Raw genomic sequence first — 56,323 nt, forward strand, 5'->3', positions numbered from 1 at the left:
GGCCAGCTGGCGCGGGCCCTGCGAGTAGCGCGTCGCCAGCGATTCGAGCAGATCCATCACGGCCTCAGGCATCGGCGCCCGGCTCGGGCAGGGCCAGCAGCCTGCGCGCCTCGGCCAGCGTCAGCCGGGTCAGCGTGACGAGACCGCGGTAGAAGCCGTTCGTCGTCGCGTCGTTCAGCGCCTGCAAGTAAGGCCCGGACCAGCTCAGCAGGTGGTCGGCCAGCAGCGTGCGCAGCGCCGCCTCGCGGCCTTCTTCGGCCAGCAGCGCGGCGGCCCAGAACAGCAGGCCGATGTGGTCCTCGGGTTCGTTCTGGCCCGAGTCCAGCGCCACGCCCTCGGCGGCGAGGAAGTGCTGCAGCGCCTCGGTCGTCTCGCCGAACAGCGTGCCTTCCTCTTCCAGGTAGACCGAGCCCCAGGGCGGGGCCGGCAGCTCGTCGGGGCCGATGAACAGGCGCTGGTGCTCGCGCTTGAGCGCCTGCTGAGCCTCGGGGCTCACCAGCGCGGCGCGCATCGTGTCGCCGATCGCCTGCAGCGTGCCGGGCTCGCCGACCGGCCACAGCGAAGCCAGGTCGCCGCGCGCGATCAGCTCGATGAAGGGCCGCACGCTGGTGTCGTCGGGTGCGCGGTAGAACAGCGCGCCCAGCACGCGGGCGCTGGCCGCGAACTCGGCCAGGCTCATCGTGGTGTCGGGGTTGCGGGGCGTCATCGCCAGTCCTTTCGACGGCCGTCTCAGCGCAGGCCGACGGTCATGTGCAGGTTGTAGAAGACGCCGCGGCCGACCATCTCGCCGAGCATCAGCAGCCCGCCGTAGGCCAGCCCCGTCTGCAGGCTCAGCGCCTGGCCACGCAGGCTGGCGCGGACCCACAGGCCCAGCACCGAGAACAGGATCACGAAGCGCAGCGCCATCAGCGCGGCGTAGTCGGGTGTCAGCGCCGAGGCCTGCTTGATCGACGAGGCGATCGACGCCAGGCCGTTGGCCTGCGTGATCGTCAGCAGCACCGCCAGGCCGACGGCCAGTGCCGCCAGTTTCAGCGGCCCGTGGCGCAGGAAGCCGCGCTCGATGCCCGCCGCGGCGAACAGCGCCGCCGCCACCGCACCGCCGCCGATCAATGCGGTCAGCACATAGGCCAGCGGCGTCAGCGGCGTGTTCCAGGTCGGCACCGTCGGCATCAGATAGAACGAACACATGCCGTAGAGGAAACCGGCGCACAGCAGCAGCGTCAGCCAGTGCAGGCGGTTGCGCAGCTGCACCGTGGCGAGGTTCTTCCAAGCCAGATACCAGGTGACGATGCCGGCGCAGGCGAACAGGCTGCCGAACACGACCTCGTTGGAGAACGCGGCCGCGCCGAAGCGGAAGCTTGCGTTGATGAAACGCGCCGGCGAGCCCAGGTGGAAGGCCGCGCAGCCGAAGCCCACCGCGACCAGCGCCCAGACGACGATCATGCGTTTCTCCAGCGCGTGGCGGCGCTCGGGGTCCAGGCCCCCGGCCATCAGCGCCGCGAAACACCACCAGAACGCCCCCATCGCCGTCTGTGCGATGACGGTGAACAGGACCAACGGCCATTCATGCCAGCCCATGATCAAACCTCCCTCGGGTTGCCCAGGAATCCGCTGCGGTCGCCACAGGGGCGGGCGTTCGAACTCGGGTGGATGACGATGCTCGGGTGCGTGAACTTCGCGTCCGGCAGTGGCGCGACGGCGGCCAGATCGCCGTACTTGGCGCGCAGCTCGGCGATCGGGCCGAACTCCAGCGCGCGCAGCGGGCAGGCGTCGACGCAGACCGGCTTCTTGCCGACGGCCACGCGTTCGGCGCAGCCATTGCACTTGGTCATGTGGCCCTTGCGCTCGTCGTACTGCGGCGCGCCGTAGGGGCAGGCCATGCGGCAGGACTTGCAGCCGATGCAGACGTTCTCGTTGACGGCGACGAGGCCGTCCTCGGCCCGCTTGTGCATCGCGCCGGTGGGGCAGACCTTGGTGCAGGCCGGGTCGGCGCAGTGGTTGCAGGAGATCGACAGGTAGTAGGCGAAGACGTTGTTCGTCCAGGCCTCGCCGTCGGCTTGCCAGTTGCCGCCGACGTACTCGTAGACGCGGCGGAAGTTCACGTCGGCCGGCAGGTCCTTGTAGTCCTTGCACGCCAGCTGGCAGGTCTTGCAGCCGGTGCACTTGGCCGAGTCGACGTAGAAGCCGTATTGGGGGGTGGTGGCCATGTTGCTGCTCCTCAGATCTTCTCGATCTGGACCCGGTTGGTGTGCTGCGGGTTGCCCTTGGCCAGCGGCGAGGGACGCTGCGAGGTCAGCACGTTGACGCTGCCTTCGGTGTCCTGTCCGTTGGCGTCGAACTTGAACCAGATGCCCTGTTCCATCGAGGCCACGCCGGGGATGATGCGCGGCGTCACCTTGGCTTTGATGCGGGTGTGGCCGCGGGCGCTGGTGACACGCACCAGGTCGCCGTCGTGGATGCCGCGGGCCTGGGCGTCGATCGGGTTGATCCACACCGCGTCGGCGACGGCGGCGCGCAGCACGTCGAGGTTGTGGTACGTCGAGTGCGTGCGGCCCTTGGGGTGGCGGCCGTAGAGCTGCAGCGGGTAGGTCTTGCACGCCTCGGTGTCCTCGTAGCCCTCCCAGGTGGCCACGTACTGCGGCAGCGGCGTGATGACGTCACCCGCGGGCAGCTTCCAGGTGGCGGCGATCTCGGCCAGGCGCTCCGAGTAGATCTCGATCTTGCCCGACGGCGTCTTCAGCGGGTTGGCCTCCGGGTCGGCGCGGAACTTGGACAGGCCGATGCCTTTGCCCTGCGGCGCGCGGCGCTTGATCATGCCCATCGCGCGCGCTTCGCCCAGCGTCTCGGGCAGGTCGGGGTCGGCCTCGCGCATCTTCACGTAGGCCTCCTGCAGCCACTGCTCGAAAGGCTTGCCTTCGGTGTAGTCCTGCTCGACGCCCAGGTGGCGCGCCAGCAGCGTGCAGATGTCCCAGGCCGACTTGCACTCGAACAGCGGCTTGATCGCCGGCGACAGGAAGATCGGCCCGCCCATCTCGCCGACGGCGTAGCCGTTGCTGACGATGTCGCTGCCTTCGAAGTTGGTGATGTCGGGCAGCAGCACGTCCGCGTAGCGCGCGGTCGGCGTCATGTGGTTCTCGATCACCAGGATGAACTCGCACAGCGACTCGTCCTGCAGGATGCGGTGCGTCGCCTGGATGTCCGAGTGCTGGTTGATGGTCGTGTTGCTCGAGTAGTTCCAGAGGAACTTGATCGGCTGCTCGAGCTTGTCGGCGCCCTTGATGCCGTCGGCCAGCGCCGTCATCTCCTTGCCGCGCGTGATCGCGTCGGTCCACAGGAAACACGGGATCCTCACCTTGACCTTGTTGGCCGGCATCTTCAGCTTGGGCACCGGGTAGCCGTAGGAGCCCGGCTCCTCGCCGATGTTGGTGCCCGGCAGGCCGATGTTGCCGGTCAGGATGGGCAGCATGCAGACCGCACGCGCGGCCTGCTCGCCGTTGGCGTGTCGCTGCAGGCTCCAGCCCTGGGCGATGAACGCCGGCTGGGCGGTGCCGATCTCGCGCGCCAGCTTGACGATGCGCGCCTCGGGGATGCCGGTTATGCGCGCCGCCCACTCGGGCGTCTTGGCGATGCCGTCGGGGCCGTCGCCGAGGATGTAGTCCTTGTACGAGCCGTTGGCCGGCGCCGAGGCCGGCAGGGTCGTCGCGTCGTAGCCGACGCAGTAGGTGTCGAGGAACTGCTGGTCGACCAGGTCTTCCTTGATCAGCACCCAGGCCAGCGCGTTGACCAGCGCGGCGTCGGTGCCCGGGCGGATCGGGATCCACTCGTCTTCCTTGCCCAGCATCGAGTCCGAGTAGCGCGGGTCGATGAAGATCGTGCGCACCTTGTTGCGCCGGCGCCATTCGTTGACCTGGTAGGTCTCGCCGCCGCCGCTCATGCGCAGCTCGCCGGGGTTGTAGCCGAAGAAGACGGCCAGCTTGGCGTTGCCGATCTCGCGGGTGTAGCTGCACTCCGAGCCGTAGCCCTCGCCGTAGGTGAAGGGCAGCGCGAAGCGGATCTGGGCGGTGCTGTAGGTGTTGTAGAACTCGAGATAACCACCGATCACGTTCAGGAAGCGGTGGCAGGAACTGCGCCCGGCCATGTTGTAGCCGGTGCTGCCCGATCCGTACTGGTAATAGATCGATTGGTTGCCGTAAGTGTCGATCGTGTGTTTGAGCTTGTCGCCGACGATCTTGATCGCTTCGTCCCAGGAGATGCGTTCGAACTTGCCTTCGCCGCGTTTGCCGACGCGTTTCATCGGGTACTTCAGGCGGTCGGGGTTGTAGACCCGGCGGCGCGCCGAGCGCCCGCGCAGGCAGGCGCGCACCTGGTGCTGGCCGAAGGTGTCGTCGCCGCTGCCGTGGTTGTCTTCCTGCGAGATCCAGCGGATCGCGCCGTTGACGACGTGGCACTTCAGCGGGCAGCGGCTGCCGCAGTTGACGAGGCAGGCGTTCCAGGCGATCTCGCCTTCGGGGGCGCCGATCTGCTCCAGGCCCCTGGCGATCGAGGTCTTCATGAAGGGCAGCCCGATGCCGGCGCCCACCGCGCCCAGGCCGACCAGCCCTGCCACCTTCAACATCGACCTCCGGCTGAGTCCGCTGGCGCGGCCGAGGCCTTCTTCTTTTGTCGATTGCTCGCCCATCTCGTTCCTTCCGATTGCCGGGCGTGCCTTTCGAATTGCAATTGGCTTTAGCCTGGCAGTGGGAACATTAAAGTGCGTGCTGGGCGTGAAGAACCTGGATCTGTGTCAAGGATCGGGCTGAGAATCGGTGAAATCGCACCGGATTAGTGATTTGGTGCGATTAGACTGATTTTCATGAATCACAAGTGACGATGCGCAAAAGAGTGGCTTTTTTGTTCCATTCGTTGGCGCGATCAAGTGATCGGGATTTGCAATTAGTTCGGCATTCCCGGTGAATGCCGTGGCGCCGCGCGCCGGCGCCTCAGGCGCCGTGGGTCGCCAGGCGGAAGCCGCGCATCGTCTCTTCCAGCCGCCGCGCCTGCTCCTGCAGGCTGCCGGCGGCCGCGGCGGACTCTTCCACCAGCGCGGCGTTGCGCTGCGTGGCCTCGTCGAGGTCGGCGACCGAGCGGTTGATCTGGCCCAGCCCGGCCGACTGCTCGGCGGCGGCGCCCGAGATCTCGCGGATGATGGCCGCGGCCTTCTGCACCTGCTCGACGATGTCGTTCATCGCGCCGCCGGCGCGCTGCACGTGCTCGGCGCCGGTGTGCACGCGGTCGATCGACTCGCCGATCAGCGCCTTGATCTCCTGCGCCGCCTGCGCCGAGCGCTGCGCCAGGCTGCGCACCTCGCCGGCCACCACCGCGAAGCCGCGGCCCTGTTCGCCGGCACGCGCCGCCTCCACCGCGGCATTGAGCGCGAGGATGTTGGTCTGGAAGGCGATGCCGTCGATGACGCCGGTGATGTCGCCGATGCGCCCGGCGCTGGCGCTGATCGCGGCCATCGTCTGCACGACGTCGTGCACGACGCGCCCGCCGCGGTCGGCGCTGCCCGAGGCCTGGGCCGCGAGCTCGGCGGCGTTGCGGCTGGCGCCGGCGGTATGGTCGACGGTGCCGCTCAGCTGCTCCACGGCCGAGGCCGTGTGCTGCAGCTGCGCGGCGGTCTGCTCGGTGCGGCGCGACAGGTCCTGGCCGCCGGCGGCGATCTGCGCCGACGCGGTGGCGATGCTCTCGGTGGCGCTGCGCACCTGGCCGACCATCGTGCGCAGCGACTGCACCGTGCGCTTGAGTTCGCCGAGCAGGCTGTCGGCCGGAACCGGCCCGAGCTCGACGCTCAGGTCGCCGCCGGCGACACGCGCCATCGCGGCACGCGCCTCGCCGGGGTCGCCGCCGATCTGGCGCAGCAGGGCGCGCGACATGCTCCAGCAGATGAAGGCGATCAGCCCCATCAGCGGCAGCCCGATCGCCAGCGAACGCAGCAGTGCCTGGCGCTGCTGGGCCACAGCCACGTCCTGGTACAGGCCGGTGCCGACGAACCAGTTCCACTCGGGGATCATCACGGCGCGCTGCAGCTTGGGCACGACCTCCTGGCTGCCCGGGCGGGCGAAGGCCGACTCGAGGAAGATGCTCCCCTCGCGGCTGGCGCGCAGCGCCTTGGCCAGCGAGCCGATCAGGTCGTTGCCGTGGCCGTCGAGGATCTTGCCGCTCATGTCGCGGCCTTCCCATTCCGGCTTGATCGGGTGCATCACGCCGACGCCGTCCATCGTCCAGACGTAGTAGTAGTCCTTGCCTTCGGGACCGAAGCGTGCCGAGCGGAGGGCGGCCTTGGCCGCGGCCTGGGCCTGTTCTTTGCTGAGGAGCCCGGCCGCGGCCTCGGCCTGAAACCCGGCGACGATGGCGCGTGCGCTGTCGACGACGGCGATGAGTTGCGCGCGTTGTCCCTGGTCGATCTCCTGGCGCACCTGCCAGACGGCGTGCACGAGGAGCGAAAGCAATCCGGCCACGGCGGTCGTGACCAGGCAGACCATCTTGGCCTTGAACGTGAGTCGGTCGAACATGACGTCACCCGCGACGCCGGCGTTTCAATGGCCGGCGTCGTCCATAACAATTACTTCTGGCGTTCGAACATGATCAGCGAACGCGTCATGCCTTTGTCGGCCCAATTGGGCATCACGCGCCAGGGCGTCGTGACCTGCAGCTTGTCGCCGTCGACCTTGAAATTGCGCGTTTGCGCCGTGCCCACCCATTGCGGGTTCCAGGCGGCTTCGACGTGCGTCGTCCACTGGTCGCCCGTGATCTCGGCGCGGCCGGTGTAGGAGACGATGGTGTCCAGCAGCGCGGCCTTCTCGGCGTCGGTCTTGCCCGGCTTGCGGCCGTCGGCGGTGAGCATGAAGAACACGCGGCCGTTGGGCGTGAAGACGACGCCGCCGCTCGGGTGCGCGCCCATCACCGGCATGATCTCGCCGCTTTGCTGCACCTCGACGACGTAGCTGACGAGGCGCCAGGTGCCGAGGATCTCGGTGGGGTCGGCGGCGGCGGCGAGCGTCGGCGCGCCCAGGGCCGCGGCGGCGGCGGCCAGGGCCAGCGTCTTCGACAGCGAGCGGCGGGTGGTGGTGATCATTCGTCCTTCTCCAGCGTTTCGAGGACTCGAATTCTGGAGAGCGCGGTTGCGGATTCCGCGACTTCCGGCGAATGGAGGCGTTGCGCCGCCGAGCGGTCGCCAATCGGGGCCGAACGGCGTCATTCCGAGCGCGGCACTCGGCGCCGCTTTCGGTGCAGCTCAGTCGTAATTGATCGACCTCAATTCGGCGAGGAAACGTTCGGCCGCGGTTTCGCTCGGCCAGGGCTCCCAGGCGCTGCCGCCCCAGCGCGATTGCAGCGGGTCGGCGGCGAGGATCGGGTCGCTGATGCCCAGCAGCTCGCGCACCTCGCGTTCGGTCCAGCCGGTGCAGTGCACGGCTTCCGAGGCCGCGGCGACACGGTCGGCGTGTTTGTGCAGGCGGTGGCTCTCGGGCGTCCAGTCGGGCAGGCGGTAGCGCCGGGCGATGGCCGCCATCAGCCGCTCGCCGACGGCGCGGAAGGGCTCGCCGAGCACGCGCTTGAGCGGCGAGATGCAGTCGAAGCCGAGGAACCCTTCTTCGGCGTCGTGCAGCAGCTCGGCGCGCGCCTCGGCGGCGCCGAGCGGCTGCGGCGCCTCGGCGCGGCGCAGCTCCAGCACCAGCAGCGAGTGCTGCGCCACCGACAGCGGCCAGGCCCAGCGCGACTCGCCGCCCCAGCGGTAGGTGCGCGCCAGGCGCAGCGCCAGGTCCTCGTCGGTCCAGGCCTCGGGCGAAGGGTTGATCAGGTCGAGCGCCGCCCCGGAGGGCAGGCGGATCCAGGCGCGGGGCGAGGCAGTGGACATCGGGCGCGGGCGGGCAAGGGGGCTCTACGGTAGCGCGTGGCGGCCGGCGGCGCCCGGCCGGCCCCCCCGCGCCTGCGCGGGCTTCAGACGCGCAGGCCGCCGCGCCAGCTGCCTTCGGTGCGCGACACCAGCCGCGGCCGCGCCGCGGCGTGGCTGTCGGCGTCGTTGGCCGGGGCGCGGCCGCCGAGCCCGCGCTCGACCGCGGCGAGTTCGTCGCCGCGCTGGCCGACGCGGTGATCGGGCCGCAGGCGCTTGGGCTGCAGGCTCGGGTTCGGGATGCACAGGTCGATGCGCTGCAGGTTGGGCACCTGGCTGTACGGCGCGCTCTCCCAGGTCGGCGTCAGGCCGTTGCCCAGCGACTGCAGGATCAGGTCGGGGCGGCCGACGCCCGGCGCGCCGTGTTCGCGCGACAGGCGGAACAGGTAGCGGCCCTGCTCGTCGGTGATCGCGAAGCCGAGGTTCTCGCGCTCGCCGCTGCCGCTGTACGGGCCGCCGAGCATCTCGACGTCGCTGCGTTGGTAGTGCTGGATGCGCAGCAGCAGGCCCGAGGTCGGCCGGGCCTCGCCGGCCGTGCGCAGCCCGGCGTCGCGCAGCTCGGCCAGGGCTTCGAGTTCGGCGCGCCGCAGCCGGCCCAGCCCGGCACCCAGCGTGCTGGCGCCGGCGCTGCGCTCCACCGTCGTCGCCAGTGCCGCGACGGCTTCGGCCTGGGCGCGGTCGAGGTCGCCGGCGCTGGCCAGCGCCGCCAGCACCCGTGCCGCCGGCTGCGAATGCAGCAGCAGCCCCTGGGCCTGCGCCGGCAGCCCGGTGGGCAGCACCAGCGGCCTCAGCTCGTCCTGCGGCTCGGGCCGCGGGAAGCGCCGCAGCCGCTCGGGGTACAGCTTCTCGATCACCGGGTACAGCGCCGGGAAGCGGCGGCACAGCTCGTGCGCGGCGACCGGCGGGTCGATGACGATCAGGTCGTTGCGCCCGGGGTTGAACAGGCTGCTGCCCGGATAGGCGCGGGCGTTGCCGTAGACGATGGTGTCGTCGCTGCTGGCCGGCAGCGAGCAGCCGAGCACCAGCTCGTCGTCGCCGGCGCGGAGCTCGAAGCGCAGCAGGCCGGCGGCGATCCAGGGGTAGCCGATGCGCGGCCGGGAGTCCTGCCAGGACTGGCCTGCCGGCCGATGCTGCATGCGCACCGACCACTGCCGGCCGGTGACGTGCACCGCGGTGCCGTCGCTGGCGTCGTGGCTGCCGTTGCCGGTTTCTGCTCCGGACACGACGAAACGTTGCGCGATGGCGCTGTTGTGGGCGCTGACTCGGAGGGTCCAGCTGCCGTGCATGATGATCGCCATGGGGCCTCCGTCGGAATTTCGGTGATGGGCGACGGTCCGCATTTCAGGCGCTTGTCGTTCCCAATACGACGCACGTCCAGGCGCCGGTGACGGGCGGCGGCAGACGATCGCTGGACGATCGGGCCGCCGCCGCACCGTATCGGAGCCTGGATCAGGCGTCTTCGGCCGGTGCCCCGGCGCTGGCCGTGCCGGCCGGCCGCTGATAACGCGCGTTGAACACCGGGAAGGCCCGGCGCCGCGCCGACAGCAGGCCGGCGAAACGCGCCTCGCGGTGGTATTCGACGATGAACTCCACCCAGTCGGTCGCCTTCAGGAACTCGATGACCTGCGGCTGCACGCTCGGGCGCGAGCTGTCGGGGTTGACGTCGAGGTAGTACGGCGAGCGCCAGTCCCACAGGCCCAGCAGCAGCGGGTCGGGCAGGAAGATGTTCATCGCCAGCGCCGGCGAGCTGAAGTTCCAGCGCGCGGTCGGGTCGGTCCAGGGCGAGTCGTCGTCGCCGTAGCGCTTGATGCCCGTCAAGGCGTCGCGCAGCGCGGTGGCCGCGGCGTGCACGCGCGGCGTGGCGAACTGCTGGCGCAGCAGCGCCTGCGCCAGCGAGGCCAGGTCGGTCAGCTCGTCGGGCGTCTCCAGCCGCATCGAGCCGTTGGAGTCGTACTGCTGGGCGACGATGATCGCCCGGCGGATGGCGTGCACGACGTCGGTGCGGCTGCCCGCGTCGGCGCTGCGCAGCGCCTGCAGCAGGGCGTCGGCGAGTTCGTCGACGCATTCGCTGATGTGCTGCATGCGCGAGAGCATCACCACGCCGGCGGTCGTCGGGTGGTTGCCCTTGGCGGCCAGCACCGCGTGGTTGGCGTCGGCGAACCACTGGCCGAGCTGCGCCGGCGTGGCGCTGCCCTGGCTGGCGAGCTGGCGGAAGACCTCGGGGTAGGGCGCGCCGGCGGTGAAGAAGTTGTAGTTCATGTAGCCGGTGGCCACCTCGGCGTAGGGCGCCACGGTGTGCAGCACTTCGACGGCCATGTTGAAGCAGTTGTCGAAGTGGATCGCCGCCAGCCGCGGCACGCCGGCCTGGCGCGCCAGGCGCAGCGCCTCGCCCAGCCCCCAGGTCGACAGCGGCAGCGGGCCCATCGGCAGCACCGGCGAACCCATCGGCAGCACGGGCGAGCCCATCGGCAGCACCGGCGAGCCCATCGGCAGCACCGGCGAAGCCTGCGAGCCGCCGATGTGCCACTGGAAGCGGCCCTGCTCGGTGTAGGCGTCGGCCTCGAGCTGGTTGCGGTCGATCTCGGGGATGAAGCCGGCGCCGTGGCCTTCGAGCGCCAGCACCAGCGAGGTCGCCGGATGGTGCTGGCTGGCGTGGCGCAGCAGGCCGGCCAGCGTGCGCGGCGAGTCCATGCGCTGCTTCCAGTTGGAGTTGCAGGCCAGGGCCTCGGGCCGGAAGGCCGGGATGTCGATCAGCCAGGTCTCGTCGTCGACGCGGTCGACGAGCGCGCAGACGTTGACGCCGCTGGCCGCCACCTCCTTCAGCGCCGCGGTCAGCGGGTGCTGCATCACGTCCTGGGTGTTGCCGTCGGGGTAGGTGGCGAGCGTCTTGTCCTCGCCGAACGGGGCGAAGACGACGAGGGTCACGCCCTCGGGGCCGGGGTGGGCGTCGGGGTCTGACGAGATCAGTTGCGGCGGCTGCTGCATGCGCTTCTCCTGTTGGATGCCGGGTGGCGCGGCGGGCCGCCGCGCAGGGACGGTCGATACACTAGGACCGCCGAATTCCCAACGCGAGGCACGCTGCCGACGCTCGCGTCACGGGAGGCCAGACGATCGCCAGACGATGCGGCAGTGACAGAACCGGCATGACGATCCCGCCCAGTCCCCTCGCCCTGCGCCCGCCCGGCGGCGCGCGCCAACTTCCCGGCCCGCTGGCCGACGCCGTGCTCGGTGCCGCGCTGGCCGCGCACCGCGACGGCACGCTGCCCGAACTGCTGCGCCGTCGCCCGCGCACCACACGCTGGGTGGTGCGCCGGCTGCTGCAGCCGGTGCTGGACTGCGGCGGCGACGCGCTGCGCGGCGCGCAGGGCGAGGTGCTGGCGCTGCAGTGGCTGCTGGCCTGGGCCGTGGCCCAGCTGCGCCCCGACGGCCAGCCCGGCTTCGCCGACATCGGCCGCGAAGCCTGGCTGGAGCGCACCAGCTGGCGGCCGATGCTGGCGGTGATGTGCCACCACGGCTTCGCGCCGGTGCAGGCCTTCCCCGACCGCTTCCGCGCCCGCGCCGACGAGTCGCCGGCCGACCACCTCTGCGGCCTGTGGTCCGTCGGCCCCAGCACCTACTACCGCTACCTCGACAAGGGCCGGCGCCAGCTCGCCGAGCTGCTGCTGGCACCGACCTGCGAGCGCCTGCTGTCGCTGCGCGACGCGATGCAGCGCCGCGCCTGGGCGCTGCTCGGGCTGGAAGAACCGGCGGCGCGGCGCGAATGGCACCACACGCTGGCCCGGCGCGCGCTCGTCGAGCCGGCGCCGGCCGCCGCGCTGTGGCACTTGCTGCAGGCCGGCGACGCCGCCGGCTTCCTGCAGGCGCTGCAGCGCTTTCGGGTCGAGCTGGGCCACGATCTCTTCGTCGACGCGCTGATCGAGCGCCTGAACGCGCTGCCGCTGGCCACGCGCCAGCGTGCCGAGCTCTGCCTGGCCCAGGCCGCGCTGGCGCGCATCCGCGGCCAGGACGAACGCGAACGCCAGGCCTACGAGCAGGCGCAGCGCATCGCCGCAGCGGCCGGCGACCGGCTGATGCTGGGGGTGGTCTGCGGCGAACTGGGCAAGTTCTTCGAGCCGCGCGACGGCGAACGTGCCTTCGCCTGCTACCAGGACAGCGCCGAGTTCCTGCGCCGCGCCGGCGTCGCCGACGGCCCGGCGCGCGACGGCCCCCACGAAGGCCTGCGCGCCTACGTCGTCACGCTGGTGCGCCTGGGCTGGCTGCACGTGCTGCGCAACGACCCCTGCAGCAAGGCGGTGCTGGAAAGCGCCGAGGCGCTGCGTTCGGCGCTGGACGACGAGACGCTGGCGCAGCTGGAGCAGGCCTGGGGCGAGTACTGCCGCCGCGCCGGCGAGCTGCGCGCCGCGCTGGAGCACAAGCACCGCGCGCTGAACCTCTACGAGCGCCTGGGCGACACCCAGGCCGTCGTCAAGACCTGGTGCAACCTGGCCCTGCTGTACGGCGACAGCAAGGACTACCCGCGTGCCATCGAGTACTCCGAGCGCGTGCTGACGCTGGCCGAACGCAGCCCGGTCGAGCCCGAGACCGTCGCCTCCACCCACCTGAACCTGGGCAGCACCTACTTCTGGCAGGAGCGCTGGGACGAGGCCATCGAGCAGTACGCCGCCGGCCTGGCCAGGGCCGAGGCGGCGCGGCTGGAGGTGCTGGTCGGCCGCGCCCACTACAACCTGGCCGAGGCCTACTACAAGCGCTTCCAGGCCGAGGGCCGCGCCGACGACGAGAGCCGCGGCGACACCCACGCCGCCCTGGGCCAGATCGTCTGGGCCCGCGAGGGCGACGCCGGCGCGGTGGCCGCCACGCGCGGGCTGAAGGCCGAGATCCTGGGCCCACGCGAAGGCAGCCACGTCGACCGGCTGCTGCCCGGCGAATGGGCGGCGCACCGCGGCGAGATGGTCGAGGTCGAGCACGAGCGCGCCCGCCTGGCGATGCCGCTGGCGCCCGAGGAGCACGTGCGCGCGCACCTGGCGATCGCACGCGCCTACCTGGCGATCGCCGCGCAGGAGCGCGAGGCCGCGCTGGCCCTGGTGGAGCGCCACGGCCTGGCCGGCGGCTTCGTCGCCGAACTCGACGCGCTGCGCGCCACCTTCGACCGCACGCTGACGCGCGAGCAGCGTCTGGCCGCCTGCTGGCGCGAACAGGCCGCCGCGCTGCTGGACGACGAGCGCCGCGCCGCGCTGCTGGACCGGCTGATCGACGCCGGCTTCGTCGGCAAGAGCGGCTACGCCGAACTCTGCGGCGTGAGCCTGGCCACCGCGTCCAAGCACCTGGGGCTGCTGACGCAGCTCGGCCTGCTGCGGCAGACGGGCAAGGGGCCGAGCACGCGTTACCTGCTGGCCGACCCCGGCGCACCGTCCGCCGGCTGAACCCGGCGCGCTAGGGCTCCGGCGGTGCGACGAAGCTGCCGTCGAGCGTCGCGCTGCGGTCGGCGGCCAGGCCGCCGGTGCCCGTTTCCTGCAGCACGGTGGCATCCAGCCGCACCTGGCGCTCGCCGGCGGCGTCGGGGCCGGTGACCGTGATGCCGGCGCAGCCGCTGCCGCGGCACTCGTAGCGCGGGCCGCCGAAGGCGTCGAAGAAGGCGTAGGCGACGCTGCCCGAAGGCGTCAACGCGACGACCAGGCTGTTGGCGCTGACGTAGCTGCCGGCGCCGTCGCTCAGCAGGCCGGCGATGCCGAGCACGAGCTGGCCGTCCTCGTCGCGGCTGGTCGAGCGCAGCTGGAAGCCCTGCGTGTCCGCCGGCTCGCAGATGGTGACCGTCGCCGCCTGGTCGCTCGGCGCGGCCACGACGCTGGGCGCGCCGGCCGCGCAGGGCAGCGGCGACAGCGGCAGCGCCGACGGGTCGTCGTAGTGGTAGCCGGTCAGCTCGGCCTGCACCGTGATCCAGCTCTCGGCCGACAGCGAATCGTCGGGCAGCACGGCGTGCAGCTGTGCGCCGTCGAAGTGCATCGGACGCAGCAGGATCGGCAGGCCCAGGCTCTCGTCGACGGTCTCGGCGCCCAGCGTCACGCCGCCGCAGCCGCCGTCGCGGCACTGGTAGCGCGCCACCGCGGCGCCGGTGTCGGGGTCGGTCGTGTAGACCAGCGCACGCACGACGGCGTCGCCCTGCACGACGACTTCCAGCGACGGCCCGCCGCTGCCGTCGCCGAAGGTGTAGACGCGCCGCGTCGCGCCGCTGGGCTGGCTCTGGCCGGCCGCACCGAGGCCGAAGTCGTCGGGTGTCGCGCAGAACCCTTCGGCGCTGCCGGCGGCCGCGTCGACGAGGTAATAGAAGTTGGCCGTGCAGGGCAGCCCCGGCAGCTCGACGCCGGCCGCGGCGCTGCGCAGGCTGCCGGCCAGCGTCAACGTGCCGCCGGGCCCGGCCAGCACCGTGGCGTCGAAGCTCAGCGTGCGCACGCCGCCGTCGGCCGCGGCGCCGACCGTGACGCCGCTGCAGGCGCTGCCGCTGCAGGCCGCGGTCTCGCCTTCGGCGCTGGCGAAGCGCAAGTCGACCAGCACCGCGTCGCGCAGCCTCAGCGTCAGCGTGTCGCCGTGGCGGTTGGCGAAGCCGAGCACGCGCAGCTCGGCGTCGTCCGGATCGGCGGCGTTGCTCTTCGTGAACGGGCAGAACGCGTCGTCGTGGGCGCCGCTGCGCACGCTGATCTGCTCGACGCGGCAGCGCCCCGACTCCTGCGCCAGCGCGCTGACGACGGCGCTGACGTCGCCGTCCTGGCCGATGCGCGCGACCAGCGAACGCAGCGTGTCGTACATGCGGTCGCCGTCGACGCGGTCGAACGGCGTCGTGACGAAGTCGCCCAGATCGGCCGGCAGCTCGAAGCCGAACTCGCGTTGCAGGTAGCGCCGCACGCGCTGCTGCGCCGCGGCGACCGCGGCCGCGTCGGCCTGGGTGAAACCGCCGCGGTTGCCCAGCGCGGCGAAGTAGGCGCCGGGCTCCTGGCCCAGCAGCTGCGCGACGAGCAGCGTCGTCAGCGGCGTCAGGTTGGCGACGCCCGGGCCGGTGGCCACCGAGTACAGCCCGTAGGTCGACGCCACGGCGCTGTCGCTCAGCAGGTAGGGGCCGCTCAGCTGGTCCAGGCTGGCGAGGTAGTCGCTGCCGTCGACCGGCGCCGCGCGGCCTTCGGCGGTGCGCGCGGTGCCGACATTGCCCTTGACGGTGATCTGCAGGCTGCGCACGTCGGTGGCCGTGCGGCCGTCGGTGACGCGGCCGGCGAGCGTCGGCCTCTCGCTTTGCGGCGGGGCTTCGGCATTGCCTTCGCTGCCGCCGCCGCAGCCGGCCAGCAGGGCGGCGAACACGGTGGCCAGCGCCGCGGCGGCCAGGCGCCACGAAGGAATGGGGCTCGGGTTGGGCATCGTGTCTTCCGTGTCGTGCGTCTAGGGCTGGCCGGGCATCACCAGCGTGCCGTCCAGCACCAGCACCGGCCGGGCGTGGTCGGTGCCGGCGTACAGCGCGGTGCGGCCGAAGGAGAAACGGCGCTGCGCCAGTGCATTGGCCGGCTCGGCGCTGTGCGTGCCGACGCCGGTGCAGGCGGCGCCGCGGCAGCCGTGGCCGGCCCAGTCGACGCCGGTCACGCGTTCGGCGGCGTCGACGTCGATGCGCAGCGTGCGGCCTTCGTGGTCCTCGAAGCGGTAGCGGCGCTGGCCGTCGTCGGCCAGCTCGACGCCGCTGCCGCCCTGGCCGCAGAAGCGCTGCGACGAGCCGTCGGCGGCCTGCATCGTCACGCCGGCTTCGCTGCAGGCCAGGCCCGGCAGCTGGTCTTCGGGCGGGATCGCCAGCCGGGCGTCCAGCCTCAGCTCGGCCGGCGTGGCGCCGACGGCGGCCAGGCGCAGGCCGCTGAGCACCAGCGCCCGCGCCTGGCCGCTGGCGCGTTCATCCACCTGCACCGCGGCGGCGCAGGCGCCCGCCTCGCAGGCGTAGCGGCGGCCGTCGCGCGCCCGCAGCGTCACGGCCGTGGCGCGGCGCTGCACGGTGTCGACGGCCAGCCGCCAGCCGTCGGCGTCGGCGGCGCCGATCTCGTAGCGGCGCACGCTGCCGGTCTGCTGCACGCGCGTGGCGTCCATGCAGACGGTGGCGGGCTCGCCGCCGGCCGGTGTCAGCACCAGCGACTGCAGCGCGCAGCGTGGCGGCGCCGCCGCCACGAGCGCAGGTGCCGGCGGGGCGATCGCTTCGGGCGCCGGCGTACGGGGCACGGCCGTTTCGGGCGCGGGCACCGGCGCGCCCGACGGCCGCTGCCACGCCGCCCAGCCCGCCAATGCCGCAGCCGCGGTGGCGGCGAGCAGCAGCGCGCGGCGTGGCGTCCCGGTCATACCCGTGCCGCCGCTCAGTTGCAGACGTAGGCCGAGGTCAGGATGGCCTGCGGTGTCTGGCCTTCCTCGCCGCCTTGCCAGAGCCGGGCCTTCAGCGCCTGCGGCGTCGCGTTGTAGCCGCTGGGGCAGACCTGGCGCACCAGCAGCCACGGCGACCACTCGCTGTTGTACGAGTACGGGATCGCGACGTCGAGGTCGGCCTTGTTGACGTCGACGCGGAAGTCGACCCAGGCGTTGTTCGTCGTCTTGTTCGCGTACTGCGCCGAGCCCGAGGGTTCGAACAGCCCCTGCAGCGTGCGCCCGACGACCTCCAGGTCCTTGTACGACGAGGCCGTGTCGGGGCTGGTGCCCGGCGCCGGCTGCGTGGTGGGAAAGGGCGGTGTCGTCGGCAGCGGGTTGGCCGAGCCGCGGTAGTAGGCGACCTCGGCCGTCACCGCCGAGCGGATGGCGCGGAACAGGTCGTTGATCTCGAAGCTGTTGCCGCTGGGGTTCCAGGCCGCGGTGTTGAGCTGCACGCGCAGCCCCAGCGTGTAGGTGTTCGTCGAGTTGCAGCTGCTGCCGCTGCCGGCGCACCAGACGCGGTCGTGCAGCGTGCCCACCGTCACGCCGTTGACGACGATCGGCGCCGTGCGGCTGGCCTTCAGGATGGTGCCCGAGGGCAGCGCCGCCTGGATGTCGGCGCCGGTGATCGTGCCCAGCGTGTTGGCCCGGTCCTGCGTCTCGGTGGGCGTGTCGAGGTTGATCTTCGGGTTGATCGGAATCAGCGGCTGGCTGCCGGCGGGCTGCACCGGCAGGCTGACGAAAGCGGCCTGCGCCGGGCCGAGCAGGCCCGCGGTCGCGGCGATGAAGGCAATGCGGCGAATGGACATGGCGGTCTCCTCGCGGTTGCGGTTTGTCGGCCTGCGCCTCAGTCGGGCTGGTAGCCCGGCAGGTAGATCTCGGTGAACTGCGACGCGTCGGGGAAGTCCGAGCTCAGCAGCCGGATCGCGAAGGGCTGCAGCGAGTAGCCCGCCGGCGCCTTGGTGCGCACCAGCAGCCAGGGCGAGTGCGCGCTGCTGGGGCCCGAGGGCTCGGCGGCGTTGGCGTCGATGCGGAAGTCGACCCAGCCGTTGTCGCGCGCCGGGCGTCGCGGGCCGACGAAATCGATCGGCTCGTTGCCCGCGTCGGCCGCGCTGTCGACCGACAGCACGCCGACGGCGTCTTCGTCGTCCTCGTCTTCGGGCGGCTCCTCGTGCAGGCCCTGCAGCGTGCGGCCGGCCTTCTTCAGCGCCTTCGTCGCCGTGCCCAGCTGGTAGGCCACGGCCACCGGCTGGTCGGCGCGCACCTGGCGGAACAGGTCGTTGGCGTTGAAGGCCAGCCCCGTCAGGTCGAACGGGTTGGCGTTGAGCTGCACCTGGGCGCCGAAGATGTAGCGGCCGTCGGGGTGCTTCCAGACCTTGTCGACGAGCCGGCCGATGACGACGTCGTTCTTGACGATGTCGCTGCTGCGCGTGGCCAGCAGCGCATAGCCGCTCTCGCCCGGCAGGCTGGAGACCGCGCAGCGGCTCTGGAAGGCCAGGTTGCGCGGGTTGCAGCGTGTCATGACCTTGTCGCCGTCGGCCGAGAGCACGACGAAGCCGGGTGGCGCGGCCTGGGCCGTGCCGCCGGCCAGCGCCAGCAGCAGCGTGCCGGCGGTGAGCCGGACGCTTGAGCGGCAGTTCTTCATGGGGTCCCCTCCTGCATGTCGGGCCGGCCGCGGCGCGGCCGGGGCCCGGTGCTGCGCACGGGCGGCGGCCGTCACGGGCGCGCCCCCAGGTCCCACGCGATGCCGACGAAGACCCCGCGCGGCGCGCCGGGCGCGACCATCGAGGTGTTCTGCCACTCGCTGGAGTTGTAGTTCCAGCCGCTGGGGCCGACGGCGCCGTTGACGCTGGGCGCGAACGGGTTCACGCCCAGGCGGCCGGCGCTGAAGTACTCGCGGTCGAACAGGTTGGTCACCTGCACGAAGGCGTTGACGCCCTTCGTCAGCTCTACGCTGGCGTCGAGGTTGAAGACCGCGAAGCCGGGCACCTTGCCCGAGGTCTCGAAGGGCCGGCCGATGCGCACCGGCAGTTGGCTGAAACCGCCGAACTCGCAGCCGCCGGCCTGGCTGCAGTAGTAGCGGCCGATCTCCTGGTCGGTGCCGGCGGCCTGGTGCAGGTTGTTCTCGTTGCCGCGCATGTACGACATCGAGCGCGCCATCATCGTCAGCCCCAGCTTCACCGCCGGCGTGACGCGCCAGCCGACACGCAGGTTCAGCGCGTGCGCGGCGATGCCCGGCATGCGCGCGCCGGGGTCGACGCGGATCATCCGGTAGGTGCCGTAGCCGCGGTTGAGCTCGGCGTTGGGGGACGGCAGCACGTCCTGGCCGATGACCTGGGTGTCGCCGACGTAGGCCGAGTTCTGGTCGAAGTCGGCGCTGCTGTTGTGCGGGCTCAGCATGTAGAAGCGCGACTGGAAGGTGGCGTCGGTGAACGAGTAGTTGGCCCTCAGGTCCACCGGCCCCATGCGCCCTTCGACGCCGAACTCCAGCCCCTGGCGGCGTGTCTTGCCGATGGTGTCGAAGTAGCTGCGGCCGTCGCCGACGCCGACGAAGTAGATGTCGTTGGCGAGGTCGGTGCGGAACAGGCTCAGGTTCCAGTTCCAGTCGGCCGACAGGCGCTGGCGCCAGCCGATCTCGCCCGAGGTGGCGCGGATCTGCGGCAGGTACGGGTCCGACGACAGGCTGGTCGGCATGTTGCAGCCCGGGCCGACCAGGCTGCGCGGCGCCGTGCCCAGGCTGGGCACGCCGGGAACACGCGGCACCGGCGTGGGGTCGAAGGCGCAGCCCAGTTCCACCACCGAGGGCGTGCGCGCGCCGCGGCTCAGGTTGCCGAACAGGTTGCTCATCTCCGTCGGCCGCCAGTTGGCGCCCAGCGAGGGGTTGAACGATCGGTAGCTGAACGACTCCTCGGAACGCGTGCGCAGGAAGACCTGGCCGTCGGTGTACTCGGGCGCGCGGAACTCGCGCAGCTCGTGCAGCGCCACCTGGCCGGCTGTCGTGCGGGTCAGCAGCTCGTTGTCGACCTTCGTGTGGTTGTAGCGCGCCGCCGCGGTGAGCGAGAAGCTCTGCACCGGCGTCCAGGTCTCCTGCACGTACAGGCTGCGCGTCGTCGACGTGCCGTCGAAGTTGTTGCCCGGCACGTCGTGCTCGGCGGCGTAGTAGTCGGGGTCGATCTGGTCGGGCGCGAGGTAGACCCGGTGCGAGGCGTCGATCAGGCCCAGGCGCTGGAACATGTCGTAGCCGGTGCGCGAGCGGTCGATCGACACGCCGGCCATGAAGGCGTGCTGCGGCAGGTTCCAGTTGAACTGCAGCGAGGCGCCGACGCTGCGCTGGTCGAGGTCGGTGCGCGTGATCTGGCCGATCGGCGTGCCGTCCACCAGCCCCGGCCCGGTGTAGCCGCCGCCGCGTGTGGCGCCGTTGCGCGCCGTGCCGTCGGGGCCGATGTCGCGGTCGCCGAAGTCCTCGAAGTCGGCGTAGATGTCGCCGTTGACGCCGCGGCGGCGGCTGTCGCGGTGGTAGAGCTGCGCGGTGATGTTGGCGCGGTCGGAGAGGTCGTACTGCCCGCCCACCGAGAACTGCAGCACCCGGTTGCGGCTCTCGTCGGGCGAGGTGAAGACCGCGTCGGGGTTCTGGCGGTAGAGCTGGATCGGGATCAGCCCGTTGCCGACCAGCCGGTTGCCGGCGTAGAGCACGCTGGCGTAGGCCGAAGCGCGTTCGCCATGCCAGTCGGCGCGGCCGAAGGCCTGCTCCACGCGCGACGGCGAGTTGTCGCGCCAGCCGTCCTCGTCGAAGCGTGTCAGCGCGAAGAAGCCGCCCAGCGTGCCGTCGTTGGCGCCGCCGGCCAGCTGCAGCTGGCGCCGGCCCCAGGAGCCGCCCATCAGCTGGCCTTCGACACCCGGCGACGAGAAGCCGGTGCGGCTGCGCACCGACACCGCGCCGCCCAGCGTGTTCAGCCCGAACAGCGGGTTGGAGCCGGGGAAGAGGTCGAAGCGCTCGACCGCGTTCAGCGGGATCAGGTCCCAGTTGACGACGTCGCCGAAGGGCTCGTTGACGCGCACGCCGTCGAAGAACACCGACAGCCCCTGCGGCGTGCCGACCTGCGGGCTGGCGGTGAAGCCGCGGTAGTTGACGTCGAGCTGGAAGGGGTTGCCCTGGTAGTCGTTGGCCGTGACCCCCTGCAGCTGCGAGTTCATGAAGTCGCCCAGGTTGAGCGCACGCGAGGCCTTGATGTCGCGCCGGCCGGCGCTCTGCAGGTTGGCCGGGATCTGGTCGCGCGAGAGCATCAGCCCCGGCATCGGCCCCACGTCCACCGGGCGGCGCCCGGTGATCGTGACGCGCTCGGTGCCCGCCACCGGCTCGCTGGCGGCGGCCTCGGCCGCGGCGGGCGGCGCCAGCTCCTGGCCGAAGGCCACGGGGCAGAGCAGGGCCATGCCGAGCCCGGAAACGGCCCGCCGCCGGCGGCGGGCGGACGACGTGCGCTGCACGACCCTGGCGAGATAACGGACCACCGGACACCCTCCGTCGAGCGCGGGCCGCGGCGGGCGACAGCCCTCTTGCGAGGGCCGCCGAGACCGGCCACGGGACCACGGATGGCGACGGACCTTAGGGAGCGGGTGTCATCTGCTCAACGGAAAAATTCCCGTGGAGGGGGAGAGGTAACCCGGGGGCATTCGGGTTGTTGAGACGGGGCGCCTTGATGGGCTGGGGCTGCTGTGCAGCGGGTGAGGTCACTCGCGCAAAGCGGCTGAGTGACTGCTGCCGGCCAGGAGCGGCCGTCCGCTGTTACTGGCCGCGGTGGGCAAGGCCGCCAGCCATGCCAACCAGACGACGCTGTACCTGACTCCGCTGCACGGCCGAGCCGACACCCTGAAGCGGCTGATCGCCAACGTCGGCGCGGCCTTGCTGCACGGCAAGGCGACTGCGGAGCAGTTCAGGACCTCGACCGCTGGGGCTGCCTTGTGCGCTACATCAGCCGTATCGCACCGGTCACCGGGCCGCCGAGTCCCTGCCAGCACTTCAGACAACGGGGTAGCTGCCGGATCTATGTTGAAACGAGCTCTGCGCGATCGCTGGCAGAATGCACCAGCGCTGGCCATTATTCGCAATACCGGATTTCCGCTTGCTCTGGCGCTTCTCTCACGGCAAGATGCACGGTCCTTTTAGGCGCATGAGCCGAATAAATCAGCGATGCCAGTCCAAGAAATACGCAAGCACGATGAATCCATCCAAACGTGACGGCTTTACCAGCAAATTCGGCGTGCTGGTCGCCACCCTCGGCTCTGCCGTCGGACTCGGCAATATCTGGAAGTTTCCCTCTCTCACCGGGGTCAACGGCGGCGCCGGTTTTCTTCTGGTCTATCTACTCGCCACGCTGATGGTCGGCCTGCCGCTGATGATGGCGGAGACGACGCTCGGCCGCGCCGCGCGAGCCAATGCCATTACGACATTCGATCGCCTGGCTCCGCGACAGCACGGGTGGAAACTCATCGGCTGGATGGGTTTTCTCTCTGCGCTGTTGATCATGGCATTCTATTCGGAAGTCGCAGGCTGGGTGTACGCTTACATTTTCAAGGCGATGAGCGGAGAAGTTCTGACCAGTGATCCGAAAATCGCCGGTGAAATCTTCGGCGCACTGGTTTCGAATCCGACTTCATCGCTGATCTGGCAGTGGGTTGTGCTCGGCATTACGGGCAGCATCATCATGCTGGGCGTGTCCAAGGGGATCGAAGCCGTGACGCGCAAGCTGATGCCAGTGCTATATATCCTGCTGCTGGTCCTCTGCGCGCGCAGCCTGACGCTGGAAGGCGCTGCGCGGGGACTGACCTTTCTGTTCAGCCCGGACTTTTCGAAGATCACGCCAACGGTCGTGCTGACGGCGTTCGGCCTCGCCTTCTTCAAGCTTTCGCTCGGCATGGGAACGATGCTGACCTACGGCAGCTACTTCCGCGAGGATCAGAACATTCCGGCAACGACAACACGCGTCATGCTGGCCGACCTCTCGGTGTCGCTGCTGGCGGGCATCGCCATCTTCCCGGCGGTGTTCGCCTTCGGTTTCGAGCCGGCGGCCGGCCCGTCGCTGGTGTTCATGACCATTCCGGCAGTATTCACCGCCATGCCGGGCGGTATCGTCTTCATGACGATCTTCTTCATCCTGACGGCGATCGCCAGTGTCGGCGCCATCCTCTCGCTGCTTGAAGTGCCGGTTGCGATCCTCTCCGAGCGCTTCGGTATGGGCCGCAAGAAGGCTTCGACCTGCACGATCCTGACCATTGCGCTGATCGGCGCGCCGGCGGCGCTATCGCAAGGCGTGCTCGCGGAAACGAAGCTGTTCGGCATGAATGCTTTCGAGCTCTTCGACTTCCTCAGTTCAAACGTTCTTCTGCCGTTGGGCGGCATCTTGATCTGCCTGTTCGTCGGCTGGGTGTACGGTTTGCCGGAACTCGAGAAGCGCTTGAGCAACGAGGGGACACTGGACAATCGCGGCCTGATTCGCGCAGTTTTCTTCCTCGTCCGCTACGTCGCACCGCTCTCGATCGCCATCGTGCTCCTGCACGGCCTGAAGGTCTTCTAGCGGTAATGTCCTTACCTAGCCGCAATGTAGCGAGTTGCCCTGAATCAGTGCAGCTCGCCAGGGGGCTGGCCGGCTCAAACACGGGGCGCAACGCCTTCGTAAGGCTGCCTCGCGCCCCGACGTTTCAAGGCCGACCGCCGGTGGCGAAATGGCTGCTTCAGAGATGCCAAACGCACAATCGGCTTCGCCAACCTCCCAGTCCAAAAGATGAAGATCGAACGCGCCGTGGCCACCTTGGTCTTCGCGCTGGTGGCGGGCTTCGTGATCTACGACAGCGATCCCGATTGGGTGAGGGATCCGGTTCTGGTGATCGCCTTCTTCTTTCTGGTGCTCATCGTCGATGCGCTGATCGGGCGCTACTTCCGGCGCCGAGATGAAGGGGGCCGCAAGCGCCGCAACGGCAACCGGGCTTGATCACCAAGCCGCGCGCCAGCCGGCGCTGGGTGCTTCTGGAGTCCGCTTGCCAGGCCCGCGTTACGCCGCATCCGGTTCCCGCGTTCCCCGTGCGTCGTCCCCTGACCGCACACCTTCTGCCACGGTCTGATCCGCCGCCCTCTAGTCGATCCAACGATCGTCGCGGCTTGATTGGGGTCAGGTCAACGTCACGATCCCGACATGTGTCGCCGATAAATTTCTCGGCTTCTTGACTGAGAACAACGCAGGCAGCACACATGACCGAGGTCCGTTCGCCGATCACCGGGGCCACCCTTTCCCGCCGTACTCTGATTCGCGCCATGGCTGGCGCTCCGCTGTTGCCCCTGGCGTCCTCGCTGACGGCGGCCGGTCTGCTGACCGCCTGCGGCGGCGACGACGGCGACGACCCGGCTTACGTCAGCGCCACGTTCAGCAGCATGGCCGCGCCGACGCTGGCCAACCCGGCCAACATGGCCACCACCTACACCGCCTCGTCGCTGGTCGTCGCCTACGACGACAAGAGCACGCGCAGCTTCACGCTGGCCTACCAGCCGTTCTTCATGACCGGCACCACCGTGCCCGACGGCAAGGGCGGCACCCTGGTCGCCGGCGGCTACTACGACATCCACAACCAGCCCATCGTCGACCGCTCGGTGGCCGGCGCCGAACGCCAGTTCTTCTCGGACTGCCCGGACGGCTCCTCGCTGCTGACGGTGGACGGCGCCAGCGTGGCCGGCGTCACCGGAAATACCGTCTTCGCGGTGGTGCAGTTCGAGTACACGACGCGCAACCAGGCCCTGGCCTCGATGTACGGCCAGCTGCCGTCGCCGATCGCCGTGCTGACGCTGGACCAGGACAAGTCCACCGGCAAGCTCAAGCTGGTGAAGTACCACAACGTCGACACCTCGGGCGTCAAGGGCCTGTGGATCACCTGCGGCGCCAGCCTCTCGCCCTGGGGCACGCATCTGTCCTCGGAAGAGTACGAACCCGACGCCTTCGACCAGGGCGCGCTGGGCCAGTCGCTGGCCGTGCTCAAGGGCTTCAGCCAGAACCTGTTCGGCGACGCCAGCACCGCCAACCCCTACGACTACGGCCACATGCCCGAAGTCACGGTCAACAAGGACGGCACCGGCACGATCAAGAAGCACTACTGCCTGGGCCGCATCTCGCACGAACTGATCCAGGTGATGCCGGACCAGCGCACCGCGCTGATGGGCGACGACGCCACCAACGGCGGCCTGTTCATGTTCGTCGCCGACAAGGCGAAGGACCTGTCGTCGGGCACGCTGTACGTCGCCAAGTACACCAGCGTGCTGAACGCGACTTCCACCGGCACGATCAGCTGGATCAAGCTGGGTTCGGCCACCAGCGCCGAGATCAAGGCCCTGGTGGACGGCGGCATCAAGGCCACCGACATCATGGACTCGCGCACCGCCGACCCGGGCGACGCCAGCTACACCAAGATCGTGCTGAACAAGAAGAGCCTGTGGGTCAAGGTGAAGCCGGGCATGGAGAAGGCCGCGGCCTTCCTGGAGACCCACCGCTACGCCGCGCTGATGGGCGGCAGCCTGTCCTTCACCAAGATGGAAGGCACGACGGTCGACATCAAGGACAAGAAGGCCTACTCGGCGATCTCGGCGATCAAGGACTCGATGGTGACGGGCAAGTCCGGCAACGTGCCGGCGCTCAACGTCAACTTCGCCTCGGCGATCAACGCCGGCGGCGTGCTCGAGCACACGCTGGGCGCCGGCCAGAAGGACAGCGCGGGCGGCACGATCGACAGCGAATGGGTGCCGGCCTCGTCCAAGTTCATCCTGCTCGGTGAAGACCTGGCGACGGCCGATTCGCTGGGCAACCTGGCCAACGCGGACAAGATCGCCAACCCCGACAACCTGAAGTTCTCGGAAGAGATGCGCACGCTGTTCATCGGCGAAGACAGCGGCATGCACGTCAACAACTTCCTGTGGGCCTACAACGTCGACACCGGCACGCTGAGCCGCGTGCTGTCCACGCCCTCGGGCGCCGAGTCGACCGGCCTGCACGCGGTCGACACGATCCACGGCTTCACCTACATCATGAGCAACTTCCAGCACGCCGGTGACTGGGAGTCCCCGCTGCACGATGTCGTCAAGCCGACGCTGGACCCGCTGATCCGCGCCAACTACGAAGACCGCTTCGGCGCCTCGGTCGGCTACCTGACGGCCACCAGCGCGCAGATCAAGCTGTCGAAGTAAGGCAAAGCGGTGCCGCCCGCGGGTCGGGTGGCACCGCGTTTCAGGCGGCGAAGCGCCGCTCGCCGTCGAGCCAGGCGGCCTGGATCGCGATGCTGCGCAGCGATCCGCTCACGCGCCTGTCGCCAGGCGCTGCCGGGCCAGCCCGAGCGCGACCCGCAGCGCGTTGCCCGCATCGCAGGCGACGTCCGGCACGACCCCGCACCCCTCCCAGTTGTTTCCGGTGATGGGGTTGCGGGTGCTCGCCTCCGGCAGCAGCAGGCTGAAGTGGGGTGAGGGCCAGTGGACGTTGCACGGGTTGGCGCCGCCGCCGGTCGTTTCACCGACGACGACGGCCCGCCCCATCGCCTGCAGGTCGTAAGCCAGCATCTCGGCACCCGAGAAGCTGAAGCCGGCCACGGCGAGCAGCAGAGGCTTGCGGCCGCCGAAGCTCAGGGCATGCGGCGCCGGGTCGGCCCAGAACTCCTCTGCGGGTGCGGAGCGCGGCACGATGCTGCTCAAGGGCGTGCGGCGGTCGACCAGCGCCGAGCACACCAGAGCGACCGTTGCCGGGTCGCCGCCCACGCACTGCCGCAAGTCGATGACCAGCGCCGACGCATCGGCGACCGACATCAAGGCCGCCTCGTAGGCCGGGCGCGACAGGTCGGGCTCGACCAGCTCGCGGATGTCCAGCACGGCCAGGTTGCCGTCGATGCGCTGCACCGACGCGATGCCGAAGCCCATGGCACGGCAGTGCTCTGCGCGGTCGTTCTGCTCGCGCACCGTCACGCCGGGCGCTTCCGGAACGTGCGGCTCGGGCTCGTGGCGCACGCGCAGATGCCGGTCGCCGGACGCCTGCCGCAGGTCGTTGGTCAGGCGCGTCGCGAGCTCGGTTGGATCGTTGGTGGCGTAGGCGCCCGAATCGAGCCGCCGACGCAGATGCGCCGCGACGCGTTGCGCGACGTCGGGGAACACGTAGCGAGCCGACACGAGGCCGGCGACGGTTTGCACGACCTCGCGGTAGTCCATCCAGTCGCTCCGGAGTGTTTGGGAAGAGGCCGGCTGGCTTGCCCGGGGCCGCCGGCGATTGAAGTCGCGCGACGCTGTACCGTCAAGCGCTGCTGCCGGCGGTCTGCTCCCTTGCGCTCCCAGATGTGGTGCCGCGGCTGGACCTGCGGGTGGGCCTGCCCGTGGCCGCCTCGCGCTTGCCCGACACTCGTGAACATGCCCGTTTCGCCCGTCAGTTCCCGCCCCGTCTGCCCCCGCTGCCTGCGCCCGTCGCCCACCTGTATCTGCGCCCTGGTGCGGCCCACGCCGCATCGCACCGAAGTCCTGGTGCTGCAGCACCCGCAGGAGCAGCGCCAGGCCAAGAACAGCGTCGCGCTGCTGCGGCTGTCGCTGGCGCGCTGCGAGGTGGTCGTCGGCGAACGTTTCGACGATGCGGCCTTGCGCGCGCTGCTGCACCGGCCCGGGCTGGAGACGAGGCTGCTGTATCCCGACGTGCCGGCCGCGCCGGCGCCGCCGGCCTCGGCCGCTGCACCCGCGGCACCGGTGCGCCTGGTCGTCATCGACGCCACCTGGCGCAAGAGCCTGCGCCTGCTGCTGGAGCACCCGCTGCTCGCCGCGCTGCCGCGGCTGGCGCTGGACGCGCCGGCGCCGACGCGTTACCGCGCGATCCGCGCCGCGCGGCGGGCCGACCAGGTGTCGACATTGGAAGCGACGGTGCAGGCGCTGGCGGCGCTGGAAGGCCCGTCCTTCGACGGCGCGCCGCTGCTCGACGCCTTCGGCGGCTTCGTCGCCGCGGTGGCGGCGCGCCAGCGGCCCCGGACGGAGGCCGGGCCCGGCTAGGGCAGTGCGCTGCAGACCCGCGCGTGCAGGTGCACCAGCTCCATCTGGCTGTGCGTGTCGGTCTTCTGGAAGACCTGCTTCAGGTGGCTGCGCACGGTGTTGTCCGACAGCCCCAGCGAGCGCGCGATCGTCGCCAGCGACTGGCCCGAGAACACCAGCGCGCTGACGCGCGCCTGCGCCGCGGTCAGCTCGTACTGGCGCGCGAAGACGCAGGCCGCCGGGTCGTGGCGCTGCTGGGCGCCGCGCACGGCCACCATCGCCAGCCCGCGCGGACTGCCGGCGTGGCGGCGGAAGACGGCGCCGGCCGGGCGCACGACGACGACGACAGGCTCGTCGTCGGCGGTGCCGGCCAGCGTCAGCACCGCCGGGCGCGCGGCCTCGGCGCCGGGCGCTTCATGGGCGACGCGCGCGATCGTCTCGGCCAGCAGCCGGCGGTCGTGCGGGTGGGCGGCGACGACGCGGCCGCCGTCGACACGCAGGCCGTGGCGGCGCTCCAGCAGCCGCGCGCCGGCGGCGTTGGTGTGCACCGGCTCGCCGTCGGCGCTGACCAGGATCGCCGGGTTGGCGTCCTGGTCCGACAGGCGCAGCAGCGCGTGCGCCAAGTCGTGCGCTTCCTGCCAGCGCCACTGGCTGCGCATCGACAGCGTCACGTGCTGCAGCAGCAGCGACAGCTCGGCCTTCTGCGCGGCGTCGAACGCGGGTTCGTTCTCGGCGCGGTAGGCGGCCAGCACGTGGGCGCCGCGCTGGCGCTGGTCGACGACGCCGCACAGCAGGTGCAGCAGGCCGCGCGGCTGCAGCACCTCGCGGTAGAAGTCGGTGCGGCGCAGGTCGGGCGTGCTGATCAGCTCGTCGCCGGTCATCACGCGGCCGGGCTGGTAGTCGCAGCTGGACATGAACCACGGGTTGCGTGCTGCGTACTCGGTCATGCCGCCGGCGCCGCCGGCGGCCGACTCGTACAGCGTCACCTCGCCGCCGCCGAGGAACTGGTGGTGCACCAGCGTCACGGCGCGCGCGCCGAGGTGGCTGCGCAGGCGTTCCAGCACCTCGGGCCAGCTCTCGTCGTCGGCTCCGGCGGCGTGGATCGCGTGCACCAGCTCGTGCGGGGGCGCGGGCGTTTTCGCCTCTGGCGCCGAGACGGCGGAACGGGCCATGGTCTGGGTTCCTGGCTGCGATTTCTGCACGATTCTGGTGCCCGGTTAACGGATGTCAATCCGGATCGGGCCCGGGAAACAGCCAGTGGGAAGGCCGGGACGGCGCCATTACCCTGGCTCATCGGGGCCCGCCGCGGCACCTGCGGGCGTTCCATGCTTCGAGTGAAGCGCGAGTACCAATCCTGGGTGGCGAAGGAGTCGCTGGAAGACTACGCGCTGCGCCACGCCGCCAGTTCCTACCGCCGCTGGGCGCCGCGCGTGATGGCCAACACGGCGATCGGCGGCATCTCCTTCCTGGCGCTGGAGGCCATCGGCGCCAGCATCACGCTGAGCTACGGCTTCCAGAACGCGATGACGGCGATCGTCGTCGCGTCCATCGTCATCTTCCTCGTCAGCCTGCCGATCGCCTATGCCTGCGCGGTGTCCAACGTCGACATCGACCTGCTGACGCGCGGCGCCGGCTTCGGCTACCTGGGCTCGACGATCACCTCGCTGATCTACGCCAGCTTCACCTTCATCTTCTTCGCGCTGGAGACGGCGATCTGGGCCCAGGCGCTGAACCTGGCCACCGGGCTCAGCCTGCCGCTGGGCTACCTGCTGTGTTCGCTGGTCATCGTGCCGGTGGTGTTCTACGGCGTCACGGCGATCAACCGGCTGCAGGCCTGGACGCAACCGCTGTGGCTGGCGCTGCTGGCGCTGCCGGTGCTGCTGATCCTGTACCGCGACCCGTCGGTGGTCGGCGCCTGGACCTCCTACGCCGGGCTGGACGGCAGCCGCGGCCACTTCGACCCGCTGCTCTTCGGCGCCGCCGCCGGCGTGATGCTGGCGCTGGCGGCGCAGATCGGCGAGCAGGCCGACTACCTGCGTTTCCTGCCCGAACGCACGGCCGCCAACCGGCGCGAGTGGTGGGCCGCGCTGCTGGCCGCCGGGCCGGGCTGGATCCTCATCGGCGCGGCCAAGGTCACGCTGGGCAGCCTGCTGGCGGTGCTGGCGCTGCGCACCGGCGCCAGCGCGGCGCAGGCGGTGGAGCCGGCGCACATGTTCGTGCACGCCTACCGCCAGGTCGTCGCCGACCCCGGCCTGGCGCTGGCGCTGGCGGCGCTGTTCGTCACCGTCTCGCAGGTCAAGATCAACGTCACCAACGCCTACAGCGGCTCGCTGGCCTGGTCCAACTGCTTCGTGCGCCTGGCGCACTACCACCCGGGGCGCGTGGTCTGGCTGGTGTTCAACGTCGTCATCGCGCTGCTGCTGACGCTGCTGGGCATCTTCGAGACGCTGCAGACGGTGCTGTCGGTCTATTCGACGGTGGCGCTGGCCTGGATCGGCGCGCTGGTGGCCGACCTGGTGGTGCTCAAGCGCACCGGCATCAGCCCGCCGTTCGTCGAGTTCAAGCGCGCCAACCTGCACGACTTCAACCCGGTGGGCTGCGGCGCCACGGCACTGGCCGCGGCGGTGGCGCTGCTGGCCTACGCCGGCGTCTTCGGGCCCTGGGGGCAGGCTTTCTTCGGCTTCGTCGCGCTGGCGCTGTCCTTCGTCGCCGCCATCGTGATCGGCTACGCCACGCGCGGGCGCTGGTACCTGGCGCGCCAGGACGACCGCTGGCGCGGCGTGCCGCGCACGACGCTGGTCGAGTGCTGCGTCTGCGAGCGCGAGTACGAGGCGCCGGACATGGTGCACTGCCCGCTGTACGGCGGCTCGCTGTGTTCGCTGTGCTGCGGGCTGGAGCTGCACTGCCACGACTTCTGCAAGCGCCCGGCGGGGGCCGAGGCGGCGCCGCGGCCGGCGCGTTTCCGGCCGCAGGTGCTGCGCCGCTTCGGGCGTTTCCTCGGGCTGCTGGGCGTCGTCGCGGTGCTGATCGGCGCCGCCTTCCTGCTGACCTACCGCTTCATGGACCTGCACGACGCCGCCACGCGCGACGAGCTGGTGCGCGTGATGACGCGGCTGTACGTCGCGACGCTGGCCGTGGCCTCGCTGGGCGCGTGGTGGATCGTGCTGTCGCACGAAGCGCAGGAGCAGGGCGAACGCGAGCTGCTGGAGTCGCTGCAGCACCTGGAGAGCACACGCGCCAGCCTGGTCGAGACCGAGAAGCTGGCCTCGTTGGGCGCGCTGGTGGCTGGCGTCGCGCACGAGATCAACACGCCGGTGGGCATCACGGTGACCAGCGCCTCCTTCCTGTCGGACCGCATCGCCGAGACCGAGGCGGCGCGCCGCGACGGCCGCCTCGACGACGAGGCGCTGGGCCGCTACCTGGCCGACGCCGCCGGCTCGGCGCGGCTGCTGCTGGCCAACGCGACGCGCATGGCGCAGCTGGTGCAGAACTTCAAGCAGTTGGCCATCGACCGCGTGCCCGAAGCCCGGCGCCGGCTGGACCTGCGCGAGGCGGTCGACGAGACGCTGGCCGCGCTGGCGCCGCGCGTCGCCGAGGCCGGCATCGAGCTGCGCATCGACATCCCGCCGGGGCTGGTGCTGGAGAGCTACCCGGTGGCGCTGGCCCAGGTGCTGTCCAACCTCGTGCTCAACGCCGTCCAGCACGCCTTCGAGCCCGGCGCCCCCGGCACGCGGCGCCTGCTGCTGCGCGCCGAGGCCGACGACGAGGAGCTGCGCCTGGACGTCGCCGACAACGGCCGCGGCATCGCCCCGGCGCTGCGCACGCGGGTGTTCGAGCCCTTCTACACGACGCGCCGGCTGCAGGGCGGCAGCGGGCTGGGGCTGTACATCGTCAACCAGCTCGTCGCGCGCCAGCTGGGCGGCTCGCTGGCGCTGGATGCGGCGCCGGGCGGCGGCGCGCGCTTCGCACTGTGCCTGCCGCGCGTCGCCCGGCAGACGCCGGACGTGGGCCGCATACTGGGTGCCTTGCCGAGGACACGCCGCGATGAAGCCTGAAACCGGGCCCTGGAAGCTGCTGCTGGTCGACGACGAGCCGATGGTGCACGAGGTCTCCCGGCTCATCCTCGCCGGCCTGCGCTTCGAGGACCGCGGCGTCGAGCTGCTGACGGCCGGCTCGGCGGCCGAGGCGCGTGATCTGCTGGCGCGCCACGCCGACGTCGCGCTGGCGCTGGTCGACGTCGTCATGGAGACCGACGACGCCGGGCTGCTGCTGGTGCAGCACATCCGCCAGCGTCTGGGCAACGCCGACATGCAGATCGTGCTGCGCACCGGCCAGCCCGGCGTCGCGCCCGAGGCCGAGGTGATGCACGGCCACGAGATCAACGGCTACTTCCTGAAGACCGAGATCACCGCCCAGCGCCTGAACTCGATCGTCATCAGCGGGCTGCGCGCCTACCGCCGCACGCTGGAGCTGCGCGCTGGCGGCGCGCCTGCCACCGAGCGCGCGGCCGACCCGCTGCAGCCCGAACTGGCGGCGCTGGGCGCACCGGCGCTGCTGCAGGTGCAGCCCGAGGTGGCGCTGGCGGACTGGCAGGTCGCCGGCGTCGAGCTGCTGCCGCAGTGGCGCGGCACGGCCGGCTGGCTGAGCGCCGCGCGCCTGCGCCAGGCGGCGGGCGACGGCGCGCTGCCGGCGGCGCTTGTGGAGCCCTTGCTGGCCGCCGCGTTGCACTGGGCACGCGCCTGGGCCCAGGCGCTGGGGCGGCCGCTGCGTGTGTCGGTGCCGCTGGCGGGCGATGGCCTGGCCGAGCCCGAGGTCGGCCGCCGCATCGTCGACGCGGTGCGCGCGGCCGGGCTGGCGCCCGGCACGCTGGACCTGCTGGTCGGCGAAGCGGCGCTGCGCGGCGCCGGGCCGGCCGTCGAGGCCTTGCGAGCCGCCGGCGTGACGCTGACCCTGGCCGACTTCGGCGCCGGCACGATCTCGCTGCCGCAGCTGAGCGGCGCGGCGCCCGACCGGCTGAAGCTGCCGCGGCCCTTCGTGCGCGGCGTCGCCAGCCAGCCCGAGCGCATGGCCGTCGCACGGTCGCTGATCGCGCTGGCGCAGACGCTGCAGGCGGTGGTCATCGCCGACGGCATCGCCTCGCCCGAGGACGCGCAGTTCTTCAAGTGGGAAGGCTGCGAGCTGGGGCAGGGCGATGCGCTGGCGCCGGCCTGCGCACCGCAGGACCTGGCGGCGCAGGTGCGACAAGGCCCGGCGCTGGCGCACTGAGCCCGGCGCGGCAGCACCGCGCCGGGCTCAGCGGCTTCAGCGGCAGCCGGCGTGGCTGCAGCCGAAGCCGCAGGCGCGGCGCCAGCCGCCGCCGCCCGCGGCCGGCGGCGCGCCCAGCCAGCCGGGCGACGCACCGGCCAGCATCGGCGCGGCCAGCGTGCGTGCCGCCGGGGTGTCGCACTGGGGGCAAGGCGCCGGCCGCGACGATTCGGCCATCGGCCGGAAGGCGCGGAACTCGCCGCAGCCCTGTTCGCAGCGGTAGTCGTAGAGCGGCATCGGCTACTTCAGCAGGCCGTTGAGCAGCAGGTAGCCGGGCACCCAGCCGGTCAGCACGCCTTCGGCCAGCGTCAGCCCGCCGACCAGCCGCGCGATCGGTTTCTTCATCGCCAGCAGCAGGAAGAACATGAACCACAGCACGCCCCAGGCCGCCCAGCTGAAGCCGAACCAGTAGCCCCAGGTGCTGTCGGCGCCCGCGAGCGTCTGCAGCGTCACCGGCACCGCGGTCAGCGCGACGAACAGGCTGAACCAGCCCAGGCCGCGGCCGTCGGCGCCGTTGCTGCGGTTGATCGCCACCCAGAGGTAGGTGAAGGTGAAGAGCAGCGTCAGCGCCGCGGCCTTGATCGACGCCGCGTCGGCGCCGGGCCCGAAGGCCAGCACCAGGCAGGCGACGAGGGTGATGCCGCCGACCAGGTAGTTGATGATGGAGATCTCGTTGTCGCCGATGCGCCCCAACAGCCACAGGCCGTTGAGGCACAGCACGGCGCCGACGAAGAACAGGACCAGTCCGAGCATCGCGTGTCTCCTTCGTGTGGGGCCGGCCGCCCGCTGCCGGGGCGGCCGGCTCGGGCGCTCAGTTGCCGGAACGGGGCACCTGCACCCCTTGCTTGACCTGGTGCGGCGCGCCCGTGGCCGACGGCCGGATGTCGAAGTCGAAGATCGCGCGCGGGATGTAGATCGTCGAGCAGGCGTTGGGGATGTCGACCACGCCCGAGAGCCGGCCTTCCACCGGCGCGGTGCCCAGGATCATGTAGGCCTGGATGTCGGTGTAGCCGAACTTCATCAGGTAATCGATCGCGTGATTGCAGGCGTTCTGGTAGGCCAGCCACGAGTCCAGGTAGTGCTGCTTGCCGCCCGAGTCGACCGAGACGCCCGAGAACGCCAGCCACTCCGAGTACTGCGGGTCGCGGTTGCCGGGCATGAAGACCGCGTTCTCCTTGACGCCGTACTTGGCCATGCCGCCCTTGATCAGGTCGACGTGCAGGTCCATGAAGCCGCCCATCTCGATCGCGCCGCAGAACGTGATCTCGCCGTCGCCCTGCGAGAAGTGCAGGTCGCCGAAGGACAGGTTGGCGCCGGGCACGAACACCGGATAGAAGACGCGGCTGCCGGCGGTGAGGTTCTTGATGTCCTGGTTGCCGCCGTTTTCGCGCGGCGGCGCGGTGCGGGCGGCTTCGGCGGCGACACGCTCGAACTCGGCACCCTTCAGCGAACCGAGGATCGCGCTGTCGGGCAGCGGCGGCAGCGCCAGCGGCGGCACGCGCATCGGGTCGGTGGCGATCAGCGCCTTCTCGCGCGCCGTCCACCTGGCCAGCAGTTCGGCCGACGGTGCCGTGCCCATCAGCCCCGGGTGGTGGATGCCGGTGTACGAGACCTCGGGGATGTGGCGCGAGGTGGCGACGTCGCCGCGGAAGTCCCAGATCACCTTGTAGGCGTCGGGGAAACGTTCGGTGAGGAAGCCGCCGCCGTTGTTGCGCGCGAAGACGCCGGTGTAGCCCCAGCCCTGGCCCGACAGCGGCCCGGAGTCTTCCTGGTTGCAGGCGTCGATCTCGAGGATGTCGACGATCAGCAGGTCACCCGGCTCGGCGCCTTCGACGTAGAACGGGCCGGAGAGCACGTGCACGCCGGCCAGCGGCGCGTGGCGGATGTCGTCGGCCGAGTCGTCGTTGCGGATCGCGCCGTCGAACCACTCGCGGCAGTCGGCGCAGAACACCGTGCCCGGCTTGATCTTCACCGCCGGCGGGATGTCGGGGTGCCAGCGGTTGTGGCCGACGATCTTCTGGTCCTTGAACTTCTTCGTGTTGTCCAGCGGAAAGAGGTTCTGGGGCATGGCTCACCTTTCGAGGGGCGTGGGAAGACCGCTCCGCGACGAGCGGAGCACGAGGACTGCCGGCCGGGATCAGGGCCTGGGCAGGGTGAACAGCGCCGGGTTCAGCGGCGCGGCGGGGCGGGACGGACGGCCGAGCGCGGGCGGCGCCGAGACGACGTCGGGCTCGTGGCGGCTCTTCTCGGCGTGGTCCAGCGCGGCGGTCCATTCGCTGCGCCGGCCGGTCCGCAGCATCGGCGCCGAGAACACGCGGCGCGCCGCGGCCTCGCACTGCGGGCATGCGGCTTCGGCCGGCGCCGTGCCCAGCGGCCAGTGGCGGTCGAACGGGCCGTGGTCCGCGCACAGGTATTCGTAAAGCGCCATCGACGTCTCCAGCAAGTGCGATGCGCCATCGTCGGCCAAGCGGGCGCGGGCCGAATCACATGCGGCGGTGAGGGCGGCTCACCTGTTTGGGTGAGGCCGGGCGGCGTCGGCAGCGGGCGTTATGCTGGATGCGACTCTTCACGGGCTTGGAGCCCGGCAACTGAACAACTCATCATGGAAACGCAGTCCCTTCATCGCGGCCGCCTCTTCGACCATGTGCAACTCGTGGTGCGTGATCTGGCGGCGAGCCAGGCTTTTTATGCCGCCGTGCTCGACTCGCTCGGCGTGCCGATGGGCGGCACGGGCGACGGCTACTTCTGGGCCGACGAGCTGTTCGTCACCGGCGTCGACAGCCCGGCAGCGCTGGGCGTGCTGACCGGGCGCCATCACCTGGCCTTCCAGGCGCAGGACAGGACGATGGTGGACCGCTTCTACGAGGCCGCGCTGGCCCACGGCGGCCAGGACAACGGCGCGCCCGGCGAGCGGCCCTATCACCCGGGTTATTACGCCGCGTTCGTGCTGGACCCGGACGGCAACAACATCGAAGCCGTCCACCACGGCGAAGCGAAGCGCAGCGCGCCGTCGGTCGTGATCGAGTTCTGAGCGAGCCGGGGCGGGACGAGGCCCCGCCGCCGGCTCATCGCGCCGAGCAGGCCTCGGCGCTGCCGATCACGCGCCCAGCTTCTCGAACCGGCAGGTGAAGTGCCGCATCAGCTTGGGCTCGCTGACGATGCGGTAGCCGGCCAGCCGGTCCTTGGCCACCGCCACTTCCTCGAAGACCTCGACGACGTAGTCGGCGTGGCTCTGGGTGTAGGTGCGGCGCGGGAAGGCCAGGCGCACCAGGTCCATCGCCGCGGGCTTCTCGCTGCCGTCGGGCTGGCGGCCGAACATCACGGTGCCGATCTCGCAGCTGCGGATGCCGCCCGTCTCGTACAGCGCCACGGCCAGCGCCTGGCCCGGGTACTGCAGCGGCGCGATGTGCGACAGCCAGGCGCGTGCGTCGACGAACACCGCGTGGCCGCCGGCGGGCTTGACGACCGGGATGCCCATCGCGTCCAGGCGCTCGACGATGTAGGCGTTGGTGCGGATGCGGTAGCGCAGGTAGTCCTCGTCGACGATCTCGGCCAGGCCCTGGGCCAGAGCGTCCAGGTCGCGCCCGGCCAGGCCGCCGTAGGTCGGGAAACCCTCGGTGCGGATCAGGTGCTGGCGCGCCTGCTCGGCGAGTCCGTCGTCGTTCAGCGCCAGCCAGCCGCCGATGTTGCCGAAGGCGTCCTTCTTGGCGCTCATCGTCATGCCGTCGGCCACCGAGAAGCAGTCGCGCACGATGTCCTCGATCGAGCGTCCGCCCTGGCCCGGCTCGCGCGACTTGATGAACCAGGCGTTCTCGGCGAAGCGGCAGCCGTCGATGACGAAGGGCTTGCCGTGGCGGTGCGCCAGCTCGGCGACGGCGCGGATGTTGGCCAGGCTCACCGGCTGGCCGCCGCCGGCGTTGTTGGTGATCGTGATCATCACCAGCGGCACCTCGGCGGCGTGCTGCTGCAGGTAGGCCTCCAGCCGCTCCAGGTCCATGTCGCCCTTGAACGGGTGTTCGCTGCGCGGGTCCTTGCCTTCGGCGATGACGAGGTCGTCGCCGATCGCGCCCGAAGCCTCGATGTTGCCGCGCGTCGTGTCGAAGTGCGTGTTCGACGGGATGCGCCGGCCGGCGCCGCCGAAGATCGAGAACAGGATCGCTTCGGCCGCGCGGCCCTGGTGCGTGGGGATGACGTGCTTGAACGGCATCAGGTTCTTCACCGCCGCCTCGAAGCGGTAGAAGCTGGGGCTGCCGGCGTAGCTCTCGTCGCCGCGCATCACCGCGGCCCACTGCAGCGAGGACATCGCGCCGGTGCCGGAGTCGGTCAGCAGGTCGATCAGCACCGCCTCCGAGGGCAGGCCGAAGAGGTTGTAGCCGGTGGCGGCGAGGTGTTGCTGGCGCTCTTCGCGCGTCGTCAGGCGGATCGGTTCGACCGACTTGATGCGGAAAGGCTCGATGATGGTTTTCATCCAAGGGCTCCTGGTCGGCCCCGTCCTTTCGCGGCAACCGGATCGCGATGGGGCCGATGCGCTGCGGTTGCCCGGATATGCCGGACCGCGCTCAGCGCCCAAAGGGGTTGCGGGGGCGGATTCTGCTGAGGATTTCGCGTCGGTCAAGTGGAGGGCTTCACGCAGCTTGGGCTCGCTGCTGCCGGCGATGCGCCGCCTACACTGGCCTTCGAACCCATGACCTTCGAACTCACGGTCTTCCAAGGTCGCGTCGGCGACCACAACGATCTGGCCATTCCCGGGGCGCGCCGGCTCGCCGAGGCGATGGGCCGGCTGCTGGCCCTCGAGCCGACCGTCGTCGGCGTGCCGCGGCCGGCCCTCGACCTGAACTGGGACGTCGAACTCGAGTCCGCGCGGCCCGAACTCTTGCAGCTCCAGGCCCGGTTCGAAGACGTCTACGTCCGCGGCGGGCGGCCGCTGTCGGCCACCAGCCGCTGTGCGGCCTCCGTCGCCACGCTGCCGGTCGTCGCACGGCACCATCCCGAGGCCTGCGTCGTCTGGTTCGACGCCCACGCGGACCTCAACACGCCGCAGTCGACGCGCAGCGGCTACCTCGGCGGGCTGGCCTTGTCCGCGTCGCTGGGACTGTGGGACTCCGGCTTCGGCAGCGGCTTGGCGCTGACGAACGTCGTGCTCGTCGGCCAGCGCGACCTCGATCCGTTCGAGATCGAACTGATGCGCGCGCATTGCCTGCCTCACGTCCAGCCGGGCGCTGGCCTGGCCGATCGGCTGCGCGCCGCGATCGCCGGCCGCCCGGTCTACGTCCACTTGGACTGCGACGTGCTGAACCCCGGCATCGTGCCGACCGACTACGCCCACGAGGGCGGCCTGTCGCTGGACGACTTGCGGCAGGCGATGGCGGTCATCGCCGAGCAGCCGGTCGTCGGCGTCGAAGTGGCGGAGTATCAGGACGCGTGGGCAGCGGGTGAACCGCCGGTGTCGCCTTTGCCCTTGCTGGCCGCCTTGGCCCCGGTTCTGGGCCTGCCGTAGCTCGTCAACGGCTGGCGCGTCTGGCGTTCAGCCCTCGTGCGTCGCGGCGCCGCCGGCCTGCCCCAGCAGCGCCTCCAGCACGTCGAAGTCGACCGGCTTGACGAGGTAGTGGTCGAAGCCCGCGCGGCGCGCGCGTTCGCGGTCGGCGGCCTGGCCGTAGCCCGAGATCGCGACCAGCACCGTGTGCGCGGTCGTCGCCCGGGCGCGCAGGCGGGTCGCCAGCTCGCAACCGTCGAGTTCGGGCAGGCCGATGTCCAGCAGCGCGACGTCCGGCCGGTAGGCCTCGGCGCGGCTGACGACTTCCAGCGGTCGCGTCTCCACCAGCACCTCGTGGCCGCTGCCGCGCAGCAGCATGGCCAGCATCTGCGCCGCGTCGACGTTGTCGTCGACGACGAGGATGCGGTGGCCGAGGCCGGAGCCGTCGGCGGCGGCATCGGGCGCGGCCGGCGGGTCTGCCGCCTCGGTGCAGGGCAGGCGCACGGTGAAGCGGCTGCCCCGGCCGCTGCCGGCGCTCTCGCACTCGACCGTGCCGCCGTGCAGCTCGGTCAGGCTCTTCACCAGCGCCAGGCCGATGCCCAGGCCGCCGTCGCCGCGGTCCTTGCTGCGCCGCGCCTGCACGAAGGGCTCGAAGACGTGCGACAGCAGCTCGGCCGGGATGCCGATGCCGTCGTCGGCGACGCTCAGCTCGACCCGCCCGTCGTCGGCCGACATCGCGAGCCGGATCTCGCCGCTGTCGGGCGTGTACTTGGCGGCGTTGGTCAGCAGGTTGGCGACGATCTGCACCAGGCGCTTGCGGTCGCCCTGAACCTGTGGCGACGGCTCGGGCAGTTCCAGCGTCAGCGTGTGGCCGCGGGCGTCGATCAGCGGGCGTACCTGTTCGACGGCGTCGAGCACAACCGCACCCATCCACTGCGGCCGGCGCTCGATCTCGACCAGGCCGCGCGTGACGCGCGAGACGTCGAGCAGGTCGTCGACCAGCGCCGTCATGTGCCGCACCTGGCGCACGATGACCGCGGCGGCGGCGGCCGTCGCCGCGGCGTCCAGATGGCCGCCGCGTAGCAGTTCGGCGGCCGAGCTGATCGGCGCCAGCGGGTTGCGCAGCTCGTGCGCCAGCATCGCCAGGAACTCGTCCTTTCGCTGGTGCTCCTGCTGCAGCTGCCGCGTCAGCGCCTCGGAGTGGCGCTGCGCGCGCACCTGATCGCTGACCTCGTAGCAGAAGACCAGGATGCCGGTCGTCTGCCCGGCCCCGTCGTGCGTCGGCTGGAAGACGTAGTTGAAGTGGCGCGGGCTCAGCTCGCCGCGCGTGTCGGCCAGCAGCGCGACTTCGCCGGTGCCGACGTGGGCCGTGCCGCGCCGGTAGACCTCGTCGAGCAGGGCGAGAAAGGGCTGCTGCTCCAGCTCGGGCAGCGCGTCGCGGATCGGGCGGCCCACGACCGCACGGCCGCCGACGATCGACTGGTACAGCGGGTTGGCCAGCGCGAAGACGTGCTCGGGGCCTTCGAGCAGCGCGATGCCGGCCGGCACCTGCAGGAAGAGCTCGCGCAGATAGGCCTGCTGGCGTTCGACGGCGCTGCATCGTGAGGCGCTGCAGCAGCGCGGCGATCTGGCGCGCGACGCTGTGCAGGAACTCGCGGTAGCGCTCGTCGAAGTGCAGGCGCGGGTTCAGGCCCAGCGTGACGGCGCCGACGCAGCGGCCGCCGTCGCTGGCCGGCAGCGGCAGCACGTAAGCCGGCGGCTGCTCCAGCCGCATCGGCTCGCCGCTGGCGCACACCTCTTCGGCTGCCGCGCCGAGCGCCGGCGGCAGCTGCGGGCCCCAGCGCTCGGCGCCGGTCGTGTCTTCGCAGCGGCAGCTGCCGCCGGCGGCGTCGCGCAGGAACAGCGCCGCAGCCGGCACGCCCTCGGTCGCTCGCGCCAGCACACGCAGCACGTCGGCCGCGCGGCGCACGCGCCGGCGGTCGGGCGTCAGCTCGGCCAGCACCGCCGAGCGGCGCTCGCTGAGCACCGCGTCGGTGACCTCGAACACCGGCTGCAGGATGCCGGCGATGCGGCCGTCGTCGTCGCGCAGCGGGCTGAACGTGAAGGTGAAGAAGGCGTCTTCCTCGAAGCCGTAGCGCGTCACCGGGATCGGCTCGCGCACGACCTCGATGACCTCGCCGTGGTCGAGCACACGCCGCATCCACGGATAGATCAGCGGGTAGGTGTCGGGCCAGCACTCGCGGTACGGCGCGCCGAAGTAGCGCGGATGGCGCGGGCCCATGATCTGCGCGTAGCCGTCGTTGTAGATCTGGGTCTGGTCAGGGCCCCAGAAGATGATCGCCGGCGACGGCAGGTCCATGATCATCCCGACGTGGCTGCGCAGGCTGCGCGGCCACTGCGCGACGGGCCCGAGCGCCGACCGGCTCCAGTCGTGGAGCCGCAGCAGCGTCGCGGTCTGGCTGTGCAGGACTCGGGCTTTCACGGGGAGGGCGGCGAGCCGGGGTGCTGCCAGTGTAGGCAGCGTGAGCGGCGGCGCCGATCTCCCTCGCCGGCCGGCCCCACCGTCAGCAGGCTACGGTCTCCCAGCCTCCGCCGCGGTAACGCTCGAAGCCAGCGTCGCCGGCAAACCGCCACAGATGCAGCCAGCCGTGCTCGACGAGCTGGTGCACGGTCGCGTGCTGGGCGATCACACGCTCGATCGCCGCGGCCGGCGCGTCGACGATGACCGTCAGCCGCAGCGGCTCGTGCACCCAGCGCCGGCCGTCGTGCAGCGACTGGCGCGACAGGCCGATGCGCAGGTCGCCGCCGTTGCCTTCGAAGACGCCCAGCGTGCCACCGACGACGTTGTGCAGCAGCTTGTTGCCGCTGCCCAGGCGCGCCGGCTCGCAGGTCGAGGCGTGGTACTGCCAGTTGATCCAGTGCGCGACCAGCATCGGCGCGGTCATCAGCTGCTCGAGCTGGCGGCCGTCGGCGTCGGTGGCCGGGTCGTAGTCGTGCAGGAAGACGCGCCCGTCCAGCACCGCGCCCAGGCTGCGCGCGCGCGGCGCGACGACGAAGGCGGCGTTGCCGGCCAGGCCCCATTCGGGCCGTGTCTGGGCGCCGTCGTTGGCGCGGCGGCGCAGGTCCTCCAGCAGCCAGGCCTGCGCGGCGCGCGGGTCCAGGCCCAGCGCCGGAGCACGCTCGCGGCGCACGCGGTCGGCGGCGAGGTCGAAGGCGTCCTGCAGCCGGGCCCAGCGCTCGTGCACCGGCGCGCCGTGCAGGTCGAGGTCGAAGGCCGTCACCTCGTCGGTCGTCGTGTTGTGCAGCGCGGCGACGAAGACCGTGCGCGCCGGCACGTCGATGCCGTGGCCGCGCAGGCCTTCGCGCACCGCGGGCTCGTTGAGCAGGCGCGCCAGCACACGCGCGTTGACTTCGCCGCTCTGGCCGCAGCAGGCGCCGCAGTCCAGCGCCGCGGCCTGGGCGTTGTTGGCGCTCTGGCTGCCGTGGCCGACGAAGACGACCAGCGGCGCCAGCCCGCGTTGCAGCCCCATCGCGCGCAGCACGCGGGCGGCGAGTTCGACCTTCTCGTCCCGGTCCAGCCCGGCCAGCACCGGGCGGCACAGCGGGCGGTAACGCGCCGGCAGGCCCTCGGCGTCGGCACTGCGCCGTGCGGCGGTGCCCGGCCGCAGCCAGCGTGTCAGCGGGCCGAGATAGGCGGCGCCGGCGGCCTCGACGAAAGAGAAGGCGGCGCCGGGCCAGCGGCTGGCGGCGTCCCATTGCGCCAGGCGTGCGAAACCGTCCTGGCGCGCGCGGCGGGCGTCGGCCTGCAGCGCCTCGCCGGCCGGGCCGAAGTCGGCGGCGTCGGCCGCGATGCGTTCGACGGCCTCGACGCCGGGTGCCAGCAGGCCGGGCAGCTGCGGCCGGCGGGCGCCGGTGGCCAGCGGCGTGTAGGCCAGCGGCAGGCCGAAGAAACCGGCGAAGCCGAAGGTCTGCACGCCCGGCGAGGCCGCTTCGAGCGCCCGGCGCAGCGGCTCGCTGCGCACGTCGATACAGAACACGGCCTGAGCCTCCGGCGCGCTGCGGGGCGTCGGCGCGACGCCGAGCAGGCGCTGCGCCAGTTCACGCTGGTAGCCGATCTCCAGCGCGTGCTGCCAGAGTTCGTCGACGCACAGCGCCTGCTCGGCCTGGTGCAGCAGCGCCGGCGCCTGCTCCCACTGCACCTGCAGCGCGGCGAAGGCGCGGCGGGTGGCGGCGTCGTCGCGGCACTCCAGCAGCAGCGCGCCCCAGGCCAGGCGCACGGCCAGCAGTTCGCGCAGGTGTTCGTCGTCGCGGCCTTCCAGCCGCGCCTGCCAGCCGAAGTACGCGCAGCACGAGGCCCAGCCGTGCACCGTCAGCAGCACCGCTTCCAGGTAGGCCGGCCAGGCCTCTTCGGGCAGGCCCAGGCGGCGCAGCACCCAGCGTTCGGCGTCCTGGCGCGTGGCCGGCAGCGCGGCCATGCCGCGCGCGATGCCGGGCAGACCCATCAGCGCGCCGATGCCGTGGTCGTGGGTCAGCGTGTCGAGCCAGAAGGCGTAGAGGCCGCCGCGGCGCTCGGGCTGCCAGTCGGCCAGGCGGGTGTCGAAGTAGGCGGCGCAGACCTGGCTGACCTGGTGCGTGATCGCCTGGCGCCACGACAGCCGGCGCCGGCCGTGCGGGTCGTCGTCGAGCACGTCGATCAGCAGCGGCAGCCGCGGCAGCGACAGCGGTGCGTCGAGCGCGGCGACGGCGGCCGCGGCGTCCCCGGCGTCGGGCATCGCGGCCAGCGCCTGCGCCAGGTCGGCCGGCGTGATGCGGCCCGAGCGCCAGGCCTCGCGCAGGCGGTCGCGCGGCGGCAGCACGGCGACGCCGCCCAGCACCGCCAGCCGTGCGGCCACCGTGCGCAGGCGCTGGCCGATGCGCTGCCAGTGCGGGTTGACGGCGATCGCGCGGTCCAGCGGCCAGGCCGGGGCGATGGTCGCGCAGGCCTGGGCGCAGGCCTGCTCGATGCGGCGGTCGATCTCGGCCGGGCTGTGCGGCGCGGGGTGCGAGACGGGGGCAGAGGGCGCGAGCACGGTGTCCATCGGGTCTCCTGGGGTCAGTCGGTCGAGGCCGGCGTCCAGCGTGTCGGCCACAGGCGCAGCGCGGCGCGGGTGGCGTATTCGTCGACGTAGAAGCCGGCGTAGCTCCAGCGGCGCCAGCCGGCCAGCGCCTGCGGCCGGGCCTGCAGCAGCGCCAGGCCGGCGTAGAGCAGAGCCATCGCCGCCAAGGCCACCGGGCCGGCGCTGTCGTCGGGCGCGTCGTGCACGCCGAACGGCAGGGCGTGGCCGGCGAGTGCCGCGGCGCCCAGCAGCGCGACCATCGCCAGCCCGGCGAGCACGCGCCGCAGTGCACCCGTCGCGTCGGTGGCGCGTGTCGCCGGCCACCACAGCATCGGCGCCCAGGCCAGCGCCAGCAGCGCGCTCCACCACCAGGGCCAGGCCACGCCGGCGACCGGCAGCAGCGCCGCCGCCGCCAGCACCGGCGCCGCCAGCACCGGCGCCGCCAGCAGGCTGGCCGCCGACGGCGGCGCCGGCGGGCGCATGTCCCGGGCGCGCGCCTGCGCCACTGCGCCCGAGGCGCTGAGGAAGGCGTGGGCCTTGTACAGCGAGTGGCCCAGCAGATGCAGCAGCGCCAGCGTGTACAGGCCCAGGCCGCACTCCATGACCATGAAACCCATCTGCGCCGCGGTCGACCAGGCCAGGCGCAGCTTGATGCTGACGCGCGTCAGCATCACCAGCCCGGCCAGCAGCGCCGTCGCCAGCCCCAGGCCGACGAGCAGCCAGCGCGCCGCCGGCACCGTTTCCAGCAGCGGCGCGAAACGGATCAGCACGACGCCGCCGAGGTTGACGACGCCGGCGTGCAGCAGCGCCGAGACCGGCGTCGGCGCCTCCATCACCTGCATCAGCCAGCCGTGCACCGGCAGCAGCGCGGTGCGCAGCACCACCGCCGCGGCCAGGCACAGCGCCGCGGCTTGCAGCGCCGGCGACGGCGGGCCGGCTTCGAGATGGCGCCAGAGATAGCCGAAGCTGCCCGAGCCGACCTCGTGCCAGGCCAGCGCGGCGGCCACGACGAGCAGCACGTCGGCCAGCCGGTCGGCCAGGCGCTTCTTGTGCGCGGCCAGCAGCGCGAACGGGCGCTCCGGGTAGAAACACAGCAGGCGCTGCAGCACGACGCCGACCGCGGCCCAGGCGGCGATCAGCACCAGCCAGTGGTCGGCCAGCAGCAGCAGGTGCACGGCGGCCAGCACGCCGCCCAGCGCGGCGACGAAACACGGCTGGCCGGCTTCGCCGTCGAGATAGCGTGACGAGAAGCCGCCGATCACCGTCGCCAGCCCTTGCACCAGCAGCGCGACCCAGGCGCCGGTCAGCGTCGCCGCCAGACCGGGCAGCGGCGCGGTCGCCACGCCGGCCAGCTGCAGCACCAGGCTGGCCAGCGCTGCGAGCAGCGCGGTGCCGCTGGCCCAGTGCCAGCGCCGCCAGGCGACCGGGGCGTCGGCGCGTGGCGCCAGCAGCGCCACGGCGAACATCGCAAGCGCCGGCAGCAGGGCGACGGCGGCGGGAAGCAGAGGCGGCAGGTCCATCGGCGGCGATCCTTGGGCGGGAACGGCGCGCATGATGCGATCGGGCGAAGGTTCTGTAAAATTCAATGTTCAGAACCAAAACATCTGCAAAACAGAACGATGCAGATCGAACAGCTGAACTTCCACCACCTGTTCTATTTCTGGCGGGTGGCCAAGACCGGGCACCTGACGCGCGCGGCCGAGGAGTTGCACGTCTCGCAGTCGGCGCTGTCCAGCCAGATCCGCCAGCTCGAGGACCGGCTGGGCGGAGCCCTCTTCGAACGCAGCGGCCGCCGCCTGGTGCTGACCGAGACCGGGCAGATGGCGCTGTCCTATGCCGAGACCATCTTCGGCCTCGGCCAGGAGCTGATCGGCCGGCTCGAAGGCCGGCGCGGCGGCATGGAGCGGGTGCGGGTCGGCAGCGTCGCGACGCTGTCGCGCAACTACCAGGAGAACTGGCTGCGCCCGCTGCTGGCCGACCCTTCGGTGACGCTGACGCTGGAGTCCGGCGGCCTGGACGAGCTGCTGCAGCGCCTGCTGCGCCACCAGCTCGACGTCGTGCTCGCCAACGACGCCGTGCCGGCCGACCCCGACCGGCCGCTGCACTGCCGTTTTCTCGGCCGCCAGGCGATCTCGCTGGTCGGGCCGGCCGCCGTCTGGCAGGGCCGCACGCTGCGCCTGCCGGAAGACCTGGAAGGGCTGGAGCTGGCGCTGCCCGGCCCGCGCCACACGCTGCGCGCCCAGTTCGACGCCTTGTGCGTGGCCGCCGGCGTGACGCCGCGGCTGCGCGCCGAGGTCGACGACATGGCGATGCTGCGCCTGGTCGCGCGCGACAGCGGCTGGCTGACCGTGCTGCCCGAGGTCGTCGTGCAGGACGAGCTGCGCAGCGGCGTGCTGGTGACGGTGGGGCGCTCGACGCGGCTGCAGGAGAACTTCTTCGCGATCACGACGCTGCACCGCCACCGCCTGGAGCGGCTGGAACGTCTGCTGGCCGAGTCGCCCGCGGCCGACGCCGCCGGCTGATTCAGAACGCTTCGGCGCGTGCGATGTTGTGCCGGTGCGCGGCCAGCATCGCTTCGAGTTCGGCCTTGACCTCGGCGTGGCCGACTTCGGGGATCAGCCGCTCCAGCCGGCGCACGACCCAGGCCTGGCCTTTGTTCAGGAACACCAGGCGTTCGTGCAGGTCGGCGATCGCCAGCGCCTTGCGGCGGAAGTCGCCGACCGCGCTGGACGGCTCGCCTTCGAGCGTGCGCACCGCGCGCATCAGCATGCCGCACCAGCGCACCTCGTCGTGCTGGATGTCCTGCAGCAGCGCCTTCATCGCCTCGTCGCCGGCTTCGCTGGCGCTCTGTCGCGCGACCCAGGCGCCGGCGCGTTCGGCTTCAAGCAGTTCGTTGAGGGCGGCCAGGACTTCTTGCGGTGACATGCGGATTCTTGAAGATGCTGTTTGCGAGCATCTTATTCGCCGGGTGCCGCGGCCCCGGCGATCTCCGCACTCGTGGCGCGGTCAGCCGCCGGCGCGGAAGCGGTAGCCGATGCCGGCTTCGGTCAGCAGGTGCACCGGCATCGAGGGCTGGGCCTCGATCTTCTTGCGCAGATTGGCCATGTGCACGCGCACATAGTGCGTGTCCTCGGTGTGGCCCGGGCCCCAGACGGCCTTGAGCAGCTGGCGGTGGGTGACGACGCGGTCGGGCTGCGTCGCCAGGCAGCCGAGCAGCTTGTATTCGATCGGCGTCAGGTGCAGCTCCTCGTCGCCGCGGCGCACGCTGCGGCGCGCCAGGTCCAGCGTGATCTCGCCGAAACGCAGCACCGGGCCGTCGTCGGGCGACAGCAGCGCGCGCCGGCGCAGCTGGGCGCGCACCCGCGCCAGCAGCTCGCCGGCGCCGAAGGGTTTGACGAGGTAGTCGTCGGCTCCGGCGTCCAGCGCGGCGATCTTGTCGTCCTCGGCGGCGCGTGCCGACAGCACGATGACCGGCGCCGCCGACCAGCCGCGCAGGTCGCGGATCAGGTCGACGCCGTCGCCGTCGGGCAGGCCCAGGTCGACGACCAGCAGGTCGGGGCGGCGCGTGCCGGCTTCGATCAGCCCGCGGCGCAGGCCTTCGGCCTCGTGCACCTCGTGGCCCTCGCTCTCCAGCGCCATGCGCACGAAACGGCGGATGTCGGCTTCGTCCTCGACGATCAGCACGCGGGCTCGGGGTTCGTTCATCGGATGTCCTCGTCGGCCGCGGCGGCGGCGCTGCCGTCGTCTTCGGGCGGCGTGCCGCGCGGCAGCTCGATCGTGAAGCGGGCGCCGGCGACACGGCCGCCTTCCAGGCGGTTGGCACCGTGGATCGTGCCACCGTGGGCCTGCACGATGGCGCGCGAGATCGCCAGCCCCAGGCCGACGCCGGGGGTCGCGCTCTCGCGTTCGCCGCGCTCGAACTTCTCGAACAGCGCCTCCTCGCGCCCCGGCGGCAGGCCCGGGCCCTGGTCGTCGACGACCAGGCGCACGGTCTGGTCCAGCGCCTCGGCGCGGATCGCCAGCGCGCTGCCGGCCGGCGTGTAGCGCGCGGCGTTCTCCAGCAGGTTGACGAGCACTCGCTCGAACAGCACCGCGTCCAGCGACAGCAGCGGCAGCCCGTCGGCCAGCACCACCGTCACCGGCCGGCCCTGCAGCACCGGGCGGCAGGCGGCCAGCGCGCTGCCGACCACCTCTTCCAGCGGCTGCCAGGCGCGGCGCAGGCGCACCGCGCCGGCCTGCAGCCGCGCCATGTCCAGCAGGTTGCCGACCAGCGCCGCCATGCGCCGCGCCGACTCGCGGATCGCGTCGACCAGGCCGCGCGGCGCCGGCCCCGGCGGCGCCAGCGCCAGCGTGTCGGCCAGGCCGACCAGCGCCGCCAGCGGCGTGCGCAGGTCGTGCGAGATCGCCGACAGCAGCGAGTTGCGCAGGCGCTCGCTCTCGATCTGCAGCGCGCTCTGCTGCGCCACGTCGACGTAGTGCAGCCGCTCCAGCGAGATCGCCAGCAGCGAGGCGCAGGTCTCCATCAGCCGCATCGTCTCCGGGCCCAGCGCGGCGGTGTCGCCGGCTTCGATGGCGAGCACGCCGCGCTGGCGCATCGGCGCCTTCAGCGGCAGCACCAGGCAGCGGCTGGCCGGCAGCGTGTCGGTGCCGGCGCCGGCCGCGCGGCCGTGGCGGAAGGCCCAGGACACGACGCCTTCGTCGGCCTCGGCCTCGCCGCCGGGCAGGCGCTGCAGCTCGTCGTGCTCGTCGGTGGCGTAGAGCGCGCAGCGGGCGCCGAACTCGGCGGCGACGAAACGCGCGCCGATCTCGGCCACCTGCGCCGGCAGCAGCGCCGCCGACAGGTCGCGCGTCATCTCGTAGAGCCGGCGCACGCGGCGCTCGCGCTGCATCGCCGCGGCGGCCTGCACCTTGAGCCCGGCGGTGAGCTGGCCGATGGCCAGCGCCACCGCCAGCATGACGCCGAAAGTCAGCAAGTACTGCACGTCGCTGACGGCGAACGAGAAACGCGGCTGCACGAAGAAGAAGTCGAACAGCGCGACGCCGAAGAAGGCCGCCGCCACCGCCGGCCCGCGGCCGAAGCGCAGCCCGACGCCGACGACGGCCAGCAGGAAGATCATCACGATGTTGCTGAGCTCGAGCACGTCGCGCAGCGGCGTCGCCGCCAGCGCCGTCAGCACGCAGGCGCCGGCGGCGGCGGCGTAGCCGGCCCAGCCGGCGCCTTCGGCGGCCGGGGCCGGGCCGGCGGCGCGCGGTGCCGGCGCGCCCGCCGTGCCGACCTGCACCACGTCCAGCTCGCCGGCCAGCGCGGCGACACGTTCGACGGTCGGCCGCTGCCACGGCAGGCGCCGCCGGCCGCGGCCCAGCACCAGCCGCGACAGGTTGTGCTCGCGGGCGTAGCGCACCAGGCCGTCGGCGGCATCGGGCGCCGAGGGCGTGGCGGTCGTCGCGCCCAGCGACTCGGCGAGCTTGAGTTGCTGCAGCGCCTCGCGCCGTGCCTCGGGCCCCAGGCGCTGCAGCGCCGGGGTCTCGACCATCACCGCGTGCCAGGGCAGGTCCAGCTGGGCGGCCAGCCGGGCGCAGCGGCGCACGACGGTCTCGCCGTGCCCGCCCGGCGCGACCGCGGCCAGCAGCGCTTCGCGGTTGGGCCAGACGGTCTCGACGCGGTTGCGCCGCCGCCAGGCGAGCATCTCGCCGTCGACACGGTCGGCCGTGCGGCGCAGCGCCAGTTCGCGCAGCGCCAGCAGGTTGCCTTTGCGGAAGAAGTTCGTCGCGGCGCGTTCGGCCTGCGGCGGCAGGTAGACCTTGCCGGCCTTCAGCCGCGCCAGCAGTTCGTCGGGCGGCAGGTCGACGACGACGACCTCATCGGCCTCGTCGAAGACGCGGTCGGGCACGGTCTCGCGCACGCGGATGCCGGTGATGCCGCCGACGACGTCGTTCAGGCTCTCCAGGTGCTGGACGTTCATCGTCGTCCAGACGTCGACGCCGGCGGCCAGCAGCTCCTCGACGTCCTGCCAGCGCTTGGGGTGGCGCGAGCCGGCGACGTTGCTGTGCGCCAGCTCGTCGACGAGCACCAGCGCGTCCTCGTGCGTGGCGCCGAAGGCCAGCGCGGCGTCGAGGTCGAACTCCTCCAGCTCGCGGCCGCGGTAAGTGCAGCGCTTGCGCGGCAGCTGCGGCAGGCCCTCGGCCATGGCCGCGGTGTCGCGCCGCGAGTGGGTCTCGACCAGGCCGACGGTGAGCGGCACGCCGTGGGCCAGCGCGTCGCGTGCGGCGGCCAGCATCGCCCAGGTCTTGCCGACGCCGGCGCTGGCGCCGAAGAAGATCTTCAACCGGCCGCGGCGTGCGCGGGCCTCGTCCTGCTGCACGTCGCGCAGCAGGGAGTCCGGATCGGGACGGGACGGCTCGTTCATCGGCCGGTGATCTTCCCACGCCGCTCGCGCGTTCGGCGGTGCTCGCGGCGCAGCCAGGCGGCGGCGCCGGCCAGCGGCAGCAGCACGGCCGCCAGCGCCATCAGCACTTCGCCCAGCGCGCTCATCTGCGCCCCGCGCGCGCCAGTTCGTCCAGCGCCAGGTTCAGCTTCAGCACGTTGACACGCGCCTCGCCGAGGCCGAATGACGGCTCCTCGGCCTGGCGCGCGACGAGCTCGCGCACCCGCGCCTCGGGCAGGCCGCGCACGCGCGCCACGCGCGCCGCCTGGTACTCGGCGGCGGCACGGCTGATGTCCGGGTCCAGCCCGCTGGCCGAGGCGGTGACCAGGTCCACCGGCACCGGCGCGTCGTTGCCGGGGTCGGCGGCGCGCAGCGCGGCGACGCGTGCGCGCACCGCGTCGGCCAGCGCCGGGTTCGAGGGCCCGAGGTTGGAGCCGGCCGAGTTGGCGGCGTTGTAGGGCATCGGCGCGGTGGCCGACGGCCGGCTCCAGAAGTGGCCGGGGTCGGTGAAGGACTGGCCGATCAGCGCCGAGCCGACGACGCGGCCGTCGCGTTCGACCAGGCTGCCTTCGGCCTGCCAGGGGAAGGCGAGCCGGGCGGCGCCGGTCACCGCCAGCGGGTAGGCCAGACCGGTGATCAGGGACAGCGCGGCGAACAGCACCAGCGCGGGACGGAGCATGGAGTTCATGACGATCACCTCAGAACAGACCCGTGGCCGCCAGGCCCAGGTCGATCAGCTTGATGCCCACGAAGGGCACGACGACGCCGCCCAGGCCGTAGACGGCCAGGTTGCGTCGCAGCAGGGTTGCCGCGCCGACCGGGCGGTAGGCCACGCCGCGCAGCGCCAGCGGGATCAGCGCGACGATGATCAGCGCGTTGAAGATCACCGCCGACAGCACCGCCGAGGCCGGGCTGGCGAGCTGCATGACGTTCAGCGCCGCCAGCTGCGGGTAGGTGCCGACGAAGGCCGCCGGCACGATGGCGAAGTACTTGGCGACGTCGTTGGCGACGCTGAAGGTGGTCAGCGCGCCGCGCGTCATCAGGAGCTGCTTGCCGGTTTCGACGATCTCGATCAGCTTGGTCGGGTTGCTGTCGAGGTCGACCATGTTGCCGGCCTCCTTGGCGGCCTGGGTGCCGGTGTTCATCGCCACGGCGACGTCGGCCTGGGCCAGCGCCGGCGCGTCGTTCGTGCCGTCGCCGGTCATCGCCACCAGCCGGCCGGCGGCCTGGTGCTCGCGGATCAGCTTCAGCTTGGCCTCGGGCGTGGCTTCGGCGAGCACGTCGTCGACGCCGGCCTCGGCGGCGATGGCCGCGGCCGTCAGGCGGTTGTCGCCGGTGACCATGACCGTCGTGATGCCCATGCGGCGCAGCTCGGCGAAACGCTCGCGGATGCCGCCCTTGACGACGTCCTTGAGCTCGACGACGCCGAGCACACGCGCGCCGTCGGCCACCACCAGCGGCGTGCTGCCGCGGCGCGCGACCTCGTCGACGAGCTGCTGCAGCCCGGCCGGGAACTCGCCGCCCAGCGAGCGCACGTGGCGCGCCAGCGCGTCGGCCGCGCCCTTGCGCAGCGTGCGCCCGGCCGGCAGGTCGACGCCGCTCATGCGCGTCTGCGCCGAGAACGGCACGAAGACCGCGTCGAGCGCCGCCAGCTCGCGTTCGCGCAGGCCGTGGCGCTTGGCCAGCACGACGATGCTGCGGCCTTCGGGCGTGGTGTCGGCCAGCGACGCGAGCTGCGCCGCGTCGGCCAGCTCGGCCTCGGTGACGCCGGCCGCCGGCAGGAAGGCCGCGGCCTGGCGGTTGCCCAAGGTGATCGTGCCGGTCTTGTCCAGCAGCAGCACGTCGACGTCGCCGGCGGCCTCGACGGCGCGGCCCGAGGTGGCGATGACGTTGGCGCGCAGCAGCCGGCTCATGCCGGCCACGCCGATCGCCGACAGCAGCCCGGCGATCGTCGTCGGGATCAGGCACACCAGCAGCGCCACCAGCATCACGAGGTCGACCGGCTCGCCGGCACCGGCAGCGTCGACGGCGAAACGCGAGAACGGCAGCAGCGTCGCGACGACGCCCAGGAAGACGATGGTCAGCGCGACCAGCAGGATGGTCAGCGCGATCTCGTTGGGCGTCTTGCCGCGGCGCGCGTTCTCGACCATCGCGATCATGCGGTCGACGAAGGCCTCGCCCGGGTCGGCGCTGACGCGCACGACGATCCAGTCCGACAGCACGCGCGTGCCGCCGGTGACGGCCGAGAAGTCGCCGCCGGACTCGCGGATGACGGGTGCCGACTCGCCGGTGATCGCGCTCTCGTCGACCGAGGCGACGCCGTCGACGACCTCGCCGTCGGCGGGCATCGTGTCGCCGGCCTCGACGAGCACGACGTCGCCCTTGCGCAGCGTCTCGGCCTCGACCGGGTGCCACTGCATCGCGCTGCGTTCGTGGCGCGCGCTGCCGGGTTCCAGCTTCTTGGCCCAGGTCTTCTTCTTCAGGCCGCGCAGCGCCGCCGCCTGGGCCTTGCTGCGGCCTTCGGCCAGCGCCTCGGCGAGGTTGGCGAAGAGCACGGTGAACCACAGCCAGGCGGCGACGCCGACCGAGAACAGGCTGGGGTTCGCCGCGGCCAGCGCGGTCGTGAAGGCGCTGCCGACGTAGACCACGGCCATCACCGGGTTGCGCCATTGCGCCCGCGGGTCGAGCTTGCGCAGCGCGTCGACCAGCGCCGGACGCAGCAGCGCCGCGTCGAACAGGGGCAGGGAAGTGCGGGACATCGGATTCCTCATCGCGCCCACAGCGCCAGGTGCTCGGCCACCGGGCCGAGTGCCAGCGCGGGCACGTAGTTCAGCAGGCCGACCAGCAGCACGATGCCGACCAGCAGGGCGACGAACAGCGGGCCGTGCGTCGGCAGCGTGCCGCGCGTGACGGCCAGCCGCGGCTTGGCCGCCAGCGCGCCGGCCAGCGCCAGCACCGGCACCAGCACGCCGAAGCGGCCCAGCCACATCGCCACGGCCAGCAGCAGGTTGTAGAAGGGCGTGTTGGCCGACAGCCCGGCGAAGGCGCTGCCGTTGTTGTTGGCCGCCGAGGTCAGCGCGTACAGCACCTCGGCGAAGCCGTGCGCGCCGGGGTTCAGGATGCCGGCGCGGCCGGCGTCGACGCTGACTGCCAGCGCGCTGCCGCCCAGCACCAGCAGCGGCGTCACCAGGATCGCGATCGAGACCAGCTTCATCTCGTGGGCCTCGATCTTCTTGCCCAGGTACTCGGGCGTGCGGCCGATCATCAGCCCGGCGATGAACACCGCCAGCAGCGCGAAGACCAGCATCCCGTACAGGCCCGAGCCGACGCCGCCGAAGACGACCTCGCCGAGCTGCATCAGCACCAGCGGCACGGCGCCGCCCAGCGGCGTCAGGCTGTCGTGCATCGCGTTGACCGCGCCGCAGCTGGCGGCGGTGGTCACCGCGGCGAACAGCGCGCTGGCGTCGAGGCCGAAGCGAACCTCCTTGCCTTCCATGCTGCCGCCGGCCTGCAGCGCCGAGGGCAGGGTGTCCACGCCCAGCGGCGGCAGCAGCGGGTTGCCGGCGTATTCGGCCTGGGTCACGGCGACGACGGCGACGACGAAGAGCAGCGTCATCGCGCCGAGCAGCGCCCAGCCCTGGCGCGCGTCGCCGACGATGCGCCCGAAGCTGAAGCACAGCGCCGCCGGGATCAGCAGGATGGCCAGCATCTGTACCGCGTTGGCGAGCGGCGTCGGGTTCTCGAACGGGTGCGCCGAGTTGGCGTTGAAGTAGCCGCCGCCGTTGGTGCCCAGCAGCTTGATCGCCTGCTGCGAGGCCACCGGGCCCAGCGCCAGCGTCTGCGTCGTCGTGGTGACGGTCTCGGTCTGCGGCGCGCCCTGGGCGTCCAGCAGCGGCTGGCCGGCGGCGTCCAGGCGCGGCTGCTGCCAGTTCAGGGTCTCGACGGTGGCCACCGTGCGGTCCGGCGCCAGCGTCTGCACCACGCCCTGCGAGACGAAGAACAGCGCCGCGACGAAGGCCAGCGGCAGCAGGACCCACAGCGTGGCGCGCGTCAGGTCGGCCCAGACGTTGCCGATGCCGCTGGCCGTGCGGCGCGCGAAGCCGCGCGCAAGCGCCACCGCGACGGCGATGCCGGTGGCCGCCGACAGGAAGTTCTGCACCGCCAGACCCAGCATCTGGGTCAGCCGGCTCATCGTCGTCTCGCCGCCGTAGCCCTGCCAGTTGGTGTTGGTGACGAAGCTCACCGCGGTGTTGAGCGCCGAGTCGGGCGCCACCGCGGGCCAGTCCTGCGGGTTCAGCGGCAGCATCGGCTGCAGGCGCTGCAGCGCGTAGACGGCCAGCAGCCCCAGGCCGTTGAAGACCAGCAGCCCGAGCGCGTAGCGCGTCCAGGGCTGGTCCTCGGCGGGATCGACGCCGGCCAGGCGGAACAGCGGCGCCTCGACGCGCCGGCCGAGGGCGAAGCGGCCGTCCATCACCGCCTCGATCGCCCGCCCCAGCGGCCAGGCCGCGGCGAACAGCACGAGCAGGAAGACGGCCAGTTGCAACCAGGCGCCGCTCACGAGAAGTCCTCCGGCCGCAGCAGCGCGGCGACGAGGTAGACGAGCAGCCCGGCGGCCAGTGCCGCGGCGCTCCATAGCCAGGCGTTCATGCTCGCCCCCGGCGTCGTTCGAGTCGCGCGCAGCCGCGCGCCAGCGCCCAGGCCAGCGCCCACAGCGCGGCCCCGGTCACGAGGTACAACAGGTCCATGGACCCCTCCGTTCAATGTCGGAGGGATGCTCCCGCAGCGGCCGTCAAGACGGTCGCAAGACTGCGGCCGGCGGCATCAAGAAGGCGTCAAGAAGCGGCCGGCGTGCGCCCGCTCTCGATCAGCCGCACCAGCGTGCGCAGCGTGGCGTTCATCGGCGTCGCGATGCCGTGGCGCTGGCCGCAGCGCACGACGTAGCCGTTCAGGTGCTCGATCTCGGTGTGCTTGCCGCGCGCCAGGTCCTGCGCCGTCGACGAACGCTGACCCGGCATCGACGGCGCCAGCGCGAACACCGTGGCCTCGATGTCGGCCGGGATCTCGACGCCGTCGGCGGCGGCGACGGCGACGCACTCGCGCACCACCTCGCGCATCAGCTCGTGCACGCCGTCGGTGGCGACCAGCCGGCCGTAGGGCGCCTGGCCGATCGCCGACAGCGCGTTGTAGGCGCAGTTCAGGATCAGCTTGACCCACAGCGCCTGGCGCGCGTCGGCCGACACCTGCACCGGCACGCCGGCGGCGCGGAAAGCCTCGGCCCAGGTGTCGCCGCCACGGCCGGGCTCGACCAGCAGCTCGCCGCGGCCGTGGTGCCGCACGTGGCCCGGGCCGGCCATCTCGGTGGCGACGTAGACCACCGCGGCGCGTACCGGCTGCGGCAGCAGCGTGCGCAGGCGCTCGGCGTTGTCGACGCCGTTCTGCAGGCTCAGCACCAGCGTGCCGGGCGCCAGGTGCGGCAGCATCGACGCGGCGGCCGCCTCGGTGTCGGTCGACTTCACGCAGAACAGCACCAGCGAGGCGCCGGCCACCGCGGCGACGTCGGCGCTGGCGGCGACCTGCACACGTTCGTCGAAGGCGCGTGTCTGCAGCCGCAGGCCCTCGGCCTCGATGGCCTGCACGTGCGCCGGGCGGCCGATCAGCACGACCTCGTGGCCGGCGCGCGCGAGCATGCCGCCGAAGTAGCAGCCCACCGCGCCGGCGCCCATCACGGCCACGCGCAGCGAATCCTCAGCCATCGTTCGTCTCCGTCGGGTTCGGGACGACGATGCTAGCCGGCGCGGCGCGGGTTCAGCCGCGCAGCGCGGCGGCGTTTTCGGCCAGCCAGGCGTCGAAGCTCTGCGGCGCGCGGCCGACGAGGCGGCGGAAGTCGCCGGTCACCGTGCCGACGCGGCCGGCGGCGGTGTTGGCGTCGAACGAGGCGTAGGCGCGCGCCACCGGTTCGGGCAGGCCGGCGCCGACCATGCCGCGCTCCAGGTCGGCCACCGTGACCGGCACCACCGTCAGCGTGCGGCCGATCGCGCGGCCGATGCGTTCGGCCTGCTCGGCCGTCGTCAGCGCTTCTTCGCCGCTCAGCGTGTAGACCTCGCGGCTCTGGCTGCTGCCGGCCAGCGCGGTGGCCGCGGCCAGCGCCAGATCGTCGCGCGAGAGGTCGGCGACCTTGCCGGCGCCCGCCGCGCTGTACCACTGGCCGCCGTTGGCCAGCACCGCCGGCAGCGACTGGAACAGGTTGTCGAAGTACCAGTGGTTGCGCAGGATGGTCCAGCCCGGCACGCGGCTGGCGGCCAGGGCGTCTTCGGTGCCGGCGTGGTCGGGCGCGAAGGTGACGAAGGAGTCGTGCGGCCCGGGCATCGAGGTGTAGACGAGGTGGGCGACGCCGGCCTGCTCGGCGGCGGCGACGGCGGTGCGGTGCTGCTCCAGGCGCTTGCCCGGGCGGTCCAGCGCGTCGGTGCTGACGATCAGCGCGCGGGCGATGCCGGCGAAGGCGCCGGGCAGCGACGCGGCGTCGTCGAAGTCGGCGCGGCGCGTGGCCACGCCGCGCGCGGCGAAGGCGGCCAGGCGTTCGGGCTGGCGCGAGGCGGCGACGATTCGCGCGGGCTCGACGTGCAGGGTGTCGAGCAGGTGCTGCAGCACACGCTGGCC

At 72.0% G+C, this 56,323-nt stretch carries 47 protein-coding genes and 1 pseudogene (2 of these 48 running past the window's edge); 12 read left to right on the plus strand and 36 right to left on the minus strand.

Going from position 1 to position 56,323, the window contains the following annotated elements; translation table 11 throughout:
* The 10 genes from RGE_RS09895 to RGE_RS09940 form a co-directional block, all read right to left on the minus strand.
* Nucleotides 1–57: the 5' portion of a nitroreductase family protein gene (locus RGE_RS09895; protein ID WP_014428232.1), read on the minus strand. It extends 501 nt beyond the left edge of the window; the window shows 57 of its 558 coding nt (coding positions 1–57); the start codon lies at nucleotides 55–57; its stop codon lies beyond the left edge, outside the window.
* A 7-nt stretch (nucleotides 58–64) separates the two neighbouring features.
* Nucleotides 65–706, minus strand: coding sequence for a Tat proofreading chaperone DmsD (gene dmsD / locus RGE_RS09900; RefSeq protein WP_014428233.1), 642 nt, complete (start codon nucleotides 704–706; stop codon nucleotides 65–67).
* Nucleotides 707–729: 23 nt separating this feature from the next.
* Nucleotides 730–1,578: a dimethyl sulfoxide reductase anchor subunit family protein gene (locus RGE_RS09905; protein WP_052310987.1), complete on the minus strand. Its 849-nt coding sequence runs from the start codon at nucleotides 1,576–1,578 to the stop codon at nucleotides 730–732.
* 2 nt (nucleotides 1,579–1,580) lie between these two features.
* Nucleotides 1,581–2,207 carry a DMSO/selenate family reductase complex B subunit gene (locus RGE_RS09910; protein ID WP_014428235.1) on the minus strand — a complete coding sequence of 209 codons (627 nt, stop codon included), beginning with the start codon at nucleotides 2,205–2,207 and terminating at the stop codon, nucleotides 1,581–1,583.
* Between the two features lie 11 nt (nucleotides 2,208–2,218).
* The gene (locus RGE_RS09915) at nucleotides 2,219–4,678 is read right to left on the minus strand and encodes a DMSO/selenate family reductase complex A subunit (protein ID WP_014428236.1); all 2,460 of its coding nucleotides are present in this window, start codon (nucleotides 4,676–4,678) and stop codon (nucleotides 2,219–2,221) included.
* Between the two features lie 301 nt (nucleotides 4,679–4,979).
* Nucleotides 4,980–6,551 (minus strand): methyl-accepting chemotaxis protein, encoded by a 1,572-nt coding sequence (locus tag RGE_RS09920; RefSeq protein ID WP_014428237.1) that lies wholly within the window; start codon nucleotides 6,549–6,551, stop codon nucleotides 4,980–4,982.
* A gap of 50 nt (nucleotides 6,552–6,601) precedes the next feature.
* On the minus strand, nucleotides 6,602–7,114 hold the full coding sequence (locus tag RGE_RS09925; RefSeq protein ID WP_014428238.1) for a lipocalin-like domain-containing protein: 513 nt from the start codon (nucleotides 7,112–7,114) through the stop codon (nucleotides 6,602–6,604).
* 159 nt (nucleotides 7,115–7,273) lie between these two features.
* Nucleotides 7,274–7,894: a phosphohydrolase gene (locus RGE_RS09930; RefSeq protein WP_014428239.1), complete on the minus strand. Its 621-nt coding sequence runs from the start codon at nucleotides 7,892–7,894 to the stop codon at nucleotides 7,274–7,276.
* Nucleotides 7,895–7,977: 83 nt separating this feature from the next.
* Entirely contained in the window at nucleotides 7,978–9,228 is a 1,251-nt protein-coding gene (locus tag RGE_RS09935; protein WP_014428240.1) for a hypothetical protein, read from the minus strand.
* A gap of 151 nt (nucleotides 9,229–9,379) precedes the next feature.
* A complete protein-coding gene (locus RGE_RS09940; protein ID WP_014428241.1) occupies nucleotides 9,380–10,915 on the minus strand; it encodes a clostripain-related cysteine peptidase in 1,536 nt (511 codons plus the stop codon).
* 158 nt (nucleotides 10,916–11,073) lie between these two features.
* Between RGE_RS09940 and RGE_RS09945 the strand changes: the two genes are divergently transcribed.
* Complete coding sequence (locus tag RGE_RS09945; protein ID WP_014428242.1) at nucleotides 11,074–13,350, plus strand: tetratricopeptide repeat protein; 2,277 nt, start codon at nucleotides 11,074–11,076, stop codon at nucleotides 13,348–13,350.
* A gap of 10 nt (nucleotides 13,351–13,360) precedes the next feature.
* Here the strand turns inward: RGE_RS09945 and RGE_RS09950 are convergent, their stop codons facing one another.
* From RGE_RS09950 to RGE_RS09970, 5 genes are all read right to left on the minus strand, one after another.
* A complete protein-coding gene (locus RGE_RS09950; protein WP_014428243.1) occupies nucleotides 13,361–15,331 on the minus strand; it encodes a hypothetical protein in 1,971 nt (656 codons plus the stop codon).
* Nucleotides 15,332–15,352: 21 nt separating this feature from the next.
* The gene (locus RGE_RS09955; RefSeq protein WP_232505007.1) at nucleotides 15,353–16,168 is read right to left on the minus strand and encodes a hypothetical protein; all 816 of its coding nucleotides are present in this window, start codon (nucleotides 16,166–16,168) and stop codon (nucleotides 15,353–15,355) included.
* Between the two features lie 131 nt (nucleotides 16,169–16,299).
* On the minus strand, nucleotides 16,300–17,154 hold the full coding sequence (locus tag RGE_RS09960) for a hypothetical protein (protein WP_014428245.1): 855 nt from the start codon (nucleotides 17,152–17,154) through the stop codon (nucleotides 16,300–16,302).
* Between the two features lie 38 nt (nucleotides 17,155–17,192).
* Complete coding sequence (locus tag RGE_RS09965; protein WP_014428246.1) at nucleotides 17,193–17,990, minus strand: hypothetical protein; 798 nt, start codon at nucleotides 17,988–17,990, stop codon at nucleotides 17,193–17,195.
* A 71-nt stretch (nucleotides 17,991–18,061) separates the two neighbouring features.
* Nucleotides 18,062–20,776 (minus strand): TonB-dependent receptor, encoded by a 2,715-nt coding sequence (locus tag RGE_RS09970; protein ID WP_070099451.1) that lies wholly within the window; start codon nucleotides 20,774–20,776, stop codon nucleotides 18,062–18,064.
* 364 nt (nucleotides 20,777–21,140) lie between these two features.
* On the opposite strand from RGE_RS09970, the gene RGE_RS24040 reads away from it, so the two are divergent.
* The 4 genes from RGE_RS24040 to RGE_RS09985 all read left to right on the plus strand — a co-directional run bounded on the left by RGE_RS24040 (nucleotide 21,141) and on the right by RGE_RS09985 (nucleotide 25,565).
* Complete coding sequence (locus RGE_RS24040; protein WP_014428249.1) at nucleotides 21,141–21,509, plus strand: hypothetical protein; 369 nt, start codon at nucleotides 21,141–21,143, stop codon at nucleotides 21,507–21,509.
* Nucleotides 21,510–21,561: 52 nt separating this feature from the next.
* Nucleotides 21,562–22,917, plus strand: a complete 1,356-nt coding sequence (locus RGE_RS09975) for a sodium-dependent transporter (protein ID WP_043783979.1) — start codon at nucleotides 21,562–21,564, stop codon at nucleotides 22,915–22,917.
* Nucleotides 22,918–23,124: 207 nt separating this feature from the next.
* Complete coding sequence (locus RGE_RS09980) at nucleotides 23,125–23,331, plus strand: hypothetical protein (protein ID WP_014428251.1); 207 nt, start codon at nucleotides 23,125–23,127, stop codon at nucleotides 23,329–23,331.
* A gap of 257 nt (nucleotides 23,332–23,588) precedes the next feature.
* Nucleotides 23,589–25,565: a PhoX family protein gene (locus tag RGE_RS09985; RefSeq protein ID WP_014428252.1), complete on the plus strand. Its 1,977-nt coding sequence runs from the start codon at nucleotides 23,589–23,591 to the stop codon at nucleotides 25,563–25,565.
* A 108-nt stretch (nucleotides 25,566–25,673) separates the two neighbouring features.
* On the opposite strand, the gene RGE_RS24045 is transcribed toward RGE_RS09985, so the two are convergent.
* Nucleotides 25,674–26,570: a S41 family peptidase gene (locus RGE_RS24045; RefSeq protein ID WP_014428253.1), complete on the minus strand. Its 897-nt coding sequence runs from the start codon at nucleotides 26,568–26,570 to the stop codon at nucleotides 25,674–25,676.
* Nucleotides 26,571–26,765: 195 nt separating this feature from the next.
* On the opposite strand from RGE_RS24045, the gene RGE_RS09995 reads away from it, so the two are divergent.
* Nucleotides 26,766–27,389: a DTW domain-containing protein gene (locus RGE_RS09995; RefSeq protein WP_014428254.1), complete on the plus strand. Its 624-nt coding sequence runs from the start codon at nucleotides 26,766–26,768 to the stop codon at nucleotides 27,387–27,389.
* On the opposite strand, the gene RGE_RS10000 is transcribed toward RGE_RS09995, so the two are convergent.
* Nucleotides 27,386–28,540, minus strand: coding sequence for a helix-turn-helix transcriptional regulator (locus tag RGE_RS10000; protein WP_014428255.1), 1,155 nt, complete (start codon nucleotides 28,538–28,540; stop codon nucleotides 27,386–27,388). The two genes, RGE_RS09995 and RGE_RS10000, sit on opposite strands and share 4 nt — an antisense overlap.
* Nucleotides 28,541–28,693: 153 nt before the next feature.
* Here RGE_RS10000 and RGE_RS10005 point away from each other — a divergent pair, with 153 nt between their 5' ends.
* The gene (locus RGE_RS10005; RefSeq protein ID WP_043783980.1) at nucleotides 28,694–31,423 is read left to right on the plus strand and encodes an ATP-binding protein; all 2,730 of its coding nucleotides are present in this window, start codon (nucleotides 28,694–28,696) and stop codon (nucleotides 31,421–31,423) included.
* Nucleotides 31,413–32,633 carry an EAL domain-containing response regulator gene (locus RGE_RS23170; protein WP_014428257.1) on the plus strand — a complete coding sequence of 407 codons (1,221 nt, stop codon included), beginning with the start codon at nucleotides 31,413–31,415 and terminating at the stop codon, nucleotides 32,631–32,633. The genes RGE_RS10005 and RGE_RS23170 overlap by 11 nt, the downstream gene beginning before the upstream one ends.
* 36 nt (nucleotides 32,634–32,669) lie before the next feature.
* Here RGE_RS23170 and RGE_RS10015 read toward each other — a convergent pair whose 3' ends face one another.
* From RGE_RS10015 to RGE_RS10030, 4 genes are all read right to left on the minus strand, one after another.
* A complete protein-coding gene (locus tag RGE_RS10015) occupies nucleotides 32,670–32,909 on the minus strand; it encodes an FmdB family zinc ribbon protein (RefSeq protein ID WP_014428258.1) in 240 nt (79 codons plus the stop codon).
* Nucleotides 32,910–32,912: 3 nt separating this feature from the next.
* Nucleotides 32,913–33,425, minus strand: coding sequence for an AmiS/UreI family transporter (locus RGE_RS10020; RefSeq protein ID WP_014428259.1), 513 nt, complete (start codon nucleotides 33,423–33,425; stop codon nucleotides 32,913–32,915).
* Nucleotides 33,426–33,483: 58 nt separating this feature from the next.
* A complete protein-coding gene (fmdA, locus tag RGE_RS10025; protein WP_014428260.1) occupies nucleotides 33,484–34,740 on the minus strand; it encodes a formamidase in 1,257 nt (418 codons plus the stop codon).
* Nucleotides 34,741–34,809: 69 nt separating this feature from the next.
* Nucleotides 34,810–35,100 (minus strand): FmdB family zinc ribbon protein, encoded by a 291-nt coding sequence (locus RGE_RS10030; protein ID WP_014428261.1) that lies wholly within the window; start codon nucleotides 35,098–35,100, stop codon nucleotides 34,810–34,812.
* Nucleotides 35,101–35,274: 174 nt separating this feature from the next.
* Between RGE_RS10030 and RGE_RS10035 the strand changes: the two genes are divergently transcribed.
* Nucleotides 35,275–35,703 (plus strand): VOC family protein, encoded by a 429-nt coding sequence (locus RGE_RS10035; protein WP_014428262.1) that lies wholly within the window; start codon nucleotides 35,275–35,277, stop codon nucleotides 35,701–35,703.
* A gap of 66 nt (nucleotides 35,704–35,769) precedes the next feature.
* Here the strand turns inward: RGE_RS10035 and RGE_RS10040 are convergent, their stop codons facing one another.
* The gene (locus RGE_RS10040) at nucleotides 35,770–37,140 is read right to left on the minus strand and encodes a tryptophanase (protein WP_014428263.1); all 1,371 of its coding nucleotides are present in this window, start codon (nucleotides 37,138–37,140) and stop codon (nucleotides 35,770–35,772) included.
* Between the two features lie 147 nt (nucleotides 37,141–37,287).
* Here RGE_RS10040 and RGE_RS10045 point away from each other — a divergent pair, with 147 nt between their 5' ends.
* Nucleotides 37,288–38,169 carry an arginase family protein gene (locus tag RGE_RS10045; RefSeq protein ID WP_232505008.1) on the plus strand — a complete coding sequence of 294 codons (882 nt, stop codon included), beginning with the start codon at nucleotides 37,288–37,290 and terminating at the stop codon, nucleotides 38,167–38,169.
* Nucleotides 38,170–38,196: 27 nt separating this feature from the next.
* On the opposite strand, the gene RGE_RS10050 is transcribed toward RGE_RS10045, so the two are convergent.
* Nucleotides 38,197–39,693 carry a hybrid sensor histidine kinase/response regulator gene (locus RGE_RS10050; RefSeq protein ID WP_014428266.1) on the minus strand — a complete coding sequence of 499 codons (1,497 nt, stop codon included), beginning with the start codon at nucleotides 39,691–39,693 and terminating at the stop codon, nucleotides 38,197–38,199.
* Between the two features lie 308 nt (nucleotides 39,694–40,001).
* Between RGE_RS10050 and RGE_RS10055 the strand changes: the two genes are divergently transcribed.
* Nucleotides 40,002–40,280, plus strand: a complete 279-nt coding sequence (locus RGE_RS10055; RefSeq protein WP_043783981.1) for a hypothetical protein — start codon at nucleotides 40,002–40,004, stop codon at nucleotides 40,278–40,280.
* Here RGE_RS10055 and RGE_RS25000 read toward each other — a convergent pair.
* The 3 genes and pseudogenes from RGE_RS25000 to RGE_RS10065 all read right to left on the minus strand — a co-directional run.
* A pseudogene (locus RGE_RS25000) lies at nucleotides 40,232–40,510 on the minus strand (hypothetical protein); the annotation flags it as partial. The gene RGE_RS10055 and the pseudogene RGE_RS25000 overlap by 49 nt on opposite strands.
* Before the next feature lie 199 nt (nucleotides 40,511–40,709).
* The gene (locus tag RGE_RS10060; RefSeq protein ID WP_014428267.1) at nucleotides 40,710–43,223 is read right to left on the minus strand and encodes a YbcC family protein; all 2,514 of its coding nucleotides are present in this window, start codon (nucleotides 43,221–43,223) and stop codon (nucleotides 40,710–40,712) included.
* A 14-nt stretch (nucleotides 43,224–43,237) separates the two neighbouring features.
* Nucleotides 43,238–44,761 carry an NADH-quinone oxidoreductase subunit L gene (locus RGE_RS10065; RefSeq protein WP_014428268.1) on the minus strand — a complete coding sequence of 508 codons (1,524 nt, stop codon included), beginning with the start codon at nucleotides 44,759–44,761 and terminating at the stop codon, nucleotides 43,238–43,240.
* Nucleotides 44,762–44,860: 99 nt separating this feature from the next.
* On the opposite strand from RGE_RS10065, the gene RGE_RS10070 reads away from it, so the two are divergent.
* Nucleotides 44,861–45,763 carry a LysR family transcriptional regulator gene (locus RGE_RS10070; protein WP_014428269.1) on the plus strand — a complete coding sequence of 301 codons (903 nt, stop codon included), beginning with the start codon at nucleotides 44,861–44,863 and terminating at the stop codon, nucleotides 45,761–45,763.
* A gap of 1 nt (nucleotide 45,764) precedes the next feature.
* Here the strand turns inward: RGE_RS10070 and RGE_RS10075 are convergent, their stop codons facing one another.
* From RGE_RS10075 to RGE_RS10115, 10 genes are all read right to left on the minus strand, one after another.
* Entirely contained in the window at nucleotides 45,765–46,166 is a 402-nt protein-coding gene (locus RGE_RS10075) for a DUF6306 domain-containing protein (RefSeq protein WP_014428270.1), read from the minus strand.
* An 81-nt stretch (nucleotides 46,167–46,247) separates the two neighbouring features.
* Nucleotides 46,248–46,946, minus strand: coding sequence for a two-component system response regulator KdpE (gene kdpE / locus RGE_RS10080; protein ID WP_014428271.1), 699 nt, complete (start codon nucleotides 46,944–46,946; stop codon nucleotides 46,248–46,250).
* Entirely contained in the window at nucleotides 46,943–49,648 is a 2,706-nt protein-coding gene (locus RGE_RS10085) for a DUF4118 domain-containing protein (protein ID WP_014428272.1), read from the minus strand. Before RGE_RS10085 ends, kdpE begins: the two co-directional genes overlap by 4 nt.
* Entirely contained in the window at nucleotides 49,645–49,773 is a 129-nt protein-coding gene (locus RGE_RS24835; protein ID WP_014428273.1) for a hypothetical protein, read from the minus strand. The genes RGE_RS10085 and RGE_RS24835 overlap by 4 nt, the downstream gene beginning before the upstream one ends.
* The gene (gene kdpC / locus RGE_RS10090) at nucleotides 49,770–50,354 is read right to left on the minus strand and encodes a potassium-transporting ATPase subunit KdpC (RefSeq protein ID WP_014428274.1); all 585 of its coding nucleotides are present in this window, start codon (nucleotides 50,352–50,354) and stop codon (nucleotides 49,770–49,772) included. The genes RGE_RS24835 and kdpC overlap by 4 nt, the downstream gene beginning before the upstream one ends.
* Nucleotides 50,355–50,364: 10 nt before the next feature.
* A complete protein-coding gene (kdpB, locus tag RGE_RS10095; RefSeq protein ID WP_014428275.1) occupies nucleotides 50,365–52,425 on the minus strand; it encodes a potassium-transporting ATPase subunit KdpB in 2,061 nt (686 codons plus the stop codon).
* Between the two features lie 8 nt (nucleotides 52,426–52,433).
* Complete coding sequence (gene kdpA, locus RGE_RS10100) at nucleotides 52,434–54,224, minus strand: potassium-transporting ATPase subunit KdpA (RefSeq protein WP_014428276.1); 1,791 nt, start codon at nucleotides 54,222–54,224, stop codon at nucleotides 52,434–52,436.
* Nucleotides 54,221–54,313 (minus strand): K(+)-transporting ATPase subunit F, encoded by a 93-nt coding sequence (kdpF, locus tag RGE_RS24440; protein WP_043783982.1) that lies wholly within the window; start codon nucleotides 54,311–54,313, stop codon nucleotides 54,221–54,223. The genes kdpA and kdpF overlap by 4 nt, the downstream gene beginning before the upstream one ends.
* Nucleotides 54,314–54,498: 185 nt before the next feature.
* Entirely contained in the window at nucleotides 54,499–55,419 is a 921-nt protein-coding gene (locus RGE_RS10110; RefSeq protein WP_014428278.1) for a ketopantoate reductase family protein, read from the minus strand.
* Nucleotides 55,420–55,471: 52 nt separating this feature from the next.
* Nucleotides 55,472–56,323: the 3' portion of an SDR family oxidoreductase gene (locus RGE_RS10115; RefSeq protein ID WP_014428279.1), read on the minus strand. 39 nt of this gene lie beyond the right edge of the window; 852 of the gene's 891 nt are visible here — the last part of the coding sequence; the start codon falls outside the window, past its right edge; it ends in the stop codon at nucleotides 55,472–55,474.

Origin of the sequence: Rubrivivax gelatinosus IL144 (genome assembly GCF_000284255.1) — a bacterium.
Classification (GTDB): Bacteria; Pseudomonadota; Gammaproteobacteria; order Burkholderiales; family Burkholderiaceae_C; genus Rubrivivax; species Rubrivivax gelatinosus_A.

Excerpts from the sequence above, each read along its gene's own strand:
- RGE_RS10065 (WP_014428268.1), bottom strand. The coding sequence starts at position 44,761 with ATGGACCTGCCGCCTCTGCTTCCCGCCGCCGTCGCCCTGCTGCCGGCG.
- RGE_RS09945 (WP_014428242.1), top strand. The coding sequence starts at position 11,074 with ATGACGATCCCGCCCAGTCCCCTCGCCCTGCGCCCGCCCGGCGGCGCG.
- RGE_RS09995 (WP_014428254.1), top strand. The coding sequence starts at position 26,766 with ATGCCCGTTTCGCCCGTCAGTTCCCGCCCCGTCTGCCCCCGCTGCCTG.
- RGE_RS10020 (WP_014428259.1), bottom strand. The coding sequence starts at position 33,425 with ATGCTCGGACTGGTCCTGTTCTTCGTCGGCGCCGTGCTGTGCCTCAAC.
- RGE_RS09975 (WP_043783979.1), top strand. The coding sequence starts at position 21,562 with ATGAATCCATCCAAACGTGACGGCTTTACCAGCAAATTCGGCGTGCTG.
- kdpC (WP_014428274.1), bottom strand. The coding sequence starts at position 50,354 with ATGAACTCCATGCTCCGTCCCGCGCTGGTGCTGTTCGCCGCGCTGTCC.
- RGE_RS09915 (WP_014428236.1), bottom strand. The coding sequence starts at position 4,678 with ATGGGCGAGCAATCGACAAAAGAAGAAGGCCTCGGCCGCGCCAGCGGA.
- RGE_RS24835 (WP_014428273.1), bottom strand. The coding sequence starts at position 49,773 with ATGAGCGCGCTGGGCGAAGTGCTGATGGCGCTGGCGGCCGTGCTGCTG.
- RGE_RS09965 (WP_014428246.1), bottom strand. The coding sequence starts at position 17,990 with ATGAAGAACTGCCGCTCAAGCGTCCGGCTCACCGCCGGCACGCTGCTG.
- RGE_RS10005 (WP_043783980.1), top strand. The coding sequence starts at position 28,694 with ATGCTTCGAGTGAAGCGCGAGTACCAATCCTGGGTGGCGAAGGAGTCG.
- RGE_RS09910 (WP_014428235.1), bottom strand. The coding sequence starts at position 2,207 with ATGGCCACCACCCCCCAATACGGCTTCTACGTCGACTCGGCCAAGTGC.
- RGE_RS09980 (WP_014428251.1), top strand. The coding sequence starts at position 23,125 with ATGAAGATCGAACGCGCCGTGGCCACCTTGGTCTTCGCGCTGGTGGCG.
- fmdA (WP_014428260.1), bottom strand. The coding sequence starts at position 34,740 with ATGCCCCAGAACCTCTTTCCGCTGGACAACACGAAGAAGTTCAAGGAC.
- RGE_RS10060 (WP_014428267.1), bottom strand. The coding sequence starts at position 43,223 with ATGGACACCGTGCTCGCGCCCTCTGCCCCCGTCTCGCACCCCGCGCCG.
- kdpE (WP_014428271.1), bottom strand. The coding sequence starts at position 46,946 with ATGAACGAACCCCGAGCCCGCGTGCTGATCGTCGAGGACGAAGCCGAC.
- RGE_RS09925 (WP_014428238.1), bottom strand. The coding sequence starts at position 7,114 with ATGATCACCACCACCCGCCGCTCGCTGTCGAAGACGCTGGCCCTGGCC.
- RGE_RS10070 (WP_014428269.1), top strand. The coding sequence starts at position 44,861 with ATGCAGATCGAACAGCTGAACTTCCACCACCTGTTCTATTTCTGGCGG.
- RGE_RS10085 (WP_014428272.1), bottom strand. The coding sequence starts at position 49,648 with ATGAACGAGCCGTCCCGTCCCGATCCGGACTCCCTGCTGCGCGACGTG.
- RGE_RS10110 (WP_014428278.1), bottom strand. The coding sequence starts at position 55,419 with ATGGCTGAGGATTCGCTGCGCGTGGCCGTGATGGGCGCCGGCGCGGTG.
- kdpF (WP_043783982.1), bottom strand. The coding sequence starts at position 54,313 with ATGAACGCCTGGCTATGGAGCGCCGCGGCACTGGCCGCCGGGCTGCTC.
- RGE_RS09930 (WP_014428239.1), bottom strand. The coding sequence starts at position 7,894 with ATGTCCACTGCCTCGCCCCGCGCCTGGATCCGCCTGCCCTCCGGGGCG.
- RGE_RS10040 (WP_014428263.1), bottom strand. The coding sequence starts at position 37,140 with ATGAAAACCATCATCGAGCCTTTCCGCATCAAGTCGGTCGAACCGATC.
- RGE_RS10000 (WP_014428255.1), bottom strand. The coding sequence starts at position 28,540 with ATGGCCCGTTCCGCCGTCTCGGCGCCAGAGGCGAAAACGCCCGCGCCC.
- RGE_RS09960 (WP_014428245.1), bottom strand. The coding sequence starts at position 17,154 with ATGTCCATTCGCCGCATTGCCTTCATCGCCGCGACCGCGGGCCTGCTC.
- RGE_RS10015 (WP_014428258.1), bottom strand. The coding sequence starts at position 32,909 with ATGCCGCTCTACGACTACCGCTGCGAACAGGGCTGCGGCGAGTTCCGC.
- RGE_RS10030 (WP_014428261.1), bottom strand. The coding sequence starts at position 35,100 with ATGGCGCTTTACGAATACCTGTGCGCGGACCACGGCCCGTTCGACCGC.
- RGE_RS23170 (WP_014428257.1), top strand. The coding sequence starts at position 31,413 with ATGAAGCCTGAAACCGGGCCCTGGAAGCTGCTGCTGGTCGACGACGAG.
- kdpB (WP_014428275.1), bottom strand. The coding sequence starts at position 52,425 with ATGTCCCGCACTTCCCTGCCCCTGTTCGACGCGGCGCTGCTGCGTCCG.
- RGE_RS24045 (WP_014428253.1), bottom strand. The coding sequence starts at position 26,570 with ATGGACTACCGCGAGGTCGTGCAAACCGTCGCCGGCCTCGTGTCGGCT.
- RGE_RS09985 (WP_014428252.1), top strand. The coding sequence starts at position 23,589 with ATGACCGAGGTCCGTTCGCCGATCACCGGGGCCACCCTTTCCCGCCGT.
- RGE_RS09905 (WP_052310987.1), bottom strand. The coding sequence starts at position 1,578 with ATGGGCTGGCATGAATGGCCGTTGGTCCTGTTCACCGTCATCGCACAG.
- RGE_RS10075 (WP_014428270.1), bottom strand. The coding sequence starts at position 46,166 with ATGTCACCGCAAGAAGTCCTGGCCGCCCTCAACGAACTGCTTGAAGCC.
- RGE_RS09970 (WP_070099451.1), bottom strand. The coding sequence starts at position 20,776 with ATGGCCCTGCTCTGCCCCGTGGCCTTCGGCCAGGAGCTGGCGCCGCCC.
- RGE_RS09950 (WP_014428243.1), bottom strand. The coding sequence starts at position 15,331 with ATGCCCAACCCGAGCCCCATTCCTTCGTGGCGCCTGGCCGCCGCGGCG.
- RGE_RS09940 (WP_014428241.1), bottom strand. The coding sequence starts at position 10,915 with ATGCAGCAGCCGCCGCAACTGATCTCGTCAGACCCCGACGCCCACCCC.
- dmsD (WP_014428233.1), bottom strand. The coding sequence starts at position 706 with ATGACGCCCCGCAACCCCGACACCACGATGAGCCTGGCCGAGTTCGCG.
- RGE_RS09935 (WP_014428240.1), bottom strand. The coding sequence starts at position 9,228 with ATGGCGATCATCATGCACGGCAGCTGGACCCTCCGAGTCAGCGCCCAC.
- RGE_RS09920 (WP_014428237.1), bottom strand. The coding sequence starts at position 6,551 with ATGTTCGACCGACTCACGTTCAAGGCCAAGATGGTCTGCCTGGTCACG.
- RGE_RS10035 (WP_014428262.1), top strand. The coding sequence starts at position 35,275 with ATGGAAACGCAGTCCCTTCATCGCGGCCGCCTCTTCGACCATGTGCAA.